The sequence below is a fragment of the Amycolatopsis sp. NPDC051102 genome, assembly GCF_040682815.1.
Lineage (GTDB): Bacteria > Actinomycetota > Actinomycetes > Mycobacteriales > Pseudonocardiaceae > Amycolatopsis.
Genome location: NZ_JBFBBT010000005.1, coordinates 340,186 through 397,856, shown reverse-complemented (window position 1 = coordinate 397,856; position 57,671 = coordinate 340,186). Strand labels below are relative to the sequence as shown.

General features: G+C 74.2%; 24 protein-coding genes (2 of these 24 only partly in view). 12 read left to right on the top strand and 12 right to left on the bottom strand.

Annotated features, from left to right (window positions below):
• Positions 1-546 carry the 5' portion of a nucleotidyltransferase gene (locus AB0M93_RS18955; RefSeq protein WP_364275095.1) on the bottom strand. The gene continues 264 nt to the left of window position 1, outside the view, so only the first 546 of its 810 coding nucleotides appear in the window; its start codon is at positions 544-546; the stop codon falls past the left edge of the window.
• A 41-nt stretch (positions 547-587) separates the two neighbouring features.
• Complete coding sequence (locus AB0M93_RS18950; RefSeq protein ID WP_364275093.1) at positions 588-959, bottom strand: STAS domain-containing protein; 372 nt, start codon at positions 957-959, stop codon at positions 588-590.
• 113 nt (positions 960-1,072) lie between these two features.
• On the opposite strand from AB0M93_RS18950, the gene AB0M93_RS18945 reads away from it, so the two are divergent.
• From AB0M93_RS18945 to AB0M93_RS18920, 6 genes are all read left to right on the top strand, one after another.
• Positions 1,073-1,537, top strand: a complete 465-nt coding sequence (locus tag AB0M93_RS18945; protein WP_364275091.1) for an SRPBCC family protein — start codon at positions 1,073-1,075, stop codon at positions 1,535-1,537.
• A gap of 353 nt (positions 1,538-1,890) precedes the next feature.
• Positions 1,891-2,727, top strand: coding sequence for a hypothetical protein (locus AB0M93_RS18940; RefSeq protein ID WP_364275089.1), 837 nt, complete (start codon positions 1,891-1,893; stop codon positions 2,725-2,727).
• On the top strand, positions 2,727-3,137 hold the full coding sequence (locus AB0M93_RS18935; protein WP_364275087.1) for a phage holin family protein: 411 nt from the start codon (positions 2,727-2,729) through the stop codon (positions 3,135-3,137). Before AB0M93_RS18940 ends, AB0M93_RS18935 begins: the two co-directional genes overlap by 1 nt.
• Complete coding sequence (locus AB0M93_RS18930; protein WP_364275085.1) at positions 3,134-3,745, top strand: DUF3618 domain-containing protein; 612 nt, start codon at positions 3,134-3,136, stop codon at positions 3,743-3,745. The genes AB0M93_RS18935 and AB0M93_RS18930 overlap by 4 nt, the downstream gene beginning before the upstream one ends.
• 344 nt (positions 3,746-4,089) lie before the next feature.
• Complete coding sequence (locus AB0M93_RS18925) at positions 4,090-4,752, top strand: lytic polysaccharide monooxygenase (RefSeq protein WP_364275083.1); 663 nt, start codon at positions 4,090-4,092, stop codon at positions 4,750-4,752.
• A gap of 19 nt (positions 4,753-4,771) precedes the next feature.
• The gene (locus tag AB0M93_RS18920; protein ID WP_364275081.1) at positions 4,772-5,362 is read left to right on the top strand and encodes an HD domain-containing protein; all 591 of its coding nucleotides are present in this window, start codon (positions 4,772-4,774) and stop codon (positions 5,360-5,362) included.
• Between the two features lie 84 nt (positions 5,363-5,446).
• Here the strand turns inward: AB0M93_RS18920 and AB0M93_RS18915 are convergent, their stop codons facing one another.
• Positions 5,447-6,253 (bottom strand): hypothetical protein, encoded by an 807-nt coding sequence (locus AB0M93_RS18915; RefSeq protein WP_364275079.1) that lies wholly within the window; start codon positions 6,251-6,253, stop codon positions 5,447-5,449.
• 100 nt (positions 6,254-6,353) lie between these two features.
• Positions 6,354-6,878: an ABATE domain-containing protein gene (locus tag AB0M93_RS18910; protein WP_364275077.1), complete on the bottom strand. Its 525-nt coding sequence runs from the start codon at positions 6,876-6,878 to the stop codon at positions 6,354-6,356.
• Between the two features lie 72 nt (positions 6,879-6,950).
• Here AB0M93_RS18910 and AB0M93_RS18905 point away from each other — a divergent pair, with 72 nt between their 5' ends.
• Positions 6,951-8,330, top strand: coding sequence for an MFS transporter (locus AB0M93_RS18905; protein WP_364275075.1), 1,380 nt, complete (start codon positions 6,951-6,953; stop codon positions 8,328-8,330).
• Here the strand turns inward: AB0M93_RS18905 and AB0M93_RS18900 are convergent.
• The 6 genes from AB0M93_RS18900 to AB0M93_RS18875 all read right to left on the bottom strand — a co-directional run bounded on the left by AB0M93_RS18900 (position 8,300) and on the right by AB0M93_RS18875 (position 49,893).
• Positions 8,300-9,505, bottom strand: coding sequence for a cytochrome P450 (locus tag AB0M93_RS18900; protein WP_364275073.1), 1,206 nt, complete (start codon positions 9,503-9,505; stop codon positions 8,300-8,302). The genes AB0M93_RS18905 and AB0M93_RS18900 overlap by 31 nt on opposite strands.
• On the bottom strand, positions 9,502-10,755 hold the full coding sequence (locus tag AB0M93_RS18895; RefSeq protein WP_364275071.1) for an MFS transporter: 1,254 nt from the start codon (positions 10,753-10,755) through the stop codon (positions 9,502-9,504). The genes AB0M93_RS18900 and AB0M93_RS18895 overlap by 4 nt, the downstream gene beginning before the upstream one ends.
• A complete protein-coding gene (locus AB0M93_RS18890; protein WP_364275069.1) occupies positions 10,752-30,449 on the bottom strand; it encodes a non-ribosomal peptide synthase/polyketide synthase in 19,698 nt (6,565 codons plus the stop codon). Before AB0M93_RS18890 ends, AB0M93_RS18895 begins: the two co-directional genes overlap by 4 nt.
• 53 nt (positions 30,450-30,502) lie before the next feature.
• Positions 30,503-31,855: a serine hydrolase domain-containing protein gene (locus AB0M93_RS18885; RefSeq protein ID WP_364275067.1), complete on the bottom strand. Its 1,353-nt coding sequence runs from the start codon at positions 31,853-31,855 to the stop codon at positions 30,503-30,505.
• 82 nt (positions 31,856-31,937) lie between these two features.
• Positions 31,938-32,162: an MbtH family NRPS accessory protein gene (locus AB0M93_RS18880; RefSeq protein ID WP_091309248.1), complete on the bottom strand. Its 225-nt coding sequence runs from the start codon at positions 32,160-32,162 to the stop codon at positions 31,938-31,940.
• A gap of 31 nt (positions 32,163-32,193) precedes the next feature.
• Positions 32,194-49,893, bottom strand: a complete 17,700-nt coding sequence (locus AB0M93_RS18875) for a non-ribosomal peptide synthase/polyketide synthase (protein ID WP_364275065.1) — start codon at positions 49,891-49,893, stop codon at positions 32,194-32,196.
• 900 nt (positions 49,894-50,793) lie between these two features.
• Between AB0M93_RS18875 and AB0M93_RS18870 the strand changes: the two genes are divergently transcribed.
• Together AB0M93_RS18870 and AB0M93_RS18865 are read left to right on the top strand one after the other, a co-directional pair.
• Positions 50,794-52,197 (top strand): alpha/beta hydrolase, encoded by a 1,404-nt coding sequence (locus tag AB0M93_RS18870; protein WP_364275063.1) that lies wholly within the window; start codon positions 50,794-50,796, stop codon positions 52,195-52,197.
• A 243-nt stretch (positions 52,198-52,440) separates the two neighbouring features.
• A complete protein-coding gene (locus AB0M93_RS18865; RefSeq protein WP_364275061.1) occupies positions 52,441-54,066 on the top strand; it encodes a CotH kinase family protein in 1,626 nt (541 codons plus the stop codon).
• Here AB0M93_RS18865 and AB0M93_RS18860 read toward each other — a convergent pair whose 3' ends face one another.
• Together AB0M93_RS18860 and AB0M93_RS18855 are read right to left on the bottom strand one after the other, a co-directional pair.
• Positions 54,067-54,933, bottom strand: a complete 867-nt coding sequence (locus tag AB0M93_RS18860) for a DUF3616 domain-containing protein (RefSeq protein WP_364275059.1) — start codon at positions 54,931-54,933, stop codon at positions 54,067-54,069.
• Positions 54,934-55,169: 236 nt separating this feature from the next.
• Positions 55,170-56,027, bottom strand: a complete 858-nt coding sequence (locus AB0M93_RS18855) for a helix-turn-helix domain-containing protein (RefSeq protein WP_364275057.1) — start codon at positions 56,025-56,027, stop codon at positions 55,170-55,172.
• A 171-nt stretch (positions 56,028-56,198) separates the two neighbouring features.
• Here AB0M93_RS18855 and AB0M93_RS18850 point away from each other — a divergent pair, with 171 nt between their 5' ends.
• The 3 genes from AB0M93_RS18850 to AB0M93_RS18840 all read left to right on the top strand — a co-directional run.
• The gene (locus AB0M93_RS18850) at positions 56,199-56,330 is read left to right on the top strand and encodes a hypothetical protein (RefSeq protein ID WP_364275055.1); all 132 of its coding nucleotides are present in this window, start codon (positions 56,199-56,201) and stop codon (positions 56,328-56,330) included.
• A gap of 19 nt (positions 56,331-56,349) precedes the next feature.
• A complete protein-coding gene (locus tag AB0M93_RS18845; RefSeq protein WP_364275053.1) occupies positions 56,350-57,156 on the top strand; it encodes an MBL fold metallo-hydrolase in 807 nt (268 codons plus the stop codon).
• Between the two features lie 66 nt (positions 57,157-57,222).
• A protein-coding gene (locus tag AB0M93_RS18840; RefSeq protein ID WP_364275051.1) for an Lrp/AsnC family transcriptional regulator crosses the window boundary here: on the top strand, positions 57,223-57,671 show its 5' end (the start). It continues 508 nt past the right edge of the window; only the first 449 of its 957 coding nucleotides appear in the window; it begins with the start codon at positions 57,223-57,225; its stop codon lies beyond the right edge, outside the window.

Below are 57,671 nucleotides of genomic sequence, written 5' to 3'. Positions count from 1 at the left end.
CTTCGGGTCGATCACGGCCAGGTCGCCGAGCAGCGCCAGGAACGCCCGGGCGTAGGGGGACGCCGACACTTGCACGGCGACGTCGGTCCAGTCGACCTGTTCGCGCAGGTCACGGGCGATCTGCAGCAACGGCGCGAAGTCGCACCGGTGCGCGCTCAGCACGAGCAGCTTGTCCACCAGCAGGTCGGTGCCGGAGACGACCGGCGCCGCGGTGGACCCGATCCGCATCAGTGCGGCGCGGTCGAGCAGCTCGTCGGTCACCTGCCGGTGGTTGGGGCCGTGGATGAGGTCGATCAGGATTTCGCCGTCGTAGACCTTCGTCAGCCAGTCCTCCGGCGGGTGCACGCGGCGCAGCCCGGCGGCGGTGAGCACCTCCGCCGCCCGGTCCGCGTCACCGGGCTTGAGGAACAAGTCGACGTCGTGGTCCGACGGCGGGCCGCCCCGGGCGTACACGGCCAGGCCGCCGGCGACGGCGAACCGGATGCCCGTGCCGTCGAGCGCGGTCACGACGCGGGTCAGGCTCTGCAGCAGCGCCTCCGCTTCCATGCCCGGGGACTACCCGCGGGCGCACCGGACCTAACCGCCGTTCACGCGGCGCGCTCCCGGATCCACGCGCGGGCGCCGTCGACCGTGGGGTGCAGCGCCAGGGCCCGGTCCAGCCGGATGATCTGCAGGGACCGCAGCACCGGGCGCCCGTCGGCGACCACCGCGAACGGCAGCCGCGCGGCCTCGGCCGCCGTGACGAGCTCGGCGATGACCTGCAGGCCGGCCGAGCCGCAGAAGGTGATCCCGCCCAGGTCGACGATGAGCGCCCCGGGTTCGCCGGCCAGCGCCGCCCGTGCTCCCGCGCGCAGCACCGCCGCGGTGCCGAGGTCCAGGTTGCCGTCGGCCGAGACGACGGCGGCTTCGGGCACCGTGCGGATGCGCACCGTCAGCAAGGGCGCCGGCTCGTCGGGCATGGTGCCCTCCTTCCGTCGATGCCCGCACCCTAGAACGACTGCATCGTTTTGTCATCGATTTGCCGGGTAACCGGGAAAGGACGATCCCGCCCCCGAGGAAAGGACAGGCCGCGATGAGCACCGTCACCGAATCCGTCGACGTCGAGACCGACGTCACCACCGCCTACAACCAGTGGACGCAGTTCGAGTCGTTCCCCCGGTTCATGGAGGGTGTCGACGAGATCCGGCAGCTCGACGACACCCACACCCACTGGAAGATCAGCGTCGGCGGGCAGACCCGGGAGTTCGACGCCACGATCACCGAGCAGCACCCCGACGAGCGCGTCGCCTGGAAGTCGGACTCCGGCCCGACGCACGCGGGTGTCGTCACCTTCCACCGCCTGGACGACCGGCACACCCGGGTCACCGCGCAGCTCGACATCGACCCGGAGGGCTTCGTCGAGAACGTCGCCGACAAGCTGGGCATCCTCGATCGCCGCGTCAAGGGTGACCTCGGCCGGTTCAAGACGTTCATCGAGGACCGCGGCGGCGCCGAGACCGGCGCCTGGCGCGGCGACGTCCAGCGGCCCGGGAACTGACCCGGCGAACCGCGACCGCCCCCGCCGTCACCTGAACGGCGGGGGCGGTGCCGTTGCTCCGCCTTCTCCGGCGCCTGCCTGCCGTGAGCTATTTTCGTTTCCCTGCAACGCATCCCCGCCCCGGCCGGGGTCACGCCGCCGGCCTGTGTGGACAGTGAGCGGCACACGCTCCCCCTCGAAGCCCTGCGCATGGCACTGGCGACGCCGTGTCCCTGTCGACCATGACTGCCCGACCCCGCACCGGCCGCCCGGTTTATCCCCGGAGCGCCCGGGTAGCCAGCCGCCTTAGCAGGCCGGTGGTAGCCACCGGCACCCACGAAGGCGCGGAAGTGCTACTCCCGCAGGAGGTCGAGATGACGCAGGGACCCGGCGGTCAGTCACCGCCGCAGCAGGCCGGCGGATCGCCGTCGATGCCGGACACCGCCAAGGAAGAAGCCCGCGAAGTGGCCGCCACGGCCGCCGACCGGGGCGGGCAGGTCGCGCAAACGGCCGCGGGCCAGGCGAAGCACGTCGCCGAGCACGCCCAGCAGGAAGCGCGCGATCTGCTCCGCGAAGGCCGGGAACAGCTGCAGGCGCAGGCCAGGGACGGCCAGCGGAAGGCCGCCGACAGCCTCCACCAGCTGGCCGGTCAGCTGGAGCGGATGGCGGAGCAGACCGACTCCCCCGGCGTCGCCGCGGACCTCGCGCGCCAGGCGTCGGACCGGACGCGCTCGGTCGCCGACTGGCTCGAGCACCGCGAACCCGGTGACCTCCTGGACGAGGTGCGGCGCTTCGCCCGCCGTCGTCCCGGCACGTTCCTGCTCGGCGCGGCCGTGGCCGGCGCCCTCGTCGGGCGGCTCACCCGCGGCGTCGTCGCGCAGCAGAAGGAGGAAAACTCCCCGGACGACCGGGCGGGCGCACCGCAGCCGCACGCGGGCCCGGCCGCGACGCCGCCGATCCCGCAACCGGCTGAACCGGGCTACCCCCAGCCGGGCGACGCGGGTCTCCCGCAGCCCGCCGGCTACCACGCCGGGACCGGGTACGCCGCCCCGGGCGGGTACAACGCACCCCAGCCGGGGGGCGGGCTTCCGCAGCCGAGCCGTCCGGGCGCGGCGCCCGCCGGGTACAACGCGCCGCAGCCCCCGGACGGCCCGCAGCCGGGCCTGCCGCAGCCGGACCCCCGCTTCTCCGCGCCGGGCCAGGTGCCGTGATGACCCAGGGCCCCGCCGAACCCGTCGACGTCGCCGGCACCTCGGTCGGCGAGCTGATGTCCAACGTCATGAAGGACCTCTCCACCCTGGTGCGGCAGGAGGTGGAGCTGGCGAAGGCCGAAGTGAAGGCCGAGGCGGGCAAGGCCGCCAGGGGCGCGGGCATGCTCGGCGGCGCGGGCTTCGCCGGCTACATGGTCCTGCTGTTCCTCTCCATCGCCCTGTGGCAGGGCCTGGCGAACGTGATGGACGCGGGCTGGGCGGCGCTGATCGTCGCGGTGGTGTGGGCGATCGCCGGCGGCGTCCTCTACGCGACCGGGCGGCGCGAGGTCCGCCGGATCAACCCGAAACCCGAACGCACCGTCGAGACCCTCCAGCAGGTCCCGGACGCACTGAAAGGCGAACGACCATGACGGAACCGGAGCGGATCCGCCGCGAAATCGAAGGCACGCAACGCAGTCTGAGCACGGACGTCAACGCCCTCACCGAAAAGGTGACCCCGGGCCGCATCGTGGAACGCCGCGTCGGCCGGATGCGCGCGGCGGTCGGCAACGCCCGCGACCGCGTGATGGGCACGGCGGCCGACCAGGCGTCGACGGCGGGCGACAAGGTGGGTTCGGTCGCCTCGGCCGCCGGGGACAAGGTGAGTGCCGCGGCGGACGCCGTCGGCGACGCCCCGGCGTCGATCCGCCGCGGCACGCAGGGCAACCCGCTCGCCGCCGGCCTGATCGCCTTCGGCGCCGGCTGGCTGGTGTCGTCCCTGCTGCCCGCGAGCGAGCCGGAGCGCCGGCTGGCGAGCCAGGCCACCGACCTGGCCCGCGAGCACGTGGCCCCGGTCGCCCAGCACGCGGCCGCGGAACTCAAGGAGAACCTGAGCGAGCCGGTCCAGCAGGCGGCGGAGTCGGTGAAGGCCGAAGCGGCCGACGCGGCGTCGACGGTCAAGGACGAAGCCCGGTCGGCGACCGGCGACGTCACCGACCGCGCCCAGGAGGCACGGGAAAACGTGCGGTCCCAGAGCTGAGGACGTACTTCCGGGGCGCGGCCGGTCCGGCCGCGCCCCGACCCGTCTCGCCGGCGTCGGGGCCACGCATCCTCCGGTGAGGATTTTTCCGGATACACCCGGGCGGAGCAGCCGGCCGGGTCCGTGTTCACCGGGCGTCCCGCAGCCCGGGACCGATCGGGCGGCCCGGCACCCGCGGCCGTCCGCCGTTCAGTGACCGTTCAGTCCACCTCCGTGCCGGAAACCGCTGCGTCGCAAGGGTTTCCGGAGATCGCTCGGTGGCCGTGGGCGCGCACCGCCGCGTATGGTCGTCCGGCACGACCTTGGGAGCGCTCCCGTATCCGGCCTCGACGAAGGAGGACAGCGTGGTTCCCCGCCCCCGCAAGACTTTGCTCTCCCTGGTGGTGACGGCGGTGACCGCCGTGCTGCTGGGCGGCGTGCTCACCGGCGTCGCCGACGCGCACGGTTCGGCCACCGACCCGCCCTCGCGCAACTACGGCTGCTGGAACCGCTGGGGCAGCGACTTCCAGAACCCCACGATGGCGACGAAGGACCCGATGTGCTGGCAGGCCTGGCAGGCCGACCCGAACGCGATGTGGAACTGGAACGGGCTCTACCGCGAAGGCGTCAAGGGCAACCACCAGGGCGCGATCCCCGACGGAACGCTGTGCAGCGGCGGCCGCACGCAGGCGCCCCGGTACAACGCCCTCGACACGGTCGGCGCGTGGCAGATGGCGAACAAGGACAACCGGTTCACCCTCACCGTCACCGACCAGGCCCACCACGGCGCGGACTACCTGCTGGTGTACATCACCAAACAGGGCTTCGACCCGGCGACGCAGCCGATGGGCTGGGGCAACCTCGAACTGGTCGCCCAGACGGGCCGCTACGCGCCGGCGGGGCAGTACCAGGTCGCGGTGAACGCGGGCACCCGGACCGGGCGGCACGTCGTCTACACCATCTGGCAGGCGAGTCACCTCGACCAGTCGTACTACTTCTGCAGCGACGTGAACTTCTCCGGCCACTGACCGGTCGTACGCTGCGGGGATGAAGCTCACCCTGCCCGGCGGCCCGGCGTGCGGGCACGCCACCGAGGTCGCGGCGGCCTACTCGGCACCGTCGCTGTTCAACCATTCGCTGCGGGTGTACGCCTGGGCGGCCGCGCTCGGCGAGGTGCACGAGGTCGGCTTCGACGCCGAACTGCTGTACGTCGCGGCCATGCTCCACGACGTCGGGCTGGCGGCGGAGTTCGACAGCCACACGAAGCCGTTCGAGGTGGCCGGCGGCCACGTGGCGTGGGTGTTCGCCGCCGGCGCGGGCTGGCCGCCCGAGCGGCGGGCGCGCCTGGCGGAGGTGATCGTCCGGCACATGTGGGCGGAGGTCGACCCGGCGGCGGACCCGGAGGGATTCCTGCTGTCGAGAGCGGCGGCGGCCGACATCGCCGGGCGCGACGTGGCGGCCCTGCCCGAGAGCTTCCGCGCGGAGGTGCTCGAGCGCTACCCGCGGCTGGACCTGGTGGAGGAGTTCCTCCGCTGCTTCGGCGACCAGGCGGCCCGCAAGCCGGAGAGCGCGGCCGCGGCGGCGATGCGCAACGATCTTGCGACGCGCATGGCGGCCAATCCCCTCGAGCGGAGCTGATTCGCCGGCGCCGCGGGCAGGGCGGTGCCCGCACCCGTGATCACTCGGGTGCGGGCACCGGGCTCCGGCCTAGTGGACCTTGTTCTAGTGGGCCTTGTTCTGGCCGCGGCCGGCCGGGGCGCGGCCGTTCGTGGCGTCGGCCTTGGCCGCCTGCGTCGCCTTTTCGCCGGAGGCCGGCGGCTTCGGGGTCACCGGCTTCTCCCCCGGCTTCGGCGCGAGCGCCTCGGCCGTTTCCGGCTTGGCCGCCGGCTTCTCGACCGGCGAGACCGCCGGCTTCTCGGCCGACGAGGCAGCCGGCTTCTCGGCCGGCGAGGGCGCCGCGTTCTCCGTCGGCTGGGTGGCCGGCTTCGGCGTGGTGTCGTGCTCCGCCAGCGGGTTCGGCCGGCGGACCTTGGCCACCGCCACGACCGCCGCCGCCAGCGCGCCCAGCGCCAGCAGCCATGGCCAGCGCGTGCGCTTGGTGCGCTCGCCGCGGGCCACGCTCTTGGCTTCCTGCAGCGCCACCGCCAAGTCGCGCTTCGCCGCCGCCACCGTCTTGCGGCGGCGCCGGCCGGACTCACCCGCCGAGCCCACCACGGTCGCGACCGCCTGCGCCGCCTTGCGGCCCGGATCACGCATCTTGGCCGCCCGGGCCAGCACCTCGTCGCGCGCGGCGCCGGAGTGGGCCAGCACGTCCCGGCGGGACGACCGGGTGCTCTTGTCGAGGTCCTTGGTCGCCGCGCGGCCGACCTTCGCGAGTTCGTCCTTGCCCTCGGCCAGCTTCCGGTCGGTGATTTCGACCGCCCGCGCGGCCGCGGCCGCCCCCACCCGCGCGGCCTCCGCGGCGAGATCCCGTACGCCGGCCGCCGCCGTCTTCACCGATCGCCCGACCGGGGCGTCGCCCTGGCTCATGTGATCACCTCTCACTCGTCGCAGCAGGCATGGCCTGCTCAGCTCACACCTCTGGGCTACCCAGTGAAGGGCCGTCCGGAACCTCGGCCACCCATCGGCGTCACGAACCGCTGCCCCGGCGCCGCCGGTAATCCGCGGACTTGGCCTTCGTCCCGCAGGCAGTCATGTCGCACCACCGGCGGCGGCCGGCGTGGGAGGCGTCGAGGAACAGCCGGCTGCAGTCCGGGTGGGCGCACTCGCGGATCCGGTCGGCGTGCGGGCCGGCGAGCAGGTCGATGGCGTCGCGGGCGACGGTGGCGAGCGCCTGCCGGAGGTCGCCGCGGTACTCGACCGCCGTCCCCGTCCAGTGCGGCACCAGCGGCGGCCGCGCGGCGAACGCGTTCAGCTCGGCGCGGTCGGTGTCACGGCCGGTCCGCCGGCACAGCCGGTCGATGGTTTCGCGAAGGACGACGGTCCGGCGCAGCCCGTCCTCGTCGACGGCGATGTCCGGGCCGTAGCCGGCCTCCGCCAGCCAGCGCGTGACGTCGGCGGGGGCTTTCAGCAGTTCACGGGGGTGCTCGCGGTGCCGGACCTGCAGCGTGGTCGTGAGGTCCAGGCAGGGACGGCCGCCGAGGAAGGAGAACACGTCACCATATTGACCGGTGACGAGGTCGCCTGCCAAGCTGGCGTCACTGGACAGTGGGGTGACGGGGGTGTGATGGCGGGCCTGGCGCGATACCTGACGGCGGCGGTCCTGGTCCGCGGCGCCGACAGCGGGGCAACGGTGGGGCTCCTGCTCCTGGCCGCGGACCGCCACCAGCAGGCGGCGGTGGGCGGGCTGCTGGTGGCGGCGCTGAACGCACCGCATCTAGCGGGCCCCTGGCTGGCCGCCCGCCTGGACCGGGCCGCGGACCGCCGGCGGCTCCTGGCGGCGGCGTACGTGGTGTACGGAGTGGCGCTGTCGGCGGGCGCGCTGGCGCTGGGCCGGCTCCCGACGGTGGCCGCGATCGCGGCGGTGGCGCTCGCCGGAGCCTGCGGACCGCTGCTGACGGGCGGGCTGAGCAGCGTCCTGGGCGACCTGGGTTCGAGCCGGACCACGCCAGGAGGCAGCTTCAGCGGGGCTGCGAACGCACCGGCTCTTGGCCGGGCCGGCGGCACCGGCACCGGCGCCACGAACGCCGCGCACGGCCTCGGGTGGGACAAGCCAGGCGATCTCGGCCCGGGCTGCGCCGGCCGTGGCACCTGCGCCACGAACGCGGCGGATCCCGCCCCGAGCCGTCGCCGAGGGCGGGCCGCACCGCGTGATGCCGACCCGAGCCGGCGGCGGCGGGGGTGGGATGCGCTGACCTACGGTGTCGGGAACACCGCCGGACCCGCCGCCGCGGCCGGGCTCACCGCGTTCTCCGGTTCCCTCGCCGCCGTTCTCGTCCTGGCCGTCTCCGCCCTCGCCGGCGGTGCCCTGACACTCGCCCTGCCGCTGACCGGCCGGACCGAAGCCGCGGAGACCGTCAGCCTGCGGGCCGGGCTCGCCGTCCTCGTCCGCCGTCCGCCGCTGCGGCGGGTCACCGTCCTCACCCTGCTCGGCGCCGTCGAGCTCGGGGCCCTGCCCGTCATCGCCGTGCGGTTCGGGGCCGAACTGCACGGCAGCGCCGCCGCCGGGGCCACCCTCACCGTCGCCTACGGGGCCGGAAGCCTCCTCGGCTCCGCGCTCGTCACCGCCCGGCCCCTGCAAGGCGAACCCGAAGTACTCGCCGTCCGGCTCTTCGCCGCCATGGCGGTCGCCACCGCCGCGTGCGCGCTCGCCCCCGGTTACGCGATCGCCGGGTTCGGGGTGCTCGGCCTGCTGAACGCCACCTCGTTCACCGCGACCCTCGCCGCCCGCGGTGCCTACGCCCCGGCCGGTGCCCAGGCGCAGGTCTTCGTCACCAGCGCCGGGCTCAAGGTCGCCATGGCGGCCGCCGGGGCCGCTCTCGCCGGTGCCGTCGGCCAGAGCGGCCCGGTTCTCCTGCTCGGCGCGGCCGCGACCACCGGCCTCGGGGTGGTCGCGGCCCGGCTGGATGCCCGGTGTCAGGCCGGCCGGACGTCCAGCGGCAGGTGACGCACGCTGACGATCACCGACGGGTTCTGGAACACGACCGGTGCATCCGTGGCGACCGCCATGTCGCGGTACCGCTCGAACAGCACCTCGAACGCGATCCGGCCCTCCAGCCGCGCCAACGGGGCGCCGAAGCAGAAGTGGATGCCGTGGCCGAACGTCTGGTGGGCGTTCGGGGTGCGCGCCGGGTCGAACTCGTCCGGGTGGTCGAACACCGCCGGGTCGCGGTTGGCCGCCGCCAGGTCGGCCATCACGATCGAATTCTCCGGGATGCGGTGGCCGCCCAGCTCGACCTCCTGTGTCGTGCGGCGGCCCAGCTCGGGGAACGGCGGCAGCAGGCGGAGCACCTCCTCCAGCGCCGCCGGCAGGCCCGCCGGGGACGTGCGCAGCGCCGCCGCCGCGAGCGGGTTGCGGTCGAACGTCACCACCGCGTTGCCCAGCAGCGCCGTCGTGGTGATGTGGCCGGCGATCAGCAGCAGCGCCACGAAGCCGACGATCTCCTGGTCCTCGAGCCGCTCGCCGTTGAACTCCGCCTGCACCAGGCGGCTGGTCAGGCCGGGGCCCGGGTGGGCGCGGTGGTGGCGGATGTGGTCGAGGATGTAGGCGTTCATCTCGCGGATCGTCGGCGCGATCGCGTCCAGCGCGCGCTGGATGTCGGCCATGTCCGCCGTCTCGCCCAGCTCGTCGCCGCTGAACAGCACCTGGGCCCAGCGGGTGAACAGCGGGCGGTCCGCCACCGGGACGCCCAGCAGCTCCGCGATCACGATGATCGGCAGCGGGTACGCGAGCGCGTCCACCAGGTCGAAGCGCGCGGCCCCGGCGACCTCGTCCAGCAGCTCGCCGGCGATGACGCGGATCCGGGGCTCCAGGCCGGCCACCACGCGCGGGGTGAACGCCTGGCTGACCAGCGTGCGCAGCTTGCGGTGGTCCGGCGGGTCCATCCCGACGAAGTTGCCCTTGCGGAACGTCTCGAAGTCCTCCTGGACCGGGGTGAGCCCGCTGAAGTCCGACGAGAACACCGCCGGGTCGGACAGCACCCGCGACACGGACGCGTGGTCGAGGACCCGCCACAGGCCGCGCTCCTCGTCGTGGTGCACCGGGCCGCGTTCGCGCAGCTCGGCGGCACGGGCCAGCAGCTCCTCGAACGCGAAGGAAAGGCCGGATTCCTGGGTTGTCATGGGGTTTTCTCCTCGGTCGTCGTCGGCTCAGGGGCGGGAACGAGCGTGTCGGCGCGGGGGAACCGGCGCAGGGTGGGGCTGACCGTGACGACCAGCGTCACCAGGGCGATCCCGGCCGCGCACAGCAGGACCGCGTCGGTGCCGGGGAACGCCTGCACCACCAGGCCGCCGAAGGCGGGCCCGGTCGCCGCGGACACCCCGCCGATCACGCCCATCACGCTGGTCAGCCGGCCGCGCAGCCGGTCGGGGGTGAGCAGCAGCTGGTAGGTGCCGATCGTCGTGTTGGCGGTCGGCGGGAGCAGGGCCATCGCGACGAACAGCGCGCCCAGCAGGTAGCCGTCGTGGATGGCGGCCGCCAGCGGGGTCAGCAGGGTCAGCACCCAGAACACGCTGACGATCGAGATGTACGGCCGCAGCCGCCGCTGCAGGTACGGCGCGATCAGCGACCCCACCACCCCGCCGACACCCAGCATCGCGGCCATCACGCCGATCTCGCCCGAGGTGACGCCGCGTTCCTTGGCCAGCACGATGATGACGATGTAGTAGGCGCTGAAGAAGAAGTTCAGGCTCACCGCGCACGCCACCGTGACGCGCACGTGCCGCTCGCTCCACACCCAGCGCAGCCCCTCGGCCATCTCCCGGCCGAGGTGGCCGCCGCCGGCCGGCGCGGCTTCGGGACGCGGCGCCCGGACGAAGACCAGTGCGACCAGCGAAACGAGGTGGACGAGCACGTCGAAGGCGAACGGGACGGCCCGCCCGAGGCCGTAGAGGAACCCGCCGGCCGCGGTGCCCGACAGCTGGCCGAGCGCGCCGCGCGCGGAGTTCATCGCCACCGCGGTGGGCAGCTGGGCCGCGGGCACGACCCCGGCCAGCATCGCACCTTCGGCCGGGCCGAACAGCGACCGGCAGCAGCCCATCACCGCCGCGACCGCAACGAGCTGGGGGACGCTCACGACGTCCCACCAGATCGCCGCCGCCAGGCTCCCCACCGCCAGCGCGTAGACCGCCTCGCAGCCGAGCAGGATCTTCTTGCGGTCCCAGCGGTCCGCCAGCGCGCCCGCGGGCAGCCCCGCGACCAGCTGGGCCATCGCGTCGACGCCGAGCACCAGCCCGGACAGCGCCGGCGAGCCGGTCACCGTCAGCACCAGCAGCGGCAACGCGATCATCGACGCGCTGAACCCGGCTTCCGACAGCGCCTGGCTGCCCCACAGCAGCTGGTAGTTCCGGTTCCGCGAAAGGCGCGTGGTCACCGCCGCTCCTTCCGGCGGGCCGGGGCCTGGCAGTCGGCGGCGATCCGCCGCAGCGCGGTGGCGAAGTCGCCGGCCACCGCTTCGACGGTCCGCCGGTCGTGGCGGCCCGGCTGGTAGATCAGGGTGAACACCAGTTCGCCGTCCTGCACCGCGCCGACCAGGTCGAGCAGGTGCGGGTGGTGCTCGGCCGGGTCGTGGTCGCGGCCGAGCGACCCGCGGACCGCCGCGTAGAGGCTCTCGGACGTCGTTGCGTCGGGGCCGGAACTGTCCCACTGCCCGAGGTAGTTGAACGAGATCTGCGGATTGGTCCCCGCGAGCTGTTCCCGGACGTCCGGGTCGCCGAGGTGGCGGAGGGCACCGAAGCTGAACCCGTTGCCGGGCACGGCCCGCAGCTGCTTGCGGACGGACTTGACGAGCGTCCGCCAGTCCGCGCCCTCGGTGTCCGCTATGGACAGTGCCACCGGGAACAGCGTGGTGAACCAGCCGACCGTCCGGTTGAGGTCGACGCCGTCGAGGACGTCCTCCCGGCCGTGGCCTTCCAGGGCGATCGCCACGTCCGGGCGCCCGGTCCACCGGGCCAGCGCCCACGCCAGTGCGGTGAGCAGGACGTCGTTGACGCGCGTGCGGTAGGCCGCGGGCGCCGACCGCAGCAGGGCGTCGGTGTCCTGGGCGCCGAGCACCACGGTGACCTCCGCGGTGCCGGTCGTGTCGCGGTCGTGGTCCACCGGCAGCTCGCCCGCGGCGGGCAGGCCGGCCCAGTACGCCAGTTCGTCGTCGAACCCGCCGGCCCGGACGTGGTCGCGCAGGCGGTGCGCCCAGTCCCGGAACGACGTCGTCCGCGGGCCGAGGTCGATCGGGACGCCCCGGGCGGCCTGGCGGTAGGCGGTGTCGAGGTCGTCGAGCAGGATGCGCCAGGAGACGGCGTCGACCACGACGTGGTGCGCGGCCAGGAACAGCCGCGGGCGCCACGCCGGATCGGCGGTGACCAGGACCGCGGTCAGCAGCGGGCCCTCGGCGAGGTGGAACCCGGCGTGCACGGCGTCGGCGATCCGTTCCAGCGCGCCCGCCCGGCCGGCCTCGGGGACCGCGCTCAGGTCCTCGTGCCGCAGCCCGGGCACCGGCTCGACGCCGGCGTTGTGCTGCTGCCAGCCCGCTTCGCTGCGGGTGAACCGCATGCGGAGGGCGTCGTGGTGGGTCCAGACCGCGGCCAGCGCCCGCTCGAGCGCGCCGGCGTCGAAGCCGTCGGCGAGCTCGACCAGCATCGACTGGTTGAAGTGGTGCGGGTTGACGGTGTGGGTGGCGAAGAACCAGTCCTGGATCGGGGTCAGCGGCACCTCGCCGACGACCGGCCCGGTCTCGGCCGCTTCCTCGGTCACCGCGCCGGCCTCGGGGGCGAGCGCGGCGACGGTCTGGTGCAGGAAGATGTCCTTTGTGGACACCCGCAGCCCGGCCTGGCGGGCCCGGGACACGACCTGCATGCTGAGGATGGAATCGCCGCCCAGCTCGAAGAAGTTGTCCGCGGTGCCGACCCGGTCCAGGCCGAGGACCTGCGCCCAGATCTCGCACAGCGCCCGCTCGGCCGGCGTCACCGGCTCGACGTGGCGGGTGGCCGGCTCGGCCGCGGCGGCGACCACGGGCAGCGCGCGGCGGTCGACCTTGCCGCTCGGGCCGAGCGGCAGCGCGGGCAGTTCCAGCAGCGCCGAAGGCACCAGGTGCCCGGGCAGCGACCGGCTCAGGAACTCGCGCAGTTCGCCGGCGCCGACCGGGTCCGCGCCCGGTTCGGTGACGAAGCAGGCGACCAGGCGCTTGTGCCCCGAGGAGTCCTGCTGGACCGCGGCGACGGCGGCGGCCACGCTCGCGTGCCGGGTCAGCGCCGCCTCGACTTCGCCGAGTTCGATGCGGAAGCCGCGGACCTTGACCTGGTCGTCGGCCCGGCCGGTGAACTCCAGGTGCCCGGCCGCGGTCCACCGGACGACGTCGCCGGTGCGGTACATCCGCTCCCCCGGCGCGCCGAACGGGTTGGCGGTGAACCGGCCGGCGGTGAGGCCGGGCCGGTCGAGGTAGCCGCGGGCCAGGCTCGGCCCGGCCACGTACAGCTCGCCCGCCACGCCGATCGGCACCGGCTGGAGCGCGGCGTCGAGGACGTAGACGCGGGTGTTCGGGATCGGCCGGCCGATCGGGGGTGGCGTGCCCGGCACCAGGGGGTCGCTCCAGGTCGCCACGATGGTCGACTCGGTCGGGCCGTAGGCGTTGATCATCCGCCGCCCCGGGGCCCAGCGATCGACGAGCTCGGGCGGGCAGGCGTCGCCGCCGACGACGAGCGTGCGCAGGTCCGGCAGGCCGGCCGCCGGGACGGTGGCCAGCGCGGCGGGCGGGATCAGGGTGTGGGTGATCCGGTGGGCGGCGAGGAACTCGGCGAGGGGTTCGCCCAGCAGCGGCTCGGGCGGGACCACGACGAGCGCGGCCCCGGACGCCCACGCCAGGCACAGTTCCAGGATCGAGGCGTCGAAGCTCGGTGAGGAATAGGCCAGGACGCGGTCGCCCTCGGTGACCCCGAGGTGCTCGGCTTCGGCGGCGGCGAAGCCGGCCAGCCCGGTGTGGGTGACGACCACGCCCTTGGGCCGGCCGGTGGAGCCGGAGGTGTAGATGACGTACGCGGGGTGCTCGGGGCGGACGGCGACCGGCGGCACCGGCTCGCCGTCGAACAGCTCCGGGTCGTCCAGGGTCAGCACCGGCACGCCCGCCGGGACCGGCGGGGCCAAGCCGTCGAGGGTCAGGACCAGCGCCGGGCGGGCGTCCGCGAGCATGAACGTGATCCGCTCGATCGGGTAGGTCGGGTCGACCGGCACGAACGCCCCGCCGGCCTTCCACACCGCCAGCTGCGCGACCACGATCTCCACCGACCGCGGCAAGGCGAGGGCCACGATCCGCTCCGGGCCGATGCCGTGCGCAGCCAGCACCCGGGCCAGCCGGCCGGCACGGGCGTCCAGCTCGGCGTAGGTCAGGGACTCGCCCCCGATCACCGCCGTCGCGTCCGGTGTCCGGCGTGCGCGGGCCGAGACCAGCTCCGGCAGCGTCTCCGGCCCGACCGGGCGGGCCGTCTCGTTCCAGGTACCCAGGACCAGGTCGCGCTCGGCCGAGCCGATCAGCGGCAGCCGGGACAGCGGCCGGTCCGGATCCTCCGCGACGCCCGCGAGCAGGACGCCCAGGTGCGCGGCCAGCCGGTCGATGGTGGCCGCGTCGAACAGGTCCGTGTTGTACGTCAGCGCCGCCCGCAGCACTTCGCCGTCCGGCTGGAACTCCAGCGTCAGGTCGAAGTTCGCCGCCGACGCGGCCTGCGGGAGCTCTTCGGTCTCCAGGCCCGGCAGGCGGGTCGCTTCGCGGGGGCTGTTCTGCAGCACCACCATCACCTGGAACAGCGGCGTCCGGCTCGGGTCGCGGCCCGGCTGCACCGCGTCGACGACCCGGTCGAACGGCAGGTCCTGGTGGTCGAACGCTTCGCGGACCCCCGCGGCGACGTCGTCGAGGAAGGCCGTGAAGGCCCGGTCCGGGCGGACCCGCGACCGCAGCACCAGCGTGTTGACGAAGAACCCGACCAGCCCCTCGAGCTCGGGCCGCTCACGGCCGGAGGTGACCGTGCCGACCGCCACGTCGTCCTGTCCAGCCCAGCGGCCGAGCACCACCTGGCAGGCGGCGACGAGGGTGGTGAACAGGGTCGTCTCGCGCTGCCGGCTCACCTGCTCGAGCCGCGCAGTCACCGCCGCCGGGACGACGATCTCGCGCGTCGCGCCGCGGGTGGTGCGCACCGGCGGGCGGGGCCGGTCGGTGGGCAGCTCCAGCGGCGTGAGGTCGCGCAGGCGCTCGGTCCAGTACTCGGTCTGGCCGGACAGGACCCGCTCGGCGAGCCGGCCGCGTTGCCAGGCCGCGAAGTCCGCGTACTGCACCGGCAGCGGCGGCAGCTGCGCCGGTTCGCCGCGCAGGGCGGCCGCGTAGAACGCGCCGATCTCTTCGGCGATCAGCCCGTTCGACCAGCCGTCGGTGACGATGTGGTGCACGGCCAAGGTGAGCACGTGCTCCCGGGGCGCGAGCCGGATCAGCTTCGCGCGCAGCAGCGGGCCGTCGGTGAGGTCGAAGGGCTGCTCGCCGTCGGCGCGCAGGATGTCCGCGAGGTCCTCCTCGCGCGCGTCGACGACCGGCAGCGGCACCGGCGACGGCGGGTGCACGACCTGGACGCCATGGCCGTCGACGGAACCGAACGTGGTGCGCAGCGGCTCGTGCCGGGCGACCAGCGCGGTGAACGCCCCGGCCAGCGCCTCGACGTCGAGTTCGCCGCGCAGGCGCACGGCGGAGCTGGTGACGTACTCGGTGCCGCCCGGCTCGAACTCGTCGAGGAACCACAACCGCTGCTGGGCGAAGGACTGCGGCAGCTCGCCGTCGCGGGGCACCGCCGGGATCGGGTCCCGGTCCGTGGCGCCGACCGTTTCGATGGCGGCGGCGAGCCGGGACACCGTCGGGTGGGCGAACACCGCCCGCGGCGACAGCGAGACGCCGCATTCGGCCAGCAGCCGGGAAACCAGCCGGATGCTGAGGATCGAGTCGCCGCCGAGCTCGAAGAAGTTGTCCTGCGCGCCGACCCGCTCGACGCCGAGCAGCCGCTGCCAGATCCCGGCCACGGCGCGCTGGGTCGGCGTGGCCGGCTCGGCGTAGGGCCGCTGCGACGGCACCGGGCCGTCCGGGACCGGCAGCGCGCGGCGGTCGACCTTTCCGTTGCGGTTCAACGGAAGCTCGGTCAGGACAAGGATGACGGCCGGGACCATGTACTCCGGCAGCGCCGCCGCGGCGTGCGCGCGCAGCTCGGCCGGGTCCGCGGCCCGTCCGGCTGCGGGCACGACGTGGGCGAGCAGCCGCCGGGTGCCGGCGGCGTCCGCGTGGACGGTCGCGACCGCCTGGGCGATCGCCGGGTGCGCGGCCAGCACGGCCTCGACCTCGGCGAGCTCGATCCGGAACCCGCGCAGCTTGACCTGGTCGTCGGACCGGCCCAGGAACACCAGCTCGCCGTCGGGACCGCGGCGGACGACGTCGCCGGTGCGGTACATCCGCTCCCCCGGCGCGCCGAACGGGTCGGCGACGAACCGCTCGGCGGTCAGGCCGGGCCGGCCGAGGTAGCCGCGGGCCAGGCCCGCGCCGGCCAGGCACAGTTCGCCGGGCGCCCCGGCGGGCAGCGGCCGCAGCTCGGCGTCGAGCACGTACGCGCGCATGCCGTCGAGCGGCCGTCCGATCGGCACGGGTTCGGGCACGCCGGTTTCGCCGGTGATGCGGTAGGAGGTGGCGAAGGTGGTCGTTTCGGTGGGGCCGTAGCCGTCGACGACGACCAGGCCGGGGCAGGCAGCCTGGACCGCCCGCACCACGGCGGGCGGGACGACGTCGCCGCCGGTCCACACCTCGCGCAGGCCGCGCAGGCCGTCCGGGGCGTCCTGGGCCAGCAGCCGGAAGAGCCCCGCGGTCAGCCACGCCGCCGTGACGTCGTGCCCGGACACCGCGCGCCGCAACGATTCCACGGTGAGGTCGGGCCCGTCGGGCAGGACCGTCGCGCCGCCGGTGAGCAGCGGGACCCACAGTTCGTAGGTGGAGGCGTCGAAGGCCAGCGGCGAGTGCGCGAGCACCCGGGTGTGGGCGCCGCCGGTGAACCGGCTGTCCTGGGCGAGCGCGGTGATGTCGCGGTGGCGGACGGCCACGCCCTTGGGGACGCCGGTGGAGCCCGACGTGTACATCACGTAGGCGAGGTTTTCGGGCGCCACGCCGGATTCCGCAGCGGTCCGCGACCGCTGCTCGCCCACGGTCAGTACCGGTCCACTGTGGACAGCTTCGGCGGTCGCGACCCAGGTGTCGCCGGCCACGACGACCGACACCCCGGCTTCCGCGAGCACGGCCCGCAGCCGCTCGTGCGGCGCCCGGGTGTCCAGGGGCACGTAGGCCGCGCCCGCCTTGAGCACGGCGAGTTCGGCGACGACGTGCTCGATCGACGGTTCGAGCAGCAGCCCGATCCGGTCTTCGACAGTGACGCCGAGATCGGCCAACCGCGCGGCCAAGTGGTTCGCCCGCTCGTCGAGTTCGGCGTAGCTCAGGACCTTCTCGCCGGCCAGCACGGCGGGATCGGCCGGATGCCGCCGCACCTGCTCGGCGAACAGCGCGGGCACGGTGGACGGCGTCCCGGCGGCGCTGCGGCCGTGCGCGTCGGCGAGCACGCGGGCGCGTTCCGCCGCGCCGGCCCACGGCACCCGGGCCAGCGGCCGCCCGGCGTCCGCGGTGACGGCGTCGAGCAGCAGGACCAGCCGGTCGGTCAGCGCCGTGACGGTGGCCGCGTCGAACAGGGCGGGGTCGTAGGCGAGGTCGAGGGCCAGCCCCTCGTCCAGGGACGCGCGCAGGCACAGCGGGAAGTTCGTGGCGTCGGCCGAGGCGACCTCCACGACCCGCGGCGCGCCCGCGGTGGCGGGTTCGCTGATCGGGTAGTTCTCGAACACGACCATGCTGTCGAACAGGTTCTGCCCCGCGGCGACGTCGCTGAGCGGGCGCAGCCGGGCCAGCGACACGAAGTCGTGGTCGCGGGCCTCGCTCTGGGCCGCCTGCAGCTGCCCGAGCCACCGCGCGACCGGCTGGGCGCCGTCCACCCGGACGCGGGTGGGGATGGTGTTGATGAACAGCCCGATCATGGTCTCGACGCCGGCCAGGTCGGCCGGGCGCCCGGAGACGGTGGTGCCGAAGACGACGTCCCGGTCGCCGGAGTGCAGGGCCAGCAGCAGCGCCCAGGCGCCCTGCACGACGGTGTTCACGGTGAGGCCGTGCGTGCGGGCGAACTCCCGCAGCCGCAGCGTCGCGGCCGGCGCCAGCTCGGTCCGGACCGAATCGGTGGACCGCGACTGGTGCGCTTCGGCCGGCGGGCGGTCGTAGGGCAACGCCGTCGGGGCTTCGAAGCCGGCCAGGGTGTCGCGCCAGAACGCGTCGGCCGCGGCCTGGTCGCGAGCGGCCAGCCAGCCGAGGTAGTCCCGGTAGGGCCGCCGGGTGACGAGGGCGGGCCGGACGCCGGCGGTCATGGCGGCGTACTGCTCGCAGGCTTCGGCGAAGACCTGCGCGGAGCTCCAGCCGTCGAACAGGACGTGGTGCGACGTCCACACCAGGTCGACCTCGTCGCCGGGGAGGGCGGCGATCGCCAGCCGGGTCAGCGGCGCCCGGGTCAGGTCGAACGGGACGGCCCGGTCGGCCGCCAGGACCTCCTGCAGGGCGGCTTCGCGGTCCGCGGGCGCGAGATCCCGCCAGTCGTGGTGGCTCACCGGCAGGATCGCGGTGCGGTCCACCACCTGGACGGGCTCTTCGACGCCGGTCCAGACGAGCCGGGTGCGCAGCACCGGGGTCCGGTCGAGCACCCGCTGCCAGGCCGCGGCCAGCGCGGCCGGGTCGGCGACGCCGGCGAGGCGGATGCGGACCTGTTCGAAGTAGGCCGGGGAGCCGTCGTCGACCAGGGTGTGGAACACCATCCCGGCCTGCAGCGGGGTCAGCGGGTAGATGTCCTCGACCGTGCGGCCGTCGCCGGCCACGGTGTCCAGCTCGGCCGCGCTCAGCCGGGCCAGGGGGAAGTCCGACGGCGTCCGGCCGCCGGCGTCCGGGGTGGCGCAGTGCGCGACGATCTCGCGCAAAGCCGTGAGGACCTGCTCGGCGAGCCCGCGCACGGTGTCTTCGCGGTGCACGCCGGGGGCGTAGGTCCAGGTCAGTTCGAGCCGGCCGCCGTCGACGATGCCGACGACGTCCAGCAGCGCCGTGCGCGGCCGCTGGGGGTCGATGTCGGCGCCGAGGTCGCCGCCCCAGCCGCGGTACAGCCCCGCGGCGTCGCCGCCGGCGGACCACTGCCCGTGGTAGTTCAGGGAAATCTGCGGCACGGGACCGTCGCGCAGGGGCGAGTCCGGCGTCAGCCACCGCAGTGCGCCGTAGCCGAGGCCCTTGCCGGGGATGGCCCGCAGCTGTTCCTTGACGGCCTTCAGCGTCGGGCCCCAGCCGTCGTCCGCGCCGACGGTGAGCGCGACCGGGAACTCGGCGGTGAACCAGCCGACCGTGCGGGAGAGGTCGAGGTCGTCGAAGATCTCCTCGCGGCCGTGGCCCTCCAGCGAGACCAGGACGCGTTCGCGGCCGGTCCAGCGGGCCAGCACCCGGCCGAGCGCGCTGAGCAGGACGTCGTTGATCTGCGTGCGGTAGACCTCGGGGACCCGGTGCAGCAGAGCATCCGTCGTGTCGCTGTCCAGGCGGACGCTGATCGTGCGGGCGCTGCCGGCGGTGTTCTCCCCCGCCGCGTCCACCGGCAGCTGCGGGTCGACGCCGTCGAGCACTTCGGTCCAGTACGGCAGTTCGGCGCCGAACGCGTGCCCCGCGAGGCGGTCCGCCCAGCGGAGGTAGCCGGCCGGCGCCGGGCCGAGGTCGGCCGGCTGCCCGGAAACCACCTGGCGGTAGGCGGCTTCCAGGTCGTCGAAGAGGATCCGCCACGAGACGCCGTCGACCACCAGGTGGTGCACGACCAGCAGCAGCCGCGGCGGCTGCCCGGGAGACGTGATCAGGACGGGCGCGGCCAGCGGGCCGCCCTCGACCCGCAAGGTGGCACGCGCTTCGGCCGCGACGGTGCTGGTGTCCACATCGGACACGTGCCGGAGCGCCGGGAGTTCCGCGTCGGGCCGGAACTCCTGCCGCCACCCGTCTTCAGTGCGGGTGAACCGGGTGCGCAGGGCGTCGTGGCGGGCCAGCACCGCGCCCAACGCGGTTTCGAGGGCCGTCAGGTCCACGTTCGGGTCGAGTTCGGCGAGTGTGGACATGGTGAAGTGGTCGTGGTGGCCGGTTTCGAAGAACCACCGCTGGATCGGCGTGAGGGGCGCCGAGCCGGTGAAGGCCGCTTCGGGTTCGGCGGACGGTTCCGCAGCGACGAGCGCGAGCTCGGCGATGGTCTGGTGGCGGAAGACGTCCCGGGAGGTCAGCCGCAGACCCTGCCGCCGGGCCCGGGCGACGATCTGGATGCTGAGGATGGAATCCCCGCCGAGGGCGAAGAAGTTGTCGTCGGCACCCGGCTGTTCGATGCCGAGGACGTCCGCCCAGATCTCCGCCAGCCGCCGTTCGGTTCCGGTGCTCGGGGCGGTCCGGCCCGCGGCAGGCGCCGGGTGGACGGCGGGCGCGGGCAGCGCCCGGCGGTCGACCTTGCCGCTGGTGGCCAGCGGCAGCCGGTCCAGGGGGACGAACACCGACGGCACCAGGTGATCGGGCAGGGTCTCCTTCAGTGCCGTCCGCAGCCGCAGCGGGTCCGCCGCGGCGCCCGGGACGACGTAGGCGACCAGCCGGGCATCACGGGCGACGACCACCGTGTCGGCGACCTCGGGCAGAGCGCGCAGGGCCGCCTCCACTTCACCGGGCTCGATCCGGAAGCCGCGGATCTTGACCTGGTCGTCGGCCCGGCCGAGGTACTCCAGGTGCCCCTCGGCGGTCCAGCGGACACGGTCGCCGGTGGCGTACATCCGGCTCCCGGGCGGGCCGAAGGGATTGGCGCGGAACCGGTCCGCGGTCAGCCCGGGCCGGTTGAGGTAGCCGCGGGCCAGCTGGACGCCGGCCAGGTGCAGTTCGCCGGGCACCCCGATCGGCGCCGGGCGCAGCCGGTCGTCGAGGACGTAGGCCTGCACGTTCCCGAGCGGACGGCCGATCGCCTCGCGCGCGGTCTCGCCGATCCGGCAGAGGGTCGCGTCGACCGTGCCTTCGGTCGGGCCGTAGAGGTTGAAGGCCGTGACGCCGTCCAGGTCGCTCAGCTCGCGCCACAGCGCTTCGCCGACGGCTTCCCCGCCGATCAGCAGCACGGACGGCCGGTGATCCCCGAACCCGGCGTCCAGGAGGTGCCGGACGAACGACGGCGTCGAGTTGACCAGGTCGATCCGGTGCCGGGCGACGTAGCCGGCGAGCAGGGCGGGATCGAGCCGGGTGTCGGCGTCGATCACGTGCAGCTCGTGCCCGGCGGTGAGCATCAGCAGCACGGCTTCCCAGGACGCGTCGAAGGAGAACGCCGCGGTCAGCGCGACCCGCAGCCGGTCCTTCCCGGCCGCGGCGGCGAACTGGCCGGCGTGGTCGACGGCGAAGTTGGCCAGGGCGCGGTGGTCGACGAGCACGCCCTTCGGCGTGCCGGTGGAGCCGGAGGTGTAGATCGCGTAGGCGGTGTCGCCCGGGGTGAGCGGCGCGAGCCGGTCGGCGTCGGTCAGGTTCGCGTCCGGTTCCTCCGCGGCCACCGGTTCGGTGAGCACCAGCACCGGCCGGGCGTCGGCCAGCAGCGCCTCCCGCCGCCGGGCGGGCAGCTCCGGGTCCAGGGGCAGGTGGGCGGCGCCGGTCTTGAGGACGGCGAGGAGCGTGACGACGAAGTCGGCCGAACGCGGCAGGGCGACGGCGACCAGTCGCTCGGGCCCGGCGCCGCGGGCGACGAGGGCGCGCGCGATCCGGTTGGCCCGGTTGTTGAGCTCGGCGAAGGTCCACGTCGTTTCGCCGCAGATCAGCGCGGTCGCGTCCGGGGTCCGGGCAGCCAGTGCCTCGAACAGCTCGACGACGGTCTTCTCCGGAACCGGCCGGGCGGTCGCGTTCCACGTCTCGACGACCAGGTCGTGCTCGGCCGCGGGCAGCAGCGGGAGTGCGTCGACCGGTCGGTCCGGGTCGGCGACCACGGCGGTGAGCAGGACCGTGAGGTGCTCGGCGAACCGCGCCATCGTCGCCGCGTCGAACAGGTCGGTGTTGTAGTTCAGCAGGCCGCGCAGCCCCTCCGGGCGCTCCTCGAACTCGACGCTCAGGTCGAACCCGGCGGTGGTCATCGGCAGCGTCAGCTCGCTCGCGGTGAGCCCGGCGAGGGCGGGCAGGCGGTTGCCCGCGTTCTGCAGCGTGACCAGCACCTCGAACAGCGGGGTGCGGCTGGGGTCGCGGTCGGGGCTCAGCTCGTCGACGATCCGCTCGAACGGCACGTCCTGGTGCGCGAACGCGTCCAGGACCGTCCGGCGGACCGTGCCGAGCAGCCGGCCGAAGCTCTGCTGTCCGTCCACATGGGATCGCAGCACGACGGTGTTGACGAAGAGGCCGACGAGGTCCTGCACCTCCGGGTGGTCGCGGCCGGAGGTCACCGTGCCGACGGCGACGTCGTCCTGGCCGGACCAGCGCCGCAGTACCAGCTGGCAGGCGGCGGCCAGCGCCGTGAACAGGGTCGTGTCCCGGTCGTGGCTCAGCCGGCGCAGCCCGGCGAGGGCCTCGGCGCCGAGGGTGAACTCGTGTTCGGCGCCGTTCGACGTCCGGGTGGCCGGGCGCGGGCGGTCGGTCGGCAGGTCGAGGGGACGCAGGCCGTCGAGCTCGCGCCGCCAGAAACCGAGCTGGTCGTCGAGGAACTCGCCGGTGAGCCGTTCGCGCTGCCACGCGGCGAAGTCCGCGTACTGGACGGGCAACGCGGGCAGTTCGGCCCGCTCGTCGCCGTAGAGGGTGGCCAGCTCGCCGACCAGGACGCCCATCGACCAGCCGTCGGTGATGATGTGGTGCATCGCCAGGACCAGGGCGTGGTCGTCCGCGGCCAGCCGGACCAGCCGGGCCCGCAGCAGCGGGCCGCGGGCGAGGTCGAACGGCCGGGCGAGGTCCTCGGCCAGCAGCCGCCGCAGGTCGTCCTCACCGGAAGCTTCGGTCACCGGCAGCGCGAGCTGCCACGGCTCCCCCACTTCCTGGCGGGGCCGCCCGTCGGTGGCCGGGAACGTGGTGCGCAACGACTCGTGCCGGGCGATCAGCGTGGTGAGCGCGCGGGCGAGCGCGTCCGGCCGCAGGTCGCCGCGCAGCCGCACGCCGAACACCGTGACGTGGTCGGTGCTGCCGGGGGCGAAGTCGTCGAGGAACCACAGGCGCTGCTGGGCGAAGGACAGCGGCAGCTCGCCGTCGCGGCCCACCGGGGTGATCGCCGCCGTGACCGCGGCGGCGGACGCGGCGGGCAGGGCCGCCGCCAACGCCTCCACCGTCGGGTGGTCGAACACGGTCCGCGGGGACACCTCGACGCCGAAGGCTTCGCGCAGCGCGGAGCTGAACCGGATGCTGAGGATGGAATCGCCGCCCAGCTCGAAGAAGCTGTCCCCGGCCCCGACGCGTTCCAGGCCGAGCGTGGCGGCCAGGACGGCCGCGACCGTGCGTTCGGTGTCGGTGCGCGGTTCGACGAACCCGGCGCTGTCCGTCCCCGTCGCGGCGGGCGCCGGCAGCGCCCGCTGGTCGAGTTTCCCGTTGCGGGTCAACGGGAGTTCGTCGAGCGTGACGAACGCCGACGGCACCATGTAGTCCGGCAGCGTCCGCGCCAGGTGCTCGCGCAGCCGCGCGGTGCTCGGGGCGTCCGGCGTCGCCGCGACGACGTAGGCGACCAGCCGCTTGCGGCCGGGCTCGTCCTCGCGGGCCAGCACCGCCGCCGAGCCGACCTCCGGCAGGGCCAGCAGGGTGGCCTCGATCTCGCCCGGTTCGATGCGGAAGCCGCGGATCTTCACCTGCTGGTCGGCGCGGCCGTGGTAGCGCAGGGCGCCGTCGCGGGTGCGGGACACGCGGTCGCCCGACCGGTACATGCGGGAGCCGGGCGCGCCGAACGGGTCGGCGACGAACCGGGCGGCGGTCAGCCCCGGCCGGCCCAGGTAGCCGCGAGCCAGGCCGTCGCCGGCCACGTAGAGCTCCCCCGGCACTCCGGCCGGCACCGGGTTCAGGTCCGCGTCCAGGACGTACCCGCGCAGGTCGGGCAGGGCGGTTCCGATCACGCCCGGGGTGTCCACATCGGACTGCAGGTCGTGGTGGGTGACGTGCACGGTCGTTTCGGTGATGCCGTACATGTTCACCAGCCTCGGCGCCCGGTCGCCGTGGCGGGCGAACCAGCCGGCCAGCCGGCGCGTGTCCAGTGCCTCGCCGCCGAAGATCACGTACCGCAGCGCGAGGCGGGCGCCGGGGTTGTCCTCGTCGGCCCGGACGAGCTGGTAGAAGGCCGACGGCGTCTGGTTGAGCACGGTGACGCCTTCGTCGGCCAGCAGGCGCAGGAACTCCCGCGGCGAACGGGACACCAGGTGCGGCACGACGACGAGCCGGCCGCCGTGCAGCAGCGGGCCCCAGATCTCCCAGACGGAGAAGTCGAACGCGTAGGAGTGGAACAGCGTCCAGACGTCGTCGGCGCCGAAGGCGAACCGGGCGGCGGTCGCCGCGAACAGGCGGGTGACGTTGCGGTGCGGGATCACCACGCCCTTGGGCAGCCCGGTCGAACCGGACGTGTAGATGACGTAGGCGGGGTGGTCCGGGGTGCAGCGCAGCGGCGGATCCGTGTCGGGACCCGTCTCCACGTCGACGTCTTCGGGGGCGAGGACGGCGACGGGCGCGGTGTCGGCGAGCATCCGCTCGACGCGTTCGGCCGGCGTGGCGGGGTCGATCGGCAGGTAGGCGGCGCCGGCCTTGAGCACGGCGAGGATCGCGACGACCTGCTCGGGTGAGCGCGGCAGGCGCAGGGCGACGAACCGTTCCGGACCGGCGCCGAGCGCGATCAGCCGGTGCGCCAAGCGGTTCGCCCGCGCGTTGAGCTCGGCGTAGGTGAGCCGGACGCCCTCGCCGGTGAGCGCGACCGCGTCCGGGCGGGCGGCGACCTGGGCGGCGAACAGCTCGGTGATGGTCGGCGCGGGCAGCGACGCGACCTCGTCCGCGACCAGCTCGGCGCGGTCGGCGGCCGACAGCCACGGCAGCCGGGCGATCGGGCGGTCCGGGTCCTCGGCCATCCCGAGCAGCAGGGTCTCCAGCCGGGCCACCAGCGCGGCGGCGGTGTCCTCGTCGAACAGCGCCGGGTCGGTGGCGAGCTCGAAGCCCAGCCGGCGGTCGACGTAGGCGCGCAGGGTGACCGGGAACGTCGTGGCGTCGAGCGCGGTCACCTCGCGCAGGGTGACGCCCGCCTGCGCGGCGGCGTTCTCGTCGAAGGGGTAGTTCTCGAACGCGACCATGCTGTCGAACAGGCTTTCCCCCGACGGGACGTCGCTGAGGGCGCGCAGTTTCCCGAGGGCGAGGAAGTCGTAGCGGCGGGCCTGGTTCTGCTCGTCCTGAAGCCGCTGCAGCCAAGGCAGCAGCGGCTCGCCGCTGTCGACCTGCGTGCGCGTCGGGACGGTATTGATGAACATCCCGATCATGTTCTCGACGCCGGGCAGGTCGTCGGGGCGGCCGGAGACCGTGGTGCCGAACACGACGTCGGACTCGCCGCCGGAGTGGGCCAGCAGCAGCGCCCACGCCCCCTGCACGAGGGTGTTGACGGTCAGGCCGTGGCGCCGGGCCACGTCCCGCAGCCGGCTGGTGTCCTCCGTGGACAACGACGTCCGGATCGAACGCGACGAGCGCGTCCGGTGCGCCTGGGCCGGGGACCGGTCCCACGGCAGCGGGGTCGGGGCGGCGAAGCCGGACAGCACCGCCCGCCAGTGGTCCTCGGCCGCCGCGACGTCCTGGGTGGCGAGCCAGCCGAGGTAGTCGCGGAACGGCCGGTGCGCCGGCACCCGCGGGATCCGGTGCTCGGTGAGGGCGGCATACTGCTCGCACACCTCGGTGAAGATCTGGGCGAGGCTCCAGCCGTCGAGCACGATGTGGTGCGAGGTCCACATCAGCAGCACGCGGTCGTGGGTGAGCGCGACGACGGCCAGCCGCATCAGCGGCGCGGTGGTCAGGTCCAGGCCGGTGGCGGCGTCCTCGGCCGAAAGCCGCTCCAGCTGCACGTTCTGCTCGGCTTCGGACAGCCCCCGCCAGTCGTGGCGGGTGATCGGCACGACCGCCCGGCGCCGCACGACCTGCAGAGGTTCCTCGACGCCGTCCCAGACCAGCTCGGTGCGCAGCACCGGCGTCCGGTCGGCGACCTGCTGCCAGGCCTGCGCGAACGCGTCGGGTTCGCGGACGCCGTCGAGCAGCATCCGCGCCTGGTCGACGTAGGCGTCGGCGGTGGGATCCAAGAGGCTGTGGAACAACATGCCCGCCTGCAGCGGGGTGAGCGGGTAGATGTCGTCGACCTCGCGGCCGTCGCCCACGATCCTGTCCACAGTGGACTGGTCGAGCCGGGCCAGCAGGAAGTCCGACGGCGTGCGGCCGCCGCTGCCGGGCCGCGCGCAGTGGGCGACGATCTCGCGCAGGCCGGTGAGCATCGCCTCGGCCAGGTCACGGACGGTGGCTTCGTCGTTGACCTGGTCGGAGTAGGACCACGTCAGCGACAGCTCGCCGGATTCGACGACACCGGTCACGTCCAGCTGGTAGGTGCTCGCCTCGTCCGGGGCGATGTCCGCGCCCGGGCTGTCGAGCCGGCCGCGGAACAGCCCGTGGTCACCGGCCTGGGCGTCCCAGCGGCCGTGGTAGTTGAAGCAGATCTGCGGCAGCGGGAACGCCTGGAGGGCGTGCCCCGGTGCACCGGGGTCGCCGAGGTAGCGCAGGGCCTCGTAGCTCAGGCCGCGGCGCGGGACGGCCCGCAGCTGTTCCTTGACCGCCTTCAGCGTCGCACCCCAGTCCCCCGACGGCGGCAGGTCGAGCGCCACCGGGAACTGGGTGGTGAACCAGCCGGCCGTGCGGGACAGGTCGACGCCGTCGAGCACGTCCTCGCGGCCGTGGCCCTCCAGGGCGATCAGGACGCCGTCTTCCCGCGTGCGGTCGGCCAGCGCGCGTCCGAGGGCGCTCAGCAGGACGTCGTTGACCTGCGTCCGGTAGGCCGCGGGCACCTGGTGCAGCAGCGCGTCGGTGTCCTCCGCGCCGAGGGTCACGGTCAGCGTGCGGGTCGAGCCGGTGGTGCCGGCGCCGGTGTGGTCGGACGGCAGCGCGGCCGGGACCCGGCCCGCCACCCGCGTCCAGTGCCCGAGGTCGTCGTCGAACCCGCCGGCGCGGACGTGCCGCTCCAGCAGGTGCGCCCACTGGGTGAACGGCGTGCCCGTGGCCGCGAGCCGGACCGGTGCCCCGGCGACCAGCTGGCCGTAGGCGGTTTCGAGGTCGCCGAGCAGCAGCCGCAGCGTCACGCCGTCGGCCACCAGGTGGTGCACGGCCAGGAACAGCAGCGGCGGCCGGGTGCCGCGGGCGAGCAGCGCCGCGCCGGCGAGGGTGCCGGTGGCGAGATCGAGACCGGCGCGCACCTGTGCGGCCGCGGCCTCGATGCCCGCACGCTGGCCGGCGTCGCCGAGCGACGCCAGGTCCCGGATCCGCAGGAGCCCGGTCGGCGGCTCCGGCGTGACCTCCTGCCGCCACTGGCCGTCGACGGTGAAGAAGCGGGTCCGCAGGGCCTCGTGGTGGGCGACCACCGCGTCGAAAGCGGTCCGCAGCGCCTGCTGGTCGACGTCGGCGGGCAGCTCCAGCAGCTGCGACATGGTGAAGTGGGCCAGCGGGCCGTGGGTGTCGAAGAACCAGTGCTGGATCGGGGTGAGCGGCGCCGGACCGGCGATCGGGCCCGCCGCGGCCGGGGCGAGCGCCGCGGTGGTCTGCACCGCGGTGGCGAGCCCGGCGATGGTCTGGTGCAGGAAGATGTCGCGCGAGGTGAGCCGCAGGCCGGCCTGCCGGGCCTGGGCGACCACCTGGATGCTGAGGATCGAGTCGCCGCCGAGGCCGAAGAAGTTGTCCTCGACGCCGATGCGGTCGTTGCCGAGCACCTCGGACCAGATGGCGACCAGCTGGTGTTCGACGGCGGTCCGGGCCGGCACGTAGGTCTGGCCGTCCGCCGGCGCGTCCGGGGCGGGCAGCGCCCGGCGGTCGACCTTCCCCTGCGGGGTCAGCGGAATCGCGTCGATCGGGACGAACGCCGAGGGCACCAGGTAGTCGGGCAGCGTGGCCCGCAGGGCGGCACGCAGCCCGTCCGGCGTGACCTCTCCGCCGGCGACGACGTAGGCGACCAGCCGGGCGTGCCCGCCTTCGGGCCGGTGGGCCACGACGACGGCCGCGGAGACATCGGGCAGGCGCACCAGCGCGGCCTCGACCTCGCCCGGCTCGACGCGGAAGCCGCGGATCTTCACCTGGTCGTCGAGCCGGCCCAGGTACTCCAGCTGCCCGTCGGCGGTCCAGCGGACCCGGTCGCCGGTGCAGTACATCCGCTCCCCCGGCTCGCCGAAGGGGTTGGCGACGAAGCTGCCGGCGGTCCGGCCCGGCCGGCCGAGGTAGCCGCGGGCGAGCTGGGCCCCGGCGAGGCACAGCTCGCCGGGCACGCCGGCGGGCACCGGCCGCAGGTCCTGGTCGACGACGTAGGCACGGGTGTTGGCCAGCGGGCGGCCGAGCACCGGACGTCCGGTGGCCCCGACCCGGCACGACACCGCGTCCACTGTGTACTCGGTCGGGCCGTAGAAGTTGTGCGCCACGGTGACTTCCGCGCCGGCGAGTTCCCGCCACAGCGTGTCGTCCAGTGCTTCGCCGCCCAGCATGAGGATCTTCGGGCGGTGGCGCGGGTCGGTCAGCAGCCCGGCGGGGATCAGCCGGCGCAGGTAGGTCGGGGTCAGGTCGAGGAAGTCGATCCGGCGCTCGGCGATGTAGCCGACGAGCGCGTGGGCGTCGAGCCGGACGTCCTCGCCGATCAGGTGCAGCTCGTGGCCGTCGGCCATCAGCAGCGGGCCTTCGAGGGAGGTGTCGAACGACAGCGTCGCCGTCAACGCCACCCGCAGCCGCCGTCCCGGGACGGCGAAGTCGGTGCGGTGGTTGAAGAGCAGGTTCGTCAGGTTGCGGTGCGGGACGGCCACGCCCTTCGGGCGGCCGGTGGATCCGGACGTGTAGATGACGTAGGCGGTGTTGTCCGGCCGCAGCGGCGCGATGCGGTCGGCGTCGGTCAGGTCCGCGGCGGAGTGGTTCTGCGGTGCGGCGGCGAGTTCCGGTGGCCCGAGGACCAGGGTGGCCCCGGCGTCCCGCAGCAGCAGCTCCTTCCGGTCGGCGGGCAGGGCGGGGTCGATCGGCAGGTACACCGCACCGGCCTTGAGGACGGCGAGGAAGGCCACGATCGCCTCGGCCGTGCGCGGGAGGGCGAGCGCCACGACCCGCTCGGGGCCGGCGCCCAGCGTGACGAGGTGGCGGGCCAGGCGGTTGGCCATCGCGTTGAGCTCGGCGAAGCTCAGCGCGATGTCCCCGGCGACGAGCGCGGTCTCGTCCGGGCTGCGCTGGGCCTGCGACTCGAACAGCTCGGTGACGGTCGCCTCGGGCACGTCCAGCGCGGTGTCGTTCCACTCGGTCAGCAGCCGGCGTTCTTCGGCGGCGGTGAGCAGCGGCAGCTCGCCCACCGGACGCTGCGCGTCGGCGGCGATCGCGGTGAGCAGCACGGTCAGGTGCTCCCCCAGCGCGACGGCGGTCCGCTCGTCGAACAGGTCGGTGTTGTACTCCAGCGATCCTTCCAGCGCGGCCGCGGACGGCTGGAACTCGACGGTGAGGTCGAAGTTGGCGGCCCGGCGGGCCACCTCGACCGGCTCGGCCGTCAGCCCGCCGAAGTCCGGCTGCCCGCCGGCGCTCCCGTGCAGCAGCACCATCGCGTCGAACAGCGGGGTGCGGCTGGGGTCGCGGTCGAGACGCAGGGCCTCGACGAGCTTTTCGAACGGGGCTTCGGCGTGCTCGAAGGACTCCAGGACCGTCGTGCGGACGGCGTCGAGCAGCGTCCCGAACGGGGTCGTCATGTCCACAGTGGACCGGATGACGACGGTGTCGACGAAGAAGCCGACCGTGCGCTGCAGCTCGGGCCGGTTCCGGCCGGACACCACGGTGCCCACAGCGATGTCGGTGCGGCCGGTGTAGCGGGCGAAGAGCAGCTGGCAGGCCGCGACGAGAACGGTGTACAGCGTGGTGTCGTGGACCCGGGCCAGCTCGGCCAGCCCGGCGGCGACGCCGGCCGGGACGCTGAAGTGGTGCACAGCGCCCGCCGTCGTGCGGACGGCGGGCCGGGGCCGGTCGGCCGGCAGGTCGAGCGGTTCGACGCCGGCGAGCTGCGTCGTCCAGTAGGCGAGGTGCCGGTCGAGGGCCGGCCCGGCCAGGCGGTTCCGCTGCCACACGGCGAAATCGGCGTACTGGACGGCCGGTTCGGGCAGCACCACGGGCTCACCGCGCACGGCGGCCGCGTAGAGCGTGCCGAGCTCGCCGACGAGGATGCCCATCGATTCGCCGTCGGTGACGACGTGGTGGGCGGTGACGAGCAGGACGTGGTGCTCCTCGGCGACCCGCACCAGCAGCAGCCGCACCAGCGGCCCGCGGCGGAGGTCGAACGACCGGCTGTACTCGGTCTCCAGCACCTCGTCGAGATCGGCCGGCCGCAGCGCGGGATCGCTGGTCAGGTCGACCGTCCGCACCGGGATCTCCGGATCGGCGTGGATGACCTGCACCGGGGTCCCGCCGGTGTCGTCGATGGTCGTGCGCAGGGCCTCGTGCCGGGCCACCAGCTGCGCCAGCGCCCCGGTGAGCGCGCCGGTGTCGAGCGGCCCGGTCAGCCGCAGCGCGACGGCGCTGTTGTACTCCGCATCCCCCGGGCGGAACTCGTCGAGGAACCACAGCCGCTGCTGGGCGAACGACAGCGGCAGGGCGTTCTCCCGCGGCGCCCGTCCGATGACGTCGGACCGCTCCGCCCGCCCGGCCAGCCGGCGCTTGAGCGTCTCCCGCAGCTCCGCGGGCAGCGCGTCGATGCGGCTCTTCCTCGAGGTGGTCATCGCTTTCGTTTCCTCACAAGCGCAGTTCGGGTGATCCGGGGTGGACGGGCGGTTCAGGAAGCCCGGCGGCGGCGCCGGGCGACGCGGCCGCCGGCCTGCATCGCGCTGACCGTCCCGGTGGCCGGGTCGGTCAGGAAGCGGCCGCCGATGATGCGGCGGCCGGTGGCCGGCTCGCGGACCGAGAACGATCCGTCGCGCAGCAGGGCCAGTTCCGGGTAGACCTCGCCGTCGACGACGAGGACCGTGCCGCCGTCCGCGCGGACGTCGACCTGGTACTCCAGGTCGCCGTTGGTGTAGCTGCCGGTCAGGTCCGCCGCCGGGCGGGCGGCCCGGTCGAGACCGCTCGGCAGCTCGTAGTCGCCGACCGGCAGGCCCTCGGCACGCAGGGCCGCGACCAGGTCCGTCCACAGCGCCGAACCGGTGCTCCCGTTGGTGGTCAACGCGACGATCCGGCCGTGCTCGGCGTCGATCCGCAGGTGGCAGGAGGTGCCGTCCGCGGTGCCGTCGTGGCCGGCCCAGTCCGCGTCCGCGCCGCGGTACCCGGCCAGGCCGAGCCCCCACGCGTCGGCCAGGCCGAACGGTTCCGCCCCCGGCACCGGACGGCGCATCCGCTCGGCCAGGCCGGCCGGCAGCGGGCCGTCGCCGCCGCAGAACATGCTCCCGAACGCGGCGAGGTCCGCCGCGCTCAGCGCGAGCGCCCCGGCCGCGGCCTCGGCGGCGGTCAGGGTCTGCGCGACCGGCCGGGCGCGGCCGGTCGCCGCGTGCACCGCGTGCCCGCTGAGGTGACCGCCGGACCGGAGCCGGGCGCCCGGCTCCACGACGAACGCGGCGTCGATGCCGAGCTCGTCGAGCAGCAGCGTCTCCACCGCCTCCCACCAGCTCATCCCGGTGATCGCCTCGACGACGTAGCCGGTGAGCACGTACCCGACGTTGGAGTAGGAGAAGCCCAGCCCGGGCGGCTGCACGAGCCCGGCGTCGCGGCACGCCCGCAGGTACCGGCGGGCCGATCCGGTGCCGTCCGCGGCGGCGCCGAGCGCGGCCGGCAGGCCGCCGGTGTGGCTCAGCACCTGCGCCACGGTCGGTCTGCCGACCTGCGGGCCGAGCCCGTCCAGGTGCTCGCCGAGCGGGTCGTCCGGGTCCAGGTCGCCGTCGGCGACGAGCAGCATCGCCAGTGCCGCGGTGAACGCCTTGGTGATGGAGCCGGCCGGGAACTTCGCCGCCTCGGTGATCGCGCCGGCCGTGACCGACGTCGTCCGGCCGCCGTCGGTCACGACCAGCTGCGCGGCGGGCACCCCGTGCCGGTGGGCCAGGCCGGTCAGCAGCCGCTGCAGCCGCCCGTCGGCGGAGGACCGCCGATCCGGGCGGACTACGGGTATGGATTGGGAAAACGTCGAAGGAGAGGGCATGGGGGGACCTTCCGCGCTGGTCGGGGCTGCGGCAGCTACCGCGGCTCGTCGTGAGTGGTGAAGCGAGTTCTAACTCGCCTTTTCACTCACGACGGGCCGCGGCAGGCTCGGCGTCGGCGGCCATCTGCCGCTGCAGGCTCAGCGGCCGCATGTCGGTCCACACCTCGTCGACGTGGTCCATGCACTCCTGGCGGCCGCCGCGGAAGCCGTCGGCGCGCCAGCCCGCGGGTACCTCGTTGGCCACCGGCCACAGCGAGTACTGGCCCTCGTCGTTGACCAGTACCTGGAATTCCGCGTCGTCCTGCATGTGCTTTTCCTTTCCGGTAGAGGGTTTTCGGTCAGTTCTCGTGGCCGGCGGCGAGCCGCTCGAGGTCCTGGAGGACCCGTTCTTCGACCAGTTCGGCCAGCGCCAGCACGGTGCCGGCGGTGAGCACGTCCTTGGGGGTGAGTTCGACGTCGAAGGCGGACTTCGTCATCGAGGTGATCCGCAGGCTGCGCAGCGAATCGCCGCCGAGGGCGTAGAAGTTGTCCTCGACGCCGACCCGGTCGAGGCCGAGCGCCTCGGCCCAGATCGCGGCGAGCACCTCTTCGGTCTCGGTTTCCGGAGCCGCGTACCCGGCGCTCTCCACCGGCGCTTCCGGCGCGGGGAGCGCCCGCCGGTCGAGCTTTCCGTTGGCGGTCAGCGGAAGCGCGTCGAGCCGGACGAACGCGGCGGGCACGAAGTGGGCCGGCAGGGTCGCGGCGACGTGCTCCCGCAGCCCGGTCCCGGTGCCCGGATCGGCCACCACGTAGGCGATCAGCCGCTGGTCGGCGGCGACGACGGCGGCGTCGCGGACGTCCGGGTGCTTGCGCAGGACCGCCACGATTTCGCCGGGCTCGATGCGGAAGCCGCGGATCTTGACCTGGTCGTCCGCGCGGCCGAGGAACTCCAGCGTGCCGCCGGCCCGCCACCGCACCAGGTCGCCGGTGCGGTACATCCGCTCCCCCGGCGCCCCGAACGGATCGGCGAGGAACCGGGTGGCGGTCAGCCCCGGCCGGTCGAGGTACCCGCGGGCGAGACCGGCGCCGGAGACGTACAGCTCCCCCGCGACACCGATCGGCACCGGCCGCAGGCCTGCGTCGAGAACGCGGACGCGGGTGTTGCGGATCGGGCGGCCGATCGGCGGGGTGACGCCGGGTTCCAGCGGGTCGCTCCAGGTCGCCACGACGGTGGTTTCGGTGGGCCCGTAGGCGTTGATCATCCGGCGGCCCGGCGCCCAGCGGGCGACCAGGTCGGCCGGGCACGCCTCGCCGCCGACCACCAGCGTGCGGAACGCGGGCAGTTCGACGTCCGGCACGCTCGCCATCGCGACCGGCGGGATCAGCGCATGGGTGACGCCTTCGTCGCGCAGCACGGCGGCCAGGTGCTCGCCGAGCAGCGGCCCGGGCGGCGGCACGACCAGCGCGGCTCCCGCCGGGAGCGACATGCACAGCTCCAGCACCGAAGCGTCGAAGCTGGGCGAGGAGAACTGCAGCACGCGGTCGCCGGGCCGGACGTCGAAGTGGGCGATCTCGGCGCTCGCGAAGCTCGCCAGGCCGGCGTGGGTGACGACGACGCCCTTCGGGGTGCCGGTCGAGCCCGAGGTGTAGATGACGTACGCGGGTGCGTTCAGCGGCACCCGCCGGCCGAGCGGATCGGCCGGGCCACGGGCCTCCGAGCCGTCGAGGACGAGCACGTTGCCCACCGGCAACGGCGTGCCCGGCTGGGTCACCACGACGACCGGGTTCGCGTCGGCGAGCATGAACGCGATCCGCTCGGCGGGGTAGTCCGGGTCGACCGGCAGGTAGGCGGCGCCGGTCTTCAGCACGGCCAGCTGCGCGACGACGATCTCCACCGAGCGCCCCAAGGCGAGCGCGACGATCCGCTCCGGCCCCGCCCCGCGGGCGGCCAGCAGCCGGGCCAGCCGGTCGGCGCGGGTGTCGAGTTCGGCGAAGGTGAGCTGCTCCTCGCGCGAAACGACGGCGACGGCATCGGGCGTGCGGGCCGCTTGGGCTTCGATCAGCTCGGTGAGGGTGACCGGCGGGACCTCGTGGCGGGTGTCGTTGAACGCCACGAGCACCTGGTCGCGTTCGGCGCCGGTCAGGACGTCGAACGCCCGCAGTGGCCGCGCCGGGTCGCCGGCGATCGCGTCGAGCAGGTGCTCGAGCTGCCCGGCCAGCCGCTCGACCGTCGCCTCGTCGAACAGCGCCGGGTCGTAGCCCAGGCCGAGCGACAGGCGCGGGCCGGGGGCGGCCACGACGCTGAGCGGGTAGTTGGTCGTCTCCATCGCCTGTAGGTCGCGCAGCCGCACGCCGTGGCCGGCGACGTCGTCGGCGGTGACCGGGTAGTTCTCGAACACGACGAGGCTGTCGAACAGGTTCCGGCCGCCGCCGACCCCGCTCCACGCCTGCACCGCGGTCAGCGGGACGTGCTCGAACCGGCGCGATTCCGCCTGCGCGGCCTGCAGGTCCCGCAGCCAGCCGGCGACCGGGGCCGCCGGGTCGGCGGTGACCCGCACCGGCAGGGTGTTGATGAAGATGCCGGTGATGTCGTCGACGCCGGCCAGCCCGGCCGGGCGGCCGGACACGGTGGCGCCGAAGCAGACGTCGTCCTCGCCGCTGTGCCGGGCCAGCAGCAGCGCCCAGGCGCCTTGCACCACGGCGTTGAGGGTGAGCCGCTCGCGGCGGGCGAACGCCGCCAGCCGGCCGGTCGCGGCCTCGCCGAGGTCGCGGCTGATCCACGTCGACGAGCTCGATTCGTGGGCCCCCGCCGGGATCCGGTCGTAGGGCAGCGGCGTCGGCTCGGTGAGGTCGCCGAGCTCGCGGCGCCAGTACTCCTCGGCGCCCTCGGCGCTCTGACCGCTCAGCCAGGTGACGTAGTCGGCGAACGGGCGGCGGTGCGGCAGCGCGGGCGCGGTGCCGTCGCGCAGGGCCGCGTACGCGGTGCAGACGTCGGAGAGCACCTGGAAGACGCTCCAGCCGTCCAGCAGGACGTGGTGGAAGGTCCAGACGAGCTGGACCGCGTCGCCCGGCAGCCGGGCCAGGGTGACCCGCAGCAGCGGCGCGGCCGCCAGGTCGAACGGCACACCGCGGTCGCGGGCGAGCAGCTCGCGCAGGGCTTCCTCGCGGTCGCGGTGCCGCCAGTCGAGTTCGGTGACCGGTATCCGTGCTTCGCGGTGGACCACCAGCAGCGGGTCCGGGACGTCCTCCCAGACGACGCTGCCGCGCAGCACCGGCGTCCGGTCGGCCACGTGCTGCCAGGCTTCGCCCAGCAGCCGCGGCTCGGCGACGCCGTCCAGGACGGCGGTGACCTGTTCGAAGTAGACGCCCTGGGCTTCCTGGGACAGCCCGTGGAAGACCATGCCGGCCTGCATCGGGGTCAGCGGGTGCACGTCGGCCACGCCGCGGCCGTCGCCGGCGATGCGGTCGACCTGCCGCTGGTTCAGGCCGGCCAGCGGGAAGTCGCTCGGGGTGCGGCCGCCGGCGCCGGGCCCGGCGCAGTGCGCGACGGCTTCGGCCAGCGCGGCCACCAGGTCGGCGGCCAGCTTCTCCACGGTGGCGGCGGTGTGCGTGTCGCGGTAGTAGGACCAGGTCAGCTCCAGGCAGTCGCGGTCCACCCGGCCGACGACGTCGAGCAGGTGCGCCCGGCCCGTGCCCTCGCCGGCCGCCGAGTCCAGGCTGCCGGCCGCGCCGTCGAGGCGGCCCAGGTAGTTGAAGCCGATCTCCGGCGAGAGCGCGGGCGCGGTGCCGGTGAGGTACCGCAGGGCGCCGTAGCCGACGCCGCGGCGGGGCACCGCGCGCAGCTGTTCCTTCACCGACTTGAGCAGGGCGCCCCAGTCGCCGCCGATCCGCAGCGCGACCGGGTACAGCGAGGTGAACCAGCCGACCGTGCGGGACAGGTCGACGTCGTCGAACAGGTCCTCGCGGCCGTGCCCCTCCAGGTCGACCAGCACGCCGTCGCGGCCGGTCCAGCGGGCCAGCACCCGGCCGAGCGCGGCCAGCAGGACGTCGTTGACCTGGGTCCGGTAGACGCCCGGGACGTCCTGCAGCAGCGCCCGGGTCAGCTCGGCGTCCAGCCGCGTGGTGACCGTGCCGGCACCTTCCCCGGACGCGTCGCCGTCGACCGGCAGGGCCGCGTCGACCGCGAGGGCTTCGCGCCAGTACGGCAGTTCGTCGTCGAACCCGCCCTCCCCGGCGTGCGCGTTGAGGCGGTTGGCCCAGTCGCGGAACGCCGTCGTCTTCGGCGGCAGCGGGCCGCCGCGGTAGGCGGTTTCCAGGTCCTCCAGGAGGATCCGCCACGAGACGCCGTCGACGACGAGGTGGTTGACCGTCAGCCGCAGGGTGGCCGGGTCGAGCAGTTCGGCGCTGAGCAGCGGCCCGCGGGTCACGTCGATGTCCGCGCCGAGGATTTCCGCGGGCTCGGCGGGGGCGTTCTCCTGGCCGCCGCCGGTGAAGCGCATCCGCAGCGCGTCGTGGTGCTCGGCCAGGGTGGCCAGTGCCGCGCGCAGGGACTCGACGTCGAACGGCTCGGCCCGCTCGATCCGCACCGACTGCGTGAACCCGGCCGGGTCCCCGAAGTCCCCGGCGAAGAACCAGTGCTGGATCGGGGTCAGCGCGGCCGGGCCGCTGACCGGCCCCTGTTCGGCGACGGTGACCGCGGCCGAGCCCGCCGCGACGGCCAGCGCGGCCACGGTCTGGTGGGCGAACAGGTCCCGCGGGGTGAGCGCGAGGCCGTGGCGCCGCGCCCGGGAGACGACCTGGATGGACAGGATCGAGTCGCCGCCGAGCTCGAAGAAGTTGTCCTCGACGCCGACGCCCGGCACGCCGAGCACGTCGGCCCAGACCTCGGCGAGCACGCGTTCGGTCTCCGTGCGCGGCGGCACGTACCCCGCCATCGGCTCCGCCGCGGGCTCCGGCAGCGCCCGGCGGTCGACCTTCCCGTTGGCGCTCAGCGGAAGCGCATCGAGCGGCACGAAGGCCGAAGGCACCATGTAGTCGGGCAGGTCACGCTGCAGCCACGCGCGCAGGTCCGGCTTCCCGGTCGTGACGACGTAGGCGACCAGCCGCCGGTCGCGGGGGACGACGACCGCTTCGACGACGTCCGGGTGCGCGGCCAGCGCGGTCTCGATCTCGCCCAGCTCGATCCGGAAGCCGCGGATCTTCACCTGGTCGTCGGCGCGGCCGACGAACTCCAGCACGCCGTCGCCCGTCCAGCGGACGACGTCGCCGGTGCGGTACATCCGCTCCCCCGGCGCACCGAACGGGTTGGCCACGAAGCGTTCGGCGGTGAGGCCGGGCCGGCCGAGGTAGCCGCGGGCCACGCCGGTGCCGGTGATGAACAGCTCGCCCGTGACGCCCGGCGGGACCGGCCGCAGCCCCTCGTCCAGGACGTAGCCGGCCATGTTGTCCAGTGGCCGCCCGATCGGCATCGCGTCCGGCACGGCGGCTTCGGGCGCCAGGAAGTGCCGGCTGGCGAAGGTGGTGGTCTCGGTGGGGCCGTAGCCGTCGACGACGGTCAGCCCCGGGCACGCGTCCCGCACCTGGCGGACGGCGGCGGCGGGCACGACGTCACCGCCGGTCCACACCTCGCCCACCCCGGCCAGGCAGGCCGGGTCTTCCTGCGCCAGCAGGCGGAACAGGCCGGCGGTCAGCCACAGCGCGGTGACGCCCTGCCCGGTGACGAGCGAGCGCAGCACGTCGGCGTCGACGTCCCCCGGCGGCGCGACGACCACGCGGCCGCCGTTCAGCAGCGGCACCCACACCTCGTACGTCGAAGCGTCGAACGCCTGCGGCGAGTGCAGCAGCACGGTCCGGTGCGCCGCGCCCGCGAAGGAGCGGTCCGAAGCCAGGCCGACGATGTCGCGGTGGGTCACCGCGACACCCTTCGGCTTGCCCGTCGACCCGGACGTGTACATCACGTATGCGAGGTTCCCGGCCCGCACCGGGACCTCCGGCGTGCCCTCCGGGCCGGTCTCGTCCACCCCGACGACCGGTCCACTGTGGACGTCCCGATAGGACTCGTCCGCGATCACCACGGAGACCCCGGCTTCGGCCAGGACCAGGCGCATCCGGCTCGCCGGCGCGCGGAGATCGACCGGGACGTACGCGGCACCGGCCTTGAGCACCGCCAGCTCGGCGACGACGAGCTCGGGCGAGCGCTCCAGCAGCAGTCCCACCCGATCTTCGGCGCCGACGCCCAGCTCGATCAGCCGGTTCGCCAGCCCGTCGGCGCGCCGGTCGAGTTCGGCGTAGGTCAGGCCGTCGACCGCCGGCGCGTCCGGGGTCCGGCGGACCTGGTCGGCGAACCGGCTGACCACCGTGGCTTCGGGCACCGGGTGGGCGGTGTCGTTGAACGTGCGCAGGACGAGCTCGCGGTCGGCCTCGGTCAGCAGGTCGAGCTCGCCGACCCGCCGGTCCGGACCGGCGGCGATGCGCTCCAGGGCCAGCGCCAGGTGGGCGGCGAGCCGGTCGATCGTGGCCCGGTCGAACAGGTCCGGGTCGTGGTCGAACGACACGGTCAGCCGCTCGCCCGGCGTGACGACCACGCTGAGCGGGTAGTTGGTCGGCTGCAGGTCGCCTTCCTCGTGCAGGCCGATCCCGTGCGCGGCGACCGCGTCGGCGTCGAACGGGTAGTTCTCGAACACCAGGATGCTGTCGAACAGCGTGCTGCCGCCCGCCCAGCCCTGCAGCTGGGCCAGCGAGACGAAGTCGAACCGGCGGGAGCGGGCCTGAGCCGCCTGCAGGTCCCGCAGCCACGCCGAAACGGTCAGTCCGTCGTGGACGCTCACCGGCGCGGGCAGGGTGTTGATGAACAGCCCGACCATCGATTCGACGCCCGGCAGGTCGGCGGGCCGCCCGGAGACGGTGGTGCCGAAGACGACGTCGGATTCCCCGCTGTGGCGGGAAAGCACGAGACCCCAGGCACCCTGCACGATCGTGTTGAGCGTGAGACCGGCGCGCCGCGCCAGCTCCCGCAGCCCGTCGGCGGGCACCGACACCTGGACCGACGCGGCGGACCGCGCGCGGTGGGCCTCCACCGGACGGCGGTCGTAGGGCAGCGGCGTCGGCGTCCGCAGCCCGGAAAGCTGTTCGCGCCAGTGGGTTTCGGCGGCCGTGGTGTCCTGTTCGCCGAGCCAGCGCAGGTACTCGCGGAACGGCGGGCGGTGCCCCGGCCCGGCGGCGCCCGCGTACCGGGCGCACACCTCGCCGAACACCTGCGCGGCGCTCCAGCCGTCGAGCAGCACGTGGTGGAACGTCCACACGAGCAGCACGTCACCGCCGGGCAGCCGGGCGAACGCCAGCCGCATCAGCGGCGCTGCCGTCAGGTCGAAGCCCTGGGCGCGGTCGGCTTCGAGGAACCGCTCCTGCTCGCGTTCACGCTCGGCGCCGGTCAGGGCCGACCAGTCGAGGTGGACGACCGGGACCCCGGCCGTGCGGTCGACGACCTGGACGGGTTCGTCGAGGCCGTCCCAGACGACACGGCTGCGCAGCACCGGCGTGTCCGCCACGACCCGCTGCCAGGCGCGGGCGAGGCGGGCGGGATCGGCGATCCCGGTCAGCCGCAGCCGGACCTGGTTGAGGTAGGTCCCGGCGGCGCCGTCGACGAGGCTGTGGAAGACCATGCCCGACTGCATCGGCGTGAGCGGGTAGATGTCCTCGACCCCGCGGCCGTCGCCGGCCAGCCGGTCCACTGTGGACTGGTCGAGCCGGGCCAGCGGGAAGTCCGACGGCGTGCGGCCGCCGGCGTCCGGCCGGGTGCAGTGCGCCACGATCCCGGTGAGCGCCTCGAGGAGGGCGTCGGCCAGCCGGCGCACGGTGGCCTCGGTGTGCACGCCCGTGGCGTAGTGCCAGGTCAGCTCCAGCTCGTCGCCGACGACCGCGCCGACGACGTCCAGCTGGTGCGGCCGGGTCTGCTCGGGGTGCGCCGCGCCGCCGAGGCCGCCGCCGTGGTCGAACCGGCCCAGGTAGTTGAAGCTGATCCGCGGGTCGACGTGCGGGGCGGTGCCGGTGAGGTGGCGCAGGGCGCCGTAGCCGATCCCCCGGCGGGGCACCGCGCGCAGCTGCTCCTTCGTCGCCTTGAGGGCCTCGCCCCAGTCCCCGCCGGCGGCGGTCAGCTCGACCGGGAAGATCGAGGTGAACCAGCCGACCGTGCGGGAGAGGTCGATGCCGCCGAACAGGTCCTCCCGGCCGTGGCCTTCAAGGTCGACCAGCACGCGGTCGCGGCCCGTCCAGTCCCGCAGGACCCGGCCGAGCGCGGCCAGCAGGACGTCGTTGACCTGCGTCCGGTACGCCCCCGGCACGTCGTGCAGCACCGCCCGGGTCGCTTCGGCGGGCAGCCGCACGACCACGGACCGGGCCGAGCCGTAGGTGTTCTCGCCGGTCCCGTCGACCGGCAGCGCCGGGTCGGCGTCGATCGCCGCCCAGTGCGCGAGTTCGTCGTCGAAACCGCCGTCGGCCGCGTGGCCGGCCAGGGTGCGGGCCCACTCGCCGAACGCCGTCGTCCGGGCCGGGAGCTCGCCGCCGGCCAGCAGGGTGTCCAGGTCCTCCAGGAGGATCCGCCACGACACGCCGTCGACGACCAGATGGTGCGCTTCGAGCGTCAGCGTCGTGCCGGACAGCTCGGCGCGCAGCAGCGGCCCCTTTTCGAGGTCGATGGTGGCGTCGAGGACGTCGTCTTCGGCGTCGGGGGCGTAGTGCTGGCCGCCGGGGGTGAACCGCAGCCGGAGGGCGTCGTGGTGCCGCTGCAGCTCCCGGAGCGCGCGGCGCAGGAGCGCCTGGTCCGGCGGTTCGGGCAGTTCCACGGAGACGGACTGGACGAACTGCTCCGGGTGCACCGGCCGCGGGTCGAGGTACCAGTGCTGCACCGGCGTCAGCGGCACCTCACCGGTCATCGGCCCGTCGTGCGCCGCGACGGGCGCGGCCGGGGTGGCGGCGAGGGCGAGCGCGGCGACGGTCGGGTGGTCGAACACCTGGCCGGGCATCAGGTCGAGCCCCGCGCGGCGGGCGCGGGAGACGACCTGGATGCTGAGGATCGAGTCGCCGCCGAGCTCGAAGAAGTTGTCGTCGGCGCCGACGCGGTCCACCCGCAGCACCTCGGCCCAGATGCCGGCGAGCAGCCGCTCGGCGTCCGTGGCGGGGGGGCGGTACCCGAGGCCGGAGACGAAGTCGGGGGCGGGCAGCGCCCGGCGGTCGACCTTGCCGTTGTCGTTGAGCGGCAGCGCTTCGAGCGGGACGAACAGCGAGGGCACGAGGTAGTCCGGCAGGGACCGGAGCAGGAACTCCCGCAGGTCCGGCGTCCCGTCCGCGACGACGTAGGCGACCAGCCGCTTGCTCCCGCCGGACTCCGTCGCGACGACGACGGCTTCGGCGACGTCCGGGTGGGCGGTCAGCGCGGTCTCGATCTCGCCGAGTTCGACGCGGAAGCCGCGGATCTTCACCTGGTCGTCGGCGCGGCCGACGAACTCCAGTACCCCGGCGCGGGTCCAGCGGACCAGGTCGCCGGTGCGGTACATCCGGTTCCCCGGCGCGCCGAAGGGGTCGGCGAGGAACCGTTCGGCCGTCAGCGCCGGCTGCCCGAAGTAGCCCCGGGCCAAGCCGGTGCCGGCCAGGTACAGCTCGCCGACGGCGCCCGGCGGCACCGGGCGCAGCCCGTGGTCGAGGACGTAAGTCGCCGTGTCGTCCAGCGGCCGCCCGATCGGCAGCACGTCCGGCACCGGTTCGCCCGGCGGCAGCGGGAACCGGGTGGCGAACGTCGTGGTCTCGGTGGGGCCGTAGACGTCCACCACGGTCAGGCCGGGACAGGCCGCCGCCAGCTGGCGCACCGCGGCCGGGGGCACCACCTCGCCGCCGGTCCACACCTCCCGCACGCCCCGCAGGCAGGCCGGATCCTCCTGCGCCAGTACCCGGAACAACCCCGCCGTCAGGAACGCCGCGGTCACGCCGTGCGCGGCGACGACCCGGCGGAGCACCTCGGCGTCCAGGTCGCCCCGCGGCGCGACGACGACCCGGCCGCCGGTCAGCAACGGCACCCACGTCTCGTACGTCGAGGCGTCGAACGCCTGCGCCGAGTGCATGAGCACGGTCCGGTGGGCGGGGACGGCGAACGCCCGCTCCCGGGTCAGGGCGACGACGGCGCCGTGGCTGACCGCCACGCCCTTGGGCTTTCCCGTCGAACCCGAGGTGTACATGACGTAGGCGAGGTTTTCCGGCCGGAGCACGACGTCCGGCGCGCCGGACGGCTCGTCACCGGCCTGGTCGACGGACACCGACGGTCCACTGTGGACGTCGTGGGCGAGCGCCAGGCCGGCGTCGTCGGTCACCAGCACGTGGACGCCGTCGAGCAGCGCCGTCAGCCGGCTGCGGGGCGCGCGGGCGTCCAGGGGCAGGTACGCGCCGCCGGCCTTGAGCACCGCGAGTTCGGCGACGACGACGTCGGCCGAGCGGCCGAGCAGCAGCCCCACGAGGGCGTCCCGCCGGGCGCCGAGCGCGCGCAGGCGGTGGGCCAGCCGGTTCGCCCGCGCGTCCAGCTCCGCGTAGGTCAAGGTCGTTTCCCCGGTGACGGCGACCGCGTCCGGCGTGCGGCGGACCTGTTCGGCGAACAGCGCCGGCACGGTCGCGCCCGGGTGGTCCTGCGCGGTGTCGTTCCACCGCTCCACGACGTCGTGGCGCTCGGCTTCGGTGAGCATGCGCAGCCGGGCGAGCGGCTCGTGCGGCCGCGTCGCCAGCTCGGTGAGCAGGGTTTCCAGGTGCCCGGCGAACCCGGCGACCGTCTCGGCGTCGAAGAGCTCGGGGTCGTAGCCGAACAGGAACTCCAGGCGCTCCTCGCCGGGGTAGGCGACGACGCTGAGCGGGTAGTTGGTCGCCTCCACGCCCCGCAGCTCGCGCAGCCCGAGCTCCGCGGTGACCGGGTAGTTCTCGAACACCAGCAAGGTGTCGAACTCCCCGCCCCACGCCTGCAGCCGCGCCAGGGAAAGGTGGTCGTACCGCCGCGCTTCGGCCTGGGCGTCCTGGAGGCCGCGCAACCAGCCCGCGGCCTCGGCGCGCTCGTCGACGTCGGCGACGACCGGCAGCGTGGTGATGAACATGCCGGTGATCTCGTCGGCCCCGGACAGTTCGGCGGGCCGTCCGGACACTGTGGTGCCGAAGCAGACCTCCGCCCGCCCGGTGTGGCGGGCCAGCAGCACCGCCCAGGCACCCTGGACGAGCGTGTTGAGGGTCAGCCCCTGGCGTTGCGCGGCGGCGCGCAGCGGCCCGGCGGGCAGGGCGATCCGCAGCGCGGCCGTCGACTCGGCCGGGTGCCCGTCGGCGGCGCGGTCCGTGCGCAGCCGGACCGGCTCCGGCCGCCCGGACAGCTGCTCCCGCCAGTACCGCTCCGCCGCCGGGGTGTCCTGCGCGGCCAGCCACCGGACGTGGTCGGCGAACGGGCGGCGGGCCGGCAGCGGGCGCCCGCCGTGCGCGGCCGAGACGTCCGAGAGCACCTGGAAGAGGCTCCAGCCGTCGAGCAGCAGGTGGTGGAACGTCCAGACCACGCGCACCTCGGTCGCCGACACCTTGGCGAGCAGCAGCCGCATCAGCGGGACGGTGCCGAGGTCCAGCCCGGCGGCGCGGTCGGCGGCCAGCACGGTTTCCAGGTCTTCGGGCGCGGTGGTCCAGTCGCGGTACTCGACCGGCAGGGCGACCTGCCGGTGCACGACCTGCACGGGCTCGTCGACGCCGTCCCAGACCACCTGGCTGCGCAGGACCGGCGTCCGGTCCACCACCCGCTGCCACGCGCGGCCGAGCGCCGCGGGGTCGGGGACGTCGCCCAGCACGAACGTCACCTGCTGGAGGTAGGCGTGGCGGCCGCCGCCGGTGAGGCGGTGGAAGAGCATGCCGGCCTGGGCCGGGGTCAGCGGGTAGATGTCCTCGACGTCGCGGCCGTCGCCGGCCAGCCGGTCCACTGTGGATTGGTCGAGGCCGGCCAGCGGGAAGTCCGACGGCGTGCGGCCGCCGGCGCCCGGTTCCGCGCAGTGCCCGACGATCCCGGCCAGCCCGTGGACGAGGTCGTCGGCGACCGTGCGGATGGTGGCTTCGGCGTGGAGCTGGTCCGAGTAGAACCAGGTGATCTCCAGGCAGCCGCCGGTGACCCTGGCGACGACGTCGACGGCGTGCGCGCGGACGTCCGCGGGGTGCTGGGACAGCTCGAGTTCCCGTTCGAGGCCCCGGTAGAGCTCACCCTCGACCTCGAAGCGGCCGAGGTAGTTGAAGCTGAGCCGGGGCCGCACCGCCGGGGCGGTACCGGCGAGGTGGCGCAGCACGCCGTAGGACAGGCCGCGGGCCGGGATCGCGCGCAGCTGTTCCTTGACGGACTTCAGCAGGGTGGCGACGCCGCTCTCGGGCACGTCGAGCGCGACCGGGAACATCGACGTGAACCAGCCGACCGTGCGGGACAGGTCGACGTCGTCGAACAGGTCCTCGCGGCCGTGGCCTTCCAGGTCTACCAGGACGCGATCGGTGCCGGTCCAGCGGCGCAGCGCCCCGCCGAGGGCGGCCAGCAGGACGTCGTTGACCTGGGTCCGGTAGACGCCCGGGACGTCCTGCAGCAGCGCCCGGGTCAGCTCGGCGTCCAGCCGCGTGGTGACCGTGCGGGTGCTCGCCACCGTGCCGTCGCCGCCGGTGTCGTCGAGCGGGATCTGGGCGCCGTCGACCGCCTGCCAGTACGAGAGGTCCGCGGCGAAGTCGTGCCCGGCGAGCCGGGCGGCCCACTCCTGGAAGGACGTCGTCCGGGTGCCGAGGGCGCGCCCGTGGTAGGCGTGGCCGATGTCCTCCAGGAGGATCCGCCACGAGACGCCGTCGACCACGAGGTGGTGCACGGCCAGGCGCAGCGTCGTGCCGTCGAGTTCGGCGCTGACCAGCGGGCCGTGCTCGATGTCGATCTTCGCGCCGAAGACGTCGGTCTCGCCGGGTCCGGCGTGCTCCTGCGTCCAGCCTCCGGCCGTCTTGCGGAAGCGCAGCCGGAGGGCGTCGTGGTGGGCGACGACCGCGTTCACCGCTGCCCGCAGCCGGTCTCCGTCGACGTCTTCGGCGAGCCGGACGCCCAGCTGCTGGACGAAGTGGTCCGGGTCGGCCGGATCGGTGTCGAGGAACCAGTGCTGGATCGGGGTGACGATCACCTCGCCGGTCGCCGCGGGCCGCTCGGCCACGGGCGCGGCCACCCCGGCCGCCGCCGCGAGCGCGGCGATCGTCTGGTGCCGGAAGACGTCCTTGGTGGTGATCCGCAGGCCGGCCTTCGCCGCCTCGGACACCAGCCGGATGCTCAGGATCGAGTCGCCGCCGAGCTCGAAGAAGTTGTCCTCGACGCCGACCTCGGGCAGGCCGAGTGCGTCGGCCCAGATGGCCGCGAGCAGCCGTTCGGTCTCGGTCCGCGGCGCGACGCGGGTGGTGCCGCCCGTCCAGTCCGGCGCGGGCAGGGCACGGCGGTCGAGCTTGCCGCTGGGGTTCAGCGGCAGCCGCTCGAGGGGCACGAACGCCGACGGCACGAGGTGGGCGGGCAGCGAAGCGCCGAGGAACTCCCGCAGGTCCGCGGGGGCCTGCGGGACCACGTAGGCGACCAGCCGCTGGTGCCCGCCGTCGGTGCGCGCGACGACCACCGCTTCGGTGACGTCCGGGTGCTTCCGCAGCGCGGCCTCGACTTCGCCGGGCTCGATCCGGAAGCCGCGGATCTTGACCTGGTCGTCGGCGCGGCCGAGGTACTCCAGCTCGCCGCGGGCGGTCCAGCGCACGACGTCGCCGGTGCGGTACATCCGCGTCCCCGGCTCGCCGAAGGGATCGGCGACGAACCGGCCGGCGGTCAGGCCCGGCCGGCCGAGGTAGCCGCGGGCCACCCCGGCGCCGCCGAGGTGTAGTTCGCCGGGCACGCCGACGGGCACGGGCCGCATGCCGCGGTCGAGGACGTAGGCGCGGATGCCGGCGATCGGGCGGCCGATCGGCGGGGTGCGGTCGGTGTCGTGGTACCACGCGGTCGCGTACACAGTGGACTCGGTGGGCCCGTAGATGTTGGCGATCCGGCTGCCGGGCAACGCTTTCCGGATGTCGTGCAGCGCGTGCAGCGTCAGCGCTTCACCGGCCAGGACCACAGTGGACGGACGCACCGACACCGCGCCCTGCGCCAGCAGCTGCGCGAACGCCGACGGCACGCCGCTGACGAGGCCGACCGGCCGGCCGGTGTCCTCGCCTTCGCCGAGGGCCAGCACGTCCCGGACGATCTCGACGGTGGCGCCGGTCATCAGCGGCGCGAAGATCTCGAACACCGAGACGTCGAAGTTCAGCGACGTCGAAGCGACCACTGTGGACCCGGGCCGGAAGACGTCCCGGAAGTCGGTTTCCGCCCAGGCCATCAGGTTCGCGGCGCTGCGGTGGGCGACCACGACCCCCTTGGGCCGGCCGGTCGAGCCGGACGTGTGGATCACGTAGGCCGGGTGGTCCGGGTTCGTGGCGCGGCCGAGGGGCGCGGCGGAGACGCCGTCGAGCAGGGCCGGGTCGTCGAACGCGAGAGCGGGCACCGAGCCGGGGCCCCGGCCGTCCGCGGTGAGCAGCAGGGCCGGGGCGGCGTCGTCGAGGATCAGTTCCTTGCGGTCGGCCGGGTAGGCCGGGTCGACCGGGAGGTAGGCGGCGCCGGACTTCAGCACGCCGAGCAGCGCCACCAGGATCCGTTCGGTGCGCGGCAGCGAGACGGCGACGAACCGCTCGGGCGCGGCTCCGCGGTCGAGCAGCACCCGGGCCAGCCGGTTGGCCTGCTCGTCCAGTTCGGCGTAGGTGAGCGAGCGGTCCTCGCAGACGACCGCGACCGCGTCCGGCGTGCGGGCCGCCTGCGCCTCGAACAGCTGAGCCAGTGTGGCGGCCGGTGCGTCGAGCACCGGGCCGCGGGAGAGCTCGTGCAGGTGGGCCAGCTCGGGGCCGGCCATGATCGGCAGTTCGGCGACCGGCCGGCGCGGATCGGCGACCACGGCTTCGGCCAGCGCCCGCAGGTGCCCGGCGAAGCGGTCGACCGTTGCGGCGTCGAAGAGCGCGGTGTCGTACTCGACGGCGAAGCCGCGGCCCTGCGGCTGGAACTCCAGCACCAGGTCGAACCGGGCCCGGGGGCGGGGCAGATCGTGCTCGCCCAGGCGGAGGGCGCCCGCCTCCCGGGGCCGGACCAGGTCCTGCTGCAGCACCAGCAGTACCTGCACCAGCGGAGTCCGGCTCGGGTCACGGGCCGGCCGCAGGTCGTCGACGACCTGGTCGAAGGGCACTTCACCGGCGGCGAAGGCCGCCAGCGTCGTTTCCTTGACCCGGCCGAGGAAGGTGTCGAACGGCTCCGCCGGGTCGAGCGCGGACCGCAGGACGAGGGTGTTGACGAAGAAGCCGGCGAGCCGTTCGAGCTGGTCGTGGTCGCGGCCGGACACCGCGGTGCCGACGGCGACGTCGTCCTGCCCGGTGTAGCGGGCCAGCAGCACCTGGACGAGCGCGGTCAGCGTGGTGAACAGCGTCGCGCCGGTGTCGTGGCCCAGCTCGGCGAGCTGCCCGGCGAGCCCGGCGGGCAGCTCGTACCGGCGGATCGCGCCCTCGGTGGCCCGCACGGGCGGGCGGGGCCGGTCGGTGGGCAGGTCCAGGGGTTCGAGCCCGGCGAGCTGTTTGCGCCAGTACCCCAGCTGCCGGTCGCGCAGCGGGCCGGCCAGCCGGTCGTGGTGCCAGCGGGAGTAGTCGCGGTAGCCGATCTCGAGCGGGGCGAGCTCCTCCCCCGCGTAGAGCGCGGCCAGCTCGTCGACGAGCAGGCCGACCGACCAGCCGTCGGTGATGATGTGGTGCTGGCACAGCAGGAGCAGGTGCTCTTCGGGCCCACACCGCAGCAGCAGGGCGCGGGTGAGCGGCCCGGTGACCAGGTCGAACGGGCGGTCCAGCTCGGCCGCCAGCTGCGCGTCGAGGTCCGCCTCGGCGGCGGCCTCCCGCAGCGGGATCGTCCCCTCGCCGGCGATGACCTGGACGCCTTCGCCGTCGACCGTGCGGAACGTCGTGCGCAGTGATTCGTGCCGCGCGGCCAGTGCGTCGAGAGCGGCGCGCAGGGCGTCGCGGTCCAGCGGGCCGGAGAGCGTGAGGCCGACGCCGGCGTTGTACTCCGTGCTGCCGGGGTTCTGCTGGTCGAGCACCCAGAGGCGGCGCTGCACCGGCGACAACGGCACCACGGCGTCGTGGGCGGTGGCCTCGATCCGGGCGGCGGCCGGGGCGTCGCCGTCCGGCAGCAGCTCGGCGAGTTTCGCGATCGTGCGGGCGTCGAACACCACCCGCGGGGACAGGTCGGCGCCGAACCGGGCGCGGATCCGGGCGAGCGCGCGGGCGCCGAGGATCGAGTCACCGCCGAGCTCGAAGAAGTCGGCGTCGACGCCGACGTCCGGCACGCCCAGCACGTCGGCCCAGATCTCGGCGAGGGCCCGCTCGGCCGGGGTCCGCGGCGCGGTGTGGGCGGCACGGACCTGGGCCTGCCAGTCGGGTTCGGGCAGCGCGTCGCGGTCGAGCTTGCCGTGGTGGGTCAGCGGCATCGCCTCGAGCACGACGAAGGCGGCGGGGACCATGTACGGCGGCAGCCGGTCGGCCGCGGCGGCGCGCAGCTGCGCCGGATCGGCGTCCCCGGCGACGTAGGCGACCAGGCGTTTCACCCCGGGCTGGTCCTCGCGGGCGACGACGACCGCCTCCCGCACGTCCGCGCGGCCCAGCAGCAGCGCTTCGATCTCGCCGGGCTCGATCCGGAACCCGCGGATCTTCACCTGGTGGTCCGCGCGGCCGACGAACTCCAGCTCGCCCGCCTCGGTGCGGCGGACGACGTCGCCGGTCCGGTACATCCGGGCGCCGGGGCCGCCGAACGGGTCGGCCACGAACCGGCTCGCGGTCAGCCCGGGCCGGTCGAGGTAGCCCCGGGCCAGCTTCGGACCGGCGAGGTAGAGCTCGCCGGTGGCGGCCGGGCGCAGCGCCTCGTCGAGGACGTAGGCGGTGGCCTCCGGCAGCGGCCGTCCGATCGGGGGCGTGCCGCCGGGGACGAGCGGGTCGCTCCAGGTCGCCACCACGGTGAACTCGGTGGGGCCGTAGGAGTTGATCATCCGGCGGCCGGGCGCCCAGGTCCGGACCAGTTCGGGCGGGCACGCGTCCCCGCCGACGATCACCGTCCGGAAATCCGGCAGCGCGGCGGCGTGCTCCGCCGGCAGGGTGGCCAGCGCGACCGGCGGGATCAGCGCGTGGGTCACGCCCTCGTCCCGCAGCACGGCGGCCAGGTGGTCACCCAGCAGCGGGCCGGGCGGCGGCACGACCAGCGCCGCACCCGTGGGGAGCGCCATGCACAGCTCGAGGATCGAGGCGTCGAAGCTCGGTGAGGAGAACTCCAGGACCCGGTCACCGGGCCGTACGTCGTACCGCTCCCGCATCGCGGCGGCGAAGCCGGCCAGGCCGCGGTGGGTGACGAGCACGCCCTTGGGCACGCCGGTCGAACCGGACGTGTAGATGAGGTAGGCCGGGTGGTCGACGTGCAGCGGGCGCGTCCGGTCGGCATCGGCGGGGTCGTCGCCGGGCAGGCCGTCGAGCAGCCCGGGTTCGCCGAGGTCCAGGACGGGAACCGGGCCGGCGACGGCGGTGGTCTCGGCCGTGCGCGTCACGACGAGGACCGGCCGCGCGTCGGCCAGCATGAACGCGATCCGCTCGGCGGGCTGGCCGGGGTCGACCGGCAGGAAGGCCGCGCCGGCCTTGGCCGCCGCCAGCTGCGCCACGACGAGGTCGGCCGAGCGCGGCAGGACGAGCGCGACGACCCCTTCCGGGCCGCAGCCGCGGGAGATCAGCAGCCGTGCCAGCCGGTTCGCCCGTGCGTTCACCGCCGCGTAGCTCATCGTCCCGTCGGCGCCGGTCAGGGCCGGTGCGCCGGGGGTGCGGGCGGCTTGCGCCTCGAACAGCCCGGCGAGGGTGCGCACGGGCACCGATCTGTCGTCGTCGACGGCAGGAACCGAGGCGTCGTATCGCGGCATTGCGGAAACCTTTCGAGCACGGGGTGACGTCAGCGCAGGGCCGTCCAGGCGCTGGGAGAGCACACGCAGATCGGGCCTGCGACCAGGTGATTCACGAAATGCGATGGAGCTGGGGGCCGGTTCCTGGCTTCGGCCCCCCTGGGCCGGCGGCGCCGGGATCCGGTTCTTTTTGCCACTCGTTCAACAAATCCGTCCGGCGTGCCACCCGCCGGGCGAACCCGCTGGAACGAGCGCAAGACACAGTGATCCTTTCCACCCGGACAGCCGCGGCGAGCTCCGGAAACAGTTCCGAAATCGACGGTCACCCCCGCGGTGCATTCGGCACCAGCGACCGCCGAACGCACGCGACAACCGGCGTTCTTCGTGCAACAGGTCGGTCACCCGGCCGTCAAGTGCCCCCAAGACCAGCCGGATTGGCATCACGCTACCTAGAGAACGCGTTGCTCGTACCGCCGAACGGAGCATTGGCAAAAATGTCCAAAAATCGCGTCTGTTAACCCGGACAGCGAGTAGTTCGACGTCGGTTTTTGTTCACTCTTCTGCCGGAAAATGTTACCTCGATTGGGAGGTTTGAGTTTGCGGCAGTGCGCCTACCTGCACCGATCCGACGTCGCTCGGGTGACCGCGGGAGCCGAGCGGGCGGATACACTCGCAGAAGCAAGTATCGAAAACCGTGGTCCACGTTACGGGACGTCACCCGATTGGCGGGTAACGCCGGGATCGGTGAAATGATCGATCCGAGACGGCGCTCGCCGCAGATCTTCACGCTCTCCGTCAAGCGGACAAACTTCACGCCGTAATGGTGTCCTCGCCGATTGTCGCGATCGGCGCGGACGCCCGGCGCCTTGCGGCCCGGGCCCGGGGAGCCCTACGGTCGGCGAGTCGACACGGGGAGGCGGCATGCGGATCTTCGGAGCTGTTCTGGGGAGCTTGTTCCTCCTCACCGGCGGCACGCCCGCCGTGGCCGGCCCCGGCTGGTCGCCGTCGCCGATCGCCTGGACCACCTGTCCCGACGATCCGGACAGTCCCGACGCACCCGACGGCGAGTGCGGCACCCTGCAGGTGCCCCTGGACTGGGCGCGGCCGTGGGGCCCGTCGATCACCCTCGCGGTGGCCCGGCACCGGGCCACCGACCCCGCACACCGGCTCGGCGTGCTGCTGGCCGACGCCGGCGGCCCCGGTTCGTCGGGGGCGGAGTTCGCGCTGTCGCCGTCCTTCTTCAGCCCGGAGGTCCGGGCCCGGTTCGACGTCGTCGGCTTCGACCTGCGCGGCACCGGCCGCAGCGCATTCATCCGGTGCGACAGCACGACCGCCCCGCCGGACGACGAGCCGGCCGGCCGCGCGCAGTTCGACGCGCTGCGCAGCTACAGCGATGAAGCGGTCTCCGCGTGCCGGGCGCGCAACCTGCCCGTCTTCGACCACGCCGACACCGCCGTCAACGCCCAGGACATGGACGCGGTCCGCCGCGCACTCGGCGAAGCCCGGATCAGCTTCCACGGCATCTCCTACGGCACGCTGCTCGGCCAGCAGTACGCCGAACTGCACGGCGACCGGGTGCGGGCGATGGTGCTCGACAGCTCCATCGACCACAGCGCCGGCCTCGAGCGCTTCCTCGGCGACCGCGCCGCCGCCGCGGACGAGCTGCTCCGCCAGTTCGCCGCCTGGTGCGACCGGACGACGACCTGCGCGCTGCACGGCCGGGACGTCCTGGCGGTCTGGCCGCAGGCCCTCGCGGTGGCCGACGGGCTGCCGGCGCCGCACAACTGGCTGCGCGACCGGGTGTTCGAGGACATGTACGGGCCGGACTGGGAAGACGCGGCCCAGGCCATCGCCGACACCCTCGCCGGGCGGCCGCCGATGACCGCGCAGTTCGAGTACAACTACGCCTCGATCCGCCTCGCCGTCGTCTGCCAGGACTTCGACCTCCGGATCCGGAACTTCGCGCAGTACACGGCGTTGCACGCCGAAGAGCTGCGCCGCGGACCGCTCATGCGCGGCAGCATGCTGAGCCACGACGAGGCGATGGCGTGCCTGGGCGTCCACGGCCCGCCGTCGAACCCGCCCCACCGGCTGAGCATCCCGCGGGCGCCGCGGATCCTGCTGCTGAACGCCCGATACGACCCCGCGACGCCGTACGCCTGGGCCCTGACCATCCACCACCAGGCACCGGCGAACACGACCCTGCTGACGTACGAGGGCTCGGGCCACGGCGTCTACCCGCGCACGGCCTGCACCCGCTCGGCCGTGGACCGCTACCTGCTGACGCTGGAACCGCCGCGATCCGACGCGAGCTGCCCGGCTTGACGTACTACCGGTACTCGGGTGTCCCCCGCGCACGGCCTCGGCCAGCCCGGTGCCGTCCCGGTCTTCGACGGGCCTGGAGGGCCGCAGGTAGATGTGCGTCGAACGACCGGCTGTGTCCTTTGTGTACCATCGCCTGCTCCCCGGGCCGGGTCGTCGTCCAGTCCCGGCACCGCCACAGCCGCTCCGGGATTTCGACGCAATTCCGTCGCCGGGAACAGGCGAATTCCGCCGTACACTGACGAGATGAGCAGCCAGGAGCAGCACGCCCTCGACGCACTCTACGACGTCGACAACGTGCTGACGATCGAAATCACGCTGCCGCCGGCGGACTGGGACGCGGTGCGTACCGAGCAGCCCGCCGGTGGGGTGTGCAACTTCGACTGGGCCGCCGGAAGCCGTTACACCTGGCGGAAGGCGACGACGGTGACGATCTCCGGGACGAAGTTCCCGGCGCGGACGTCGTTCGCCGACGCCGGGATCAAGAAGAAGTCCTTCTGCGGCTCGATCGACAGCGACAAACCCTGCCTGCACATCGACTTCGGCAAGTTCCTCGACGCGAACAAGGCGCCGGTCGCGCAGCTGATCGGCTCGCGGTACCTGACGCTCAACAACTCCGTCCAGGACCTCTCCTATACGCGGCAGCTGCTCGGTTACAAACTGTTCGAGCTCGCCGGGCTGCCCCATTCCCGGGCGAACTACGCGCGGGTGCTCGTGAACGGCACGCCGATCGGGCAGGGCGTCGCCCGCGTCGACAGCCCCGGCGTCTTCGTGAACGTCGAACCGGTCATGCCGCGCTACATCGAGCGCAACTTCGGCAACGTCAAGGGGAATCTGTACGAGATCGAACACCAGGACGACTTCGTCGACGGGCGATTCCCGTTCATCGGCGTGGAACCGCTGTCGCAGTTCGACGACAAGGCCGACCTGCGGTTCGCCATCGACCACATCGCCGCGCACGGCGTGGCCGGTGCGGCCGAAGTCTTCGACCTCGACCAGTTCACCCGGCTCTACGCGATGGAGTTCTTCCTCAAGCACTGGGACGGCTACTCGCGGAACACCAACAACACCTACGTGTACAACGACGTGGTCGCCGTCGCCCAGCCGGGTGTCGGCGACATCGACTTCAAGCTCATCCCGTGGGGCCTCGACCAGACCCTCCAGCCCGCCCGGCACTTCCGGCTCGACACGGCCGGGCTGCTCGCCAAGCTGGTGCGCGACGACCCCGGCCGGCGCGCGCAGGTGCTCGACCGGATCCGCGAATACCGCGAGACCGTGTTCGGCTTCCGGACCCAGCAGGACGTGCTCAAGCCGCTGCTCGACCGGATGGCGACGGTGCTGACCGGGCTCGGCGTGCCCGGCGTCCCGGTACAGCTCACCGCCGTGCGCAAGCAGCTGCGGCTGGCCACGTCCGCCGGCTACCTCTGCGGCGGCCTGCCGGGCACCGAAGGCGCCTACGTCCGCGAGGACGTCACCAACGAGTGCATGCACGCCGGCGGCACCGAAGCCGTGGCGGACGGTTTCGAGGTCACCCACCGGCTCCGGCCGGCGAACGTCGACGACGCGGATCTGTGGTGCTTCGCCACCTCGGGCGGCGGGCAGTCGGTGCGCGGCAAGGCGTCCGGCCGGTTCCTGCACGCGACCACGACGACCTCGGCCCAGGGCCACCGGCTGCTCGCCACGCAGGCCGCGGAAGACGCCTTCGCGGTCCGCCCGGCCGATCCGGCCGACGACCAGTTCACCTCCAGCGGCTACTTCACGCTGGAGAACGTCGGCACCGGCCTGAGCGCGGCGTTCGGCACGGACCCGACGCCGGCCGGGAAACCGCGCGTGTACCAGGATCCCGGCCCCTCGAAGCTGTACTTCTCCTGATCAGAGCACGGCGTACCCGCCGGCGTCGTCGACGACGAGGATCCGCTGCTCGCCGCCGGCCGTGAAGACCGTGACGCCTTCCGGCTTCGCGGTCCGGTGGAACGCGACGTCGAGCAGCTCGACCCGGCCGCGGCCGGGGTCCCAGCTGCCGAGCCGGAACGGCGCGTCCCCGGTCCCGGCCGACCGGCCGAGCAGCACCAGCAGGTCCCCGTCCGGGCCGGTGTCGGACAGGTCGCGGATCCCCCAGGTCACGCCCGGCTCCGGCAGGCGCACCGGAACGACTTCGGGGGCCCCGAGCACCGCGGTCGTCCACCGCGCCGCCCCGACGTCGGCCGGGATCCGGACGACCGCGGCTTCGCCGGGCGCGGCCGGCCCCCGCAGCCCGAACAGCAGGGTGCCGGCGTCCCAGGTGAGGCCCTCGACGTTCAGGCCGCCGGCATCCGGCTCCAGCCGTCCCGCCTCGGCGAGCGCCGGCAGGCGGTCGAGCAGCCAGTCACGGAAGCCGTCCATCGGTTCGGCGGGCAGGTCGCCGTCGCGCCGGTACCGGACGCGCACGAGGCCGTCGCTGACCCGGTGCCCGTCGGCGACGCACAGCGAAGAGGCGACGATCAGCAAGGTTTCCCCGCCCAGGTCGATCCGCGTGAGCCCTTCGGGGTCGCGCAGGTCGCCCTTGCCCGGGCCGGCCAGCCGCCGCCGGTGGATCCGCTCCACCGTGACGACGCGGGCGTCGAAGGCCAGCTCGAACAGGGCGGTGGGGTCCTTGTTGTCGACGAAGACGAAGTGCCGCGCCCCGACCCGGACCACGCCGGAGGCGTTGAACGGCACAGTGCCGTTCTTCTCGGGGAAGGGAATCGGCCGGACCTTCACGACGGCCCCGGCCGGGAGTGTCCGGGGCGGGCCGGGACGCCGGTCGTCAACGCGCCCGGCTCGGACGGTCGTGCAGCAGCCATCGCACCTCCCCGGGACGACACCGATGCGCCGGCACCGGCGCATCGGCCCCGGCGTCCGGCACCCGCTGAGTCGCGGGCTCCGGCCGCCCTGTTACGCGCGGCCGGAGTCACCCGGCGCGCCGTCCACTGCTGGTCCGGGGCCCGAAACCGGCGTCAGGACCTCCGCACGCGCTCGCGGAAGGCGGCCGGCGTGGTCCCGGTGCGGTGCTGGAAGTACTTCGAGAAGTTGGACGCGTCGTCGAAGCCGAGGTCGGCGGCGATCCGGGCGACCGGGTCGCGGTCGTGGGCCAGCCGGCGCCGGGCCTCCAGCACGATGCGTTCGTCGATGAGCTGCTTGGCGCTCAGGCCGGTGTTCTCGCGGGCCAGCCGGTTGAGGGTGCGCGCCGAGTAGCCCAGCCGGGCGGCGTAGGCGGCGACCTGGTGGCGCTCGTGGAAGTGCTGCTCCAGCTCCTCGCGGAACCACACGAACGCCTGGTGCGTGGGCGGCCGCCGGCCGCTGCCCTCCGGGACGGCCAGCACGAGCAGCAGCAGCGCCGCGGCCAGGGCGCGGGCCAGCGCGGCGTCCCGGAGGTTCGCGCCCGGGGCCGCGGCGGTGGCGAACGCGGCGGTCAGCGCGGCCGCCGCGGGCGTGCCCGCGACCGTCCCGCCGGCCCAGTGGTTGGGGGTGGCCACGCCCGCGGAGCGGACGAGCTCCCAGGTGGCGCTGTCGATCGCGGACGGCGTGAAGAGCAGCACCGGTCCTTCGACGGCCTCGACGTCGCCCCACTGCTGCACCTGACCGGCCCGCACCCAGAGCAGGTCGCCGGGCCCGAGCGGGTGGCCGGTGAAGTCGACGGTGTGCACGGCGTGGCCCGACTCGACGGTGATCAGCAGGTCGAACCCGAGGCGCTGCGGGGCGACGAACTCCTGCGGGCCGCCGCGGGCCCGCATCCGCGCCAGCGACGTGAGCTCGATCTCGCCGGTCACCCCGGGCGGCGGCGCGTACCGGACGGGCCGGATGCTCTGTCCCATTTTCACCACGATACGTCACGTCAGTACCGTGAAAAGCCCAGTTCAGCTTCCTAACCTGGGCCCATGACCGCGAAATTGACCTCTGTGTTCGACGCCTGCTGCGGCTGGTGCCACGGCCCAACGCCCGCATCGCCGAGCTGACCGGCGCCCGGTTCGGGCCCGGCTACCCAGGTGCTCGTCGCCGACGGCCGGTTCCGGATGGACTCCACGGCCGCCGCCGGCGGGTTCGCCGCGTTGCGGGCGGCCGCCCCCGCCCACCTGACCGGCGCCCTCGACCGCCACCTCGCTTCCGTTTCCGCGTGACCCCGAAAGGACAATCCCCATGAGCACCCTCGACTACCGCGTCATCGACGCGGCCGACAGCTCGCTGAACAAGACCAGCGTGCTGGTGACCGGCGAGACCGAGGCCGTCGTCGTCGACGCGGCCTTCACCCGGGCCGACGGGCACCGGATCGTCGCCGAGGTCCTCGACTCCGGCAAGCGCCTCACCACGGTGCTGGTCACGGCGGGCGACCCCGACTTCTACTTCGGCGCCGAGGTCCTCGCCGACGCCTTCCCGGAGGCGGTGTTCCTGGCACCGGCCGACGTCATCGAGCACATCCGCGCGACCTACGAGGGGAAGCTGACCGCGTGGGCGCACCTGGGCGCCAACCTGCCCACCCGGCTGGTGGACCTCACGCCGCTGACCACGCCTTCGCTCACTGTGGACGGTGCCGCGCTCGAAGTCCGCCGCGGCAGCACGGCGCTGGGCGACCGCGCCTGGTACGTCTTCGAGCCGGCCGGGCGCGCCCTGCTCGGCGGGGTGCTGCTGTTCGAGGGCCTGCACGTCTGGACCGCCGACAGCGCGACCACCGAACAGCGCGCGGAGTGGCTCCGCGTCCTCGACGACCTCGAGGCGCTGGAACCGGCCTTCGTCGTGGCCGGCCACCGCGTCGCCGGCGCGCCCACCGACCGGACGGCGATCCGGCACACGGCCGAGTACCTGCGGTTCTTCGAGAAGACGGTCGCCGAGTCCGCCGACGCGGCCACCGCCGAGGAGCGGCTGCTGGCCGCCTACCCGGACGCCGGGTTGCGGATCGCCGCGTCGCTCGGCACGAAGGTCGCGAAGGGCGAGATGGCCTGGGGCTGACCCGGGCCGCGGTGCCGGATCGGTTTTCCGCCCCCACCCGCCTCCGTCGCCGATTATCGTTTCGGGGTGGACCGAGTGGAACTGGGATTGCTGCAGGCACTGCAGATCTACGGGCGGGTGCCGTTCAGCCAGGTCGCCGAGGTGCTCGGCGTGTCGGATCAGACCGTCGCGCGCCGGTACCAGGCGTTGCGTGCCTCCGGGGACGTGCGCGTCGTGGGGCAGACGCCGCCGCACGCCGTCGGGGAGGAGGCCTGGCTGGTCCGGGTCGCCTGCAGCCCCGGCGCGGCCGACGGGCTCGCGCGGGCGCTGGCCAACCGGCCCGAGACGTCGTGGGTGCACATCGCCTCGGGTGGCGCGGAGATCGTCTGCATGGTCCGCACCCCGGCCGAGGCGGCGACGTCGTCGGTGCTCGCGCGTCTGCCCCGCACGCCACCGGTGACCCACGTCAGCGCGCACTGCGTGGTGCACGTCTTCTTCGGCGGCCCGACCAGCCTGCTGACCAAGGCCGGTCCGCT

What these genes read in the sequence shown, in the direction of transcription:
- AB0M93_RS18950 (WP_364275093.1), bottom strand. Translation starts at nt 959, where the DNA reads ATGCCCGACGAGCCGGCGCCCTTGCTGACGGTGCGCATCCGCACGGTG.
- AB0M93_RS18945 (WP_364275091.1), top strand. Translation starts at nt 1,073, where the DNA reads ATGAGCACCGTCACCGAATCCGTCGACGTCGAGACCGACGTCACCACC.
- AB0M93_RS18940 (WP_364275089.1), top strand. Translation starts at nt 1,891, where the DNA reads ATGACGCAGGGACCCGGCGGTCAGTCACCGCCGCAGCAGGCCGGCGGA.
- AB0M93_RS18935 (WP_364275087.1), top strand. Translation starts at nt 2,727, where the DNA reads ATGACCCAGGGCCCCGCCGAACCCGTCGACGTCGCCGGCACCTCGGTC.
- AB0M93_RS18930 (WP_364275085.1), top strand. Translation starts at nt 3,134, where the DNA reads ATGACGGAACCGGAGCGGATCCGCCGCGAAATCGAAGGCACGCAACGC.
- AB0M93_RS18920 (WP_364275081.1), top strand. Translation starts at nt 4,772, where the DNA reads ATGAAGCTCACCCTGCCCGGCGGCCCGGCGTGCGGGCACGCCACCGAG.
- AB0M93_RS18915 (WP_364275079.1), bottom strand. Translation starts at nt 6,253, where the DNA reads ATGAGCCAGGGCGACGCCCCGGTCGGGCGATCGGTGAAGACGGCGGCG.
- AB0M93_RS18905 (WP_364275075.1), top strand. Translation starts at nt 6,951, where the DNA reads ATGGCGGGCCTGGCGCGATACCTGACGGCGGCGGTCCTGGTCCGCGGC.
- AB0M93_RS18900 (WP_364275073.1), bottom strand. Translation starts at nt 9,505, where the DNA reads ATGACAACCCAGGAATCCGGCCTTTCCTTCGCGTTCGAGGAGCTGCTG.
- AB0M93_RS18890 (WP_364275069.1), bottom strand. Translation starts at nt 30,449, where the DNA reads ATGACCACCTCGAGGAAGAGCCGCATCGACGCGCTGCCCGCGGAGCTG.
- AB0M93_RS18885 (WP_364275067.1), bottom strand. Translation starts at nt 31,855, where the DNA reads ATGCCCTCTCCTTCGACGTTTTCCCAATCCATACCCGTAGTCCGCCCG.
- AB0M93_RS18880 (WP_091309248.1), bottom strand. Translation starts at nt 32,162, where the DNA reads ATGCAGGACGACGCGGAATTCCAGGTACTGGTCAACGACGAGGGCCAG.
- AB0M93_RS18875 (WP_364275065.1), bottom strand. Translation starts at nt 49,893, where the DNA reads ATGCCGCGATACGACGCCTCGGTTCCTGCCGTCGACGACGACAGATCG.
- AB0M93_RS18870 (WP_364275063.1), top strand. Translation starts at nt 50,794, where the DNA reads ATGCGGATCTTCGGAGCTGTTCTGGGGAGCTTGTTCCTCCTCACCGGC.
- AB0M93_RS18865 (WP_364275061.1), top strand. Translation starts at nt 52,441, where the DNA reads ATGAGCAGCCAGGAGCAGCACGCCCTCGACGCACTCTACGACGTCGAC.
- AB0M93_RS18855 (WP_364275057.1), bottom strand. Translation starts at nt 56,027, where the DNA reads ATGGGACAGAGCATCCGGCCCGTCCGGTACGCGCCGCCGCCCGGGGTG.
- AB0M93_RS18845 (WP_364275053.1), top strand. Translation starts at nt 56,350, where the DNA reads ATGAGCACCCTCGACTACCGCGTCATCGACGCGGCCGACAGCTCGCTG.